Origin of the sequence: Streptomyces griseorubiginosus, assembly GCF_017614965.1 — a bacterium.
Classification (GTDB): Bacteria; Actinomycetota; Actinomycetes; order Streptomycetales; family Streptomycetaceae; genus Streptomyces; species Streptomyces griseorubiginosus_B.
Map to the genome: position 1 here is coordinate 1 of NZ_WVUG01000003.1, position 55,234 is coordinate 55,234.

Here is a 55,234-nt window from a genome sequence, read left to right on the forward strand (position 1 = left end):
CCCTTCGACCCCGACCCCGCCCCGGACGCCCACATCCGGCTGACGTATGTGGAGTTCGAGGCCGCGGCGGCCATGCTGGAGGCGGCGGGTTTCCGCGCCGAACGCCCCACCGAGGAGGCCTGGCCGCACTTCCACGGCTGGCGCGTCAACTACGAGGCCATCGCCTACGAGCTGTGCCGCCGCTGCGACGCCGTGCCCGCGCTGTGGACCGGGCCGCGCGACTTCGACTCGACGCCCGTTCCGCCGCGCCGTCCCGCGGACCGCAGACCCGGCGAGGGGCGGCGCGAGCTGCCTCCGGCCGGCTGAGCCGGGTGACGGCGTCAGAAGGCGACCGCGGTGGCGAGGCAGAGGAGGCCGAGAACGAACATGGCGGCGAGCAGACCGATCACGGACGTGCCCCGGCGGTGGCGGCGGCCGACAGCGGGAAGGTGACGCCGGTCAGTTCCTCGGAGACGGTCCACAGCCGGCGCGCGGCCGAGGGGTCGCTGGCCGCCGCCGAGCGGCCCACCAGGGTGGGGGCGCCGCGCATCTCGCCGAGACCGTCCGGTCCGACGTAGCTCGCACCGGGCAGGTCCTGGACGGCGGCGTAGAGCGTGGGCAGGGCGCCTGCCTTGTTGTCCTGGGCGACGAAGCGGTTGCCGACCCGCATGAACAGACGGCGCAGGACGCTGCCGTCGTGGCTCTGGAGGTTGGTGGCGGCCCAGCCCGGGTGCGCGGCCGTGGCACGTACGGCCGAGCCGCTCTCGGTCAGGCGGCGCTGGAGTTCCAGGGTGAACAGCAGGTTGGCCAGCTTGGACTGGCTGTAGGCCTTCATCGGGGCGTATTCGCCGCTGAGGTTGAGGTTGTCGAAGTGGATACGGGGGCTGCCCGGCATCCGGTGGGCGCCGGAGGAGACGGTCACCACCCGGTCGGTGATGTGCGGCAGCAGCAGGTTCGTCAGGGCGAAGTGGCCCAGATGATTGGTGCCGAACTGCGTCTCGAAGCCGTCCTTCGTGGCGGATTCGGGGATGTTCATGACACCGGCGTTGTTGACGAGCAGGTCCAGGTCACCCTGCCAGCCGGCGGCGAACTCGCGCACGGAGGCGAGATCGGCGAGGTCGAGCCTGCGGACCTCCACGCTGCCGTGTACGCCCGCCGCCGCGGCCGCGCCGCGCCGGGGGTCCCGTACGGCGAGCACCACGTGCGCGCCCGCACCGGCGAGTGCCTCGACGGTGGCGATGCCGAGTCCGCTGTTGGCGCCGGTGACGACGGCGGTGCGGCCGGTCTGGTCGGGGATGTCGGTGACGTTCCACTTGCTGGATGCAGTAGTCATGGCATCGAATGTAGGCGTTGCCAACAATGCTGTCAATGCCAACAATGGTGGCGACGCCAACAATGCTGTCGCCGACAACAAAGCTGACGATGGCAACAATGTAGGCGGAATAAACATGACCGGTACACTGACGGCCATGCACACCCGCACACGCAGCTACCACCACGGAGACCTGCGCGCCGCGCTGCTGACCCGCGCCGAGGAGACGCTGCGGGAGAAGGGGCCCACCGCACTGTCGCTCCGGGAACTCGCCCGCGACCTGGGCGTCAGCCATGCCGCGCCCAGCCGCCACTTCAAGGACAAGCAGGCACTGCTGGACGCCCTGGCACGAGTCGGCTTCGAGCGGCTGCGCGAGACACTGGAGGCGTCACAGGAGGACACCGGGGAGGCGTTCGCGGAGCGCCTCGAAGCGATGTTCCGGGCGTACGTCGGTTTCGCGCTGGACAATCCCGCGCTCCTGGAGCTGATGTACGCGCTCAAGCACGCCCCCGAGGCCTCCGCGGAGCTGGTCGAGGCGACCCGGCGCTGGTCGGAACTCCTCGAGCGGGTGATCGACGAAGGGCAGCGCCGCGGTGAGGTCCGCAAGGGGGAACTGGAGCGCGTGGGCGTGCCGATCTTCGCGGCCCTGCACGGATACGCCGAGCTCGCGGCCACCGGGCATCTGCCCCCGGAGGTTCACGAGCACGGTCTGGACGAGGTGATCGCCTTCACCCTGCGCGGCTGCGCCCCCGACGGGGCGTGAGACGGGCGGGTTTCAGCCCAACATGCGCTGAAGCGCCGCCCGTTGCAGGGGCAGAACCTCGGCGTGCAGGTCGCGGCCCTTGTGGGTGAGCGTGACATACACGCCGCGCCGGTCCTCCACGCACACGGAGCGCTCCAGCAGACCGTCCTTCTCCAGCCGTCCGATGAGCCGGGACAGCGCGCTCTGGCTGAGATGGACCCGGCCGACCAGGTTCTGCACCCGGCACTGGTCACCCTCCCGGGGTGCCTCGGACGCGAGGAGGTCGAGCACCTCGAAATCGCTCGCGCCCAGGCCGTGCGGGTGCAGCACCCGGTCGATCTCGCACATCGTGCGCGCGTGCACGGACAGGATGTCCCGCCACTTCTCCTCGAGCCCGGCCCCGGCCGTCTTCGCTGCCATACCCGCACGGTAACACCGAATGAGCCATTCGTTGAGTGTGCAACCAATGCGGGTGCATGCAGCGCCGGTGCATGCGGAGCGGGTGCATGCGGCGCGGCGGTCGTCAGGCGGCCGGGTCCTCGAGCAGACCGATCAGATTGCCGTCCGTGTCCTTGAGCGAGGCGATCAGCCGGCCGTTGCCGACGTCCCGGACGTCCTGCACGATCTCCGCACCGGCCTCCACCAGCGCGGCCAGCCGCCCGCGGATGTCGGTCACGTGCCAGTACGGCACCGGCCCGGTCAGGCCCTGGGCGTGACCGTTGGGGTCCAGTCCGACGTCCTGCCCGGCGTCCTTGAAACCGACGTAGTAGGGCTCGTCGGCGTACGGCTCCACCTCCAGCAGGGCGCTGAAGACGGCCTTCGCCCGGTTGATGTCCTTGACGGGGTAGATGATGGTCTTCAGGCCGGCAGTCATGACGGGCTCCTCCGTGTCCGGTGGTCCGACGGGTTTCCGTCGGTGGTTTCACGCTAGGGCGGGGGAGCGGGCTGTGGCTTCTCGGATCCTGACCGGTTGCGCCGAGGGGGGCTCAGCGCTCCGCCACCAGCAGCCGGTAGCCGACGTCGACGCTGTCCCGGGCGAGCAGATCCGCGTGCCGGGCGTGCCAGCGACCCGAGGACAGATCTGCGGCGAGCTTCGCCAGCCCGGGCGCCAGGACGTCCTCGCCCGTCTGGGCCAGCAGGGAGACACCGGCCCGCACCCGCGGATCGAGGTAGGCGTGCGGCCGACGCCAGAAAGCGGCCCCGAAGCCGTCCGTGCAGTCGTACGGGACCGGCACGGGCTCCTGACGCGCCCCGCCCAGCCAGGCGGCCAGCCGGTCGACGGGAAGGGCCCGGGCGTCGTCGAAGACGGCGACCTCGGGAAGGTACTCGCGCACCAGCCAGAACCGCTCGCGGAAGACCTCCTGGTCCCAGGTCAGCACCACGATCCGGCGCCGGGCGACCCGGCACAGCTCGGCGACCCCGGCCGCCGGATCACTCCAGTGGTGGACGGTCAGCAGCGCCATCACCGCGTCGGCGGCACCGTCCCGCAACGGCAGACGCTCGGCGACCGCGCGCACCGCCGGGGCGGAACCGGGCGGCCGCTGGCCCACCATCACCCGGCTCGGCTCCACCGCGAGCACGGTGCACGCCGGCTCGTAGGAACCGGTACCGGCCCCCACGTTCACCACGTCCGTGGCGTCCCCGAGCGCGGCGTGGACCCGCGCGGCGATCCGCGGGTCCGGCCGCCGGGTCAGGCCGTACGTCGTACCGAGCGAGTCGTAGAGGGCCATGGCCCTCAGTATGCGAAGCGACCGGCACACCGGGGGCCCGTTCGCGACGTTACGTCGAGTCCCGCTTCACCAGCTCCGTCGGCAGGATCACCGCCGCCGCGTCCTCGCCCCCGATCTGCGCCAGCAGCACCCGCACCATCTCGGCGCTGATGCGGTCGTAGGGCTGACGGATCGTGGTGAGGGCGGGAGTGGCCTCCGTGGCCGCGCTGGAGTCGTCGAAGCCGCCCACGGCGACGTCCTCGGGCACCCGACGGCCCGCCCGGCGCAGCGCCGCGAGCGCCCCCTGCGCCATCAGGTCCGAGGCCACGAACACGGCGTCCATGTCCGGGGCCTGCGCCAGCAGCCGCTCGGTGCCCGCGTCACCGCTGGCCCGGCTGTAGTCACCGGAGACGACGAGCCGCTCGTCGATCTCGATGCCGGCCTCCGTCAGCACCTCCCGGTAACCGGCGAGACGGTCCACACCACCGGGCAGATCCAGCGGACCGGTGACCATGCCGATGCGCCGACGCCCCAGGGACAGCAGATGGCGCACCATGTCCCGGGCCCCGTCCCGGTCGTCCGCCGCCACGTAACTCACCTTCGAACCCGGCCCCATGGGCTTGCCGCACTGCACCAGCGGCACCCCCGCCTTGCGCAGCTCCTCCGCGACCGGGTCCCCGGAATGACTGGAGACCAGCAGTACCCCGTCCACATGCCCGGCGGTGATGTACCGCGTGATACGCCGCCGTTCGTCCTTGGTGCCCGCCAGCATCAGCAGCAACGGGATGTCGTGCGCCGCCAGCGCCTGCGTGCAACCACTGAGCAGGACATTGAAGTTGGGATCCTCGAAGAACCGCTCCTGGGGCTCCGTCAGCAGAAACCCGACCGAGTCCGAACGCCCGGTGATCAGCGAACGGGCGTGCCGGTTGACCACGTAACCCGTCTTACGGATCGCGGCGTTGACCGCCTCCTGCGCGGCCGGGCTGACATAGTGCCCACCGTTGAGCACCCGAGAGACGGTCCCCCGCGAAACCCCGGCCTCACGCGCCACATCATGAATGGTCGGCGGCCTCCGCCGGCCCCCCGTGCTGCTCATCCCGTCACCTCGTCTCGCTGCGGGTAAGGATGAGGCGATGCCATAGTTTGCGAACGATGACTTCCGCACCGCTGAAGCGTGCCTTCAAGTATCGCTTCTACCCGACCCAGGGGCAGGCGGCCGAGCTGTCGCGCACCTTCGGGTGTGTGCGCAAGGTCTACAACCTGGCCCTCGCCGCCCGCGCCGAGGCCTCGGCGCACGGTGAGCACGTGGGCTACGCCGCCACCTCGGCCCTGCTCACGGCATGGAAGAAGACCGAAGAGCTGTCCTACCTGAGAGAAGTGGCGTCGGTTCCGTTGCAGCAGACGCTGCGGCATCTGCAAACAGCCTTCGTCAACTTCTTCGAGAAACGGGCCCGGTACCCGCGGTTCAAGTCGAAGAAGCGGTCGCGGAAGGCGGCCGAGTACACCGCGAGCGCGTTCCGTTACAGGGACGGGAAGCTCACCCTGGCGAAGATGACCGAGCCCCTGGCGATCGTCTGGTCCCGGCCCTTGCCCGAGGGCGTGGTGCCGTCCACCGTGACCGTGTCCCAGGACGGCTCGGGACGCTGGTTCGTGTCCCTGCTGTGCGTCGATACGGCCATCACCCCGCTGCCGGCGAACGGCTGTGCGGTTGGTATCGATGTCGGCCTCGAGCACCTGCTGACCCTCTCCACGGGCGAGAAGATCGCCAACCCTCGGTACGAGCACCGGGATCGCGCTCGCCTCGTCAAGGCCCAGCGGTCGCTCGCCCGCAAGGCCAAGGGGGAGGGCGCCAACCGGGCCAAGGCCCGGAGGGCGGTCGCACGGATCCATGCCCGGATCGCCGATCGGCGCCGGGATCATCTGCACCAACTCACCACTCGGCTCGTGCGTGACAACCAAACGCTCGTGATCGAGGATCTGGCTGTGCGGGACATGGTCAGGAATCGCAGCCTGGCCCGTGCCATCGGCGACGCGGGATGGGCGGAGTTCCGGAGCATGCTGGAGTACAAGGCCGCCTGGTACGGGCGCCAGGTGATCGCAGTGGACCGCTTCTTCCCATCCAGCCGGATGTGCTCCGTGTGCGGCGCCGTTACCGACACCATGCCGCTGGCCGTCCGCGCCTGGACGTGCGGGTGCGGGACGGTCCATGACCGGGACGTGAACGCGGCGAAGAACCTTCTGGCCGCCGGGCTGGCGGTGTCTGTCTGTGGAGCTGGTGTAAGACCTCAACGGTTAACTCCGGGCGGGCAGTCGGCGGTGAAGCAGAAACCCTCACAGCGCGAGCGGTGAGAGCCCCCTCGTCCGCGAGAGGGAGAAGTCAAGGTCATGACTTTACGGCCCCGGAGAGCAGATCAAGGCTCCAGAATCTCTGGATGACCAGGAAGAGGGCGATCAGGGGGATGACCGCCAGGAACGCACCTGTGATCACCAGGGTGTAGAGGGCCGGCTGGTTGGAGCCCTGTTCGAGGAGGGTGTAGAGGCCCAGGGTGATCGGGAACTTCTCGTCGTCGCTGAGCATGATGTACGGGAGCAGGAAGTTGTTCCACACGGCCACGAACTGGAACAGGAACACCGTGACCAGGCCGGGCACCATCATGGGCAGGGCGACCCGGGTGAAGATCCGCCATTCGCCCGCCCCGTCCATGCGGCCGGCCTCGACCACGTCGGCCGGTACGGCGGCGGTGGCGTAGATGCGGGCGAGGTAGACGCCGTAGGGGGAGAGGATCTGCGGGAGGAGTACCGAGAGGTAGGAGTCCGTGAGGTCCGCCTTCGCCAGGAGGAGGTACTGGGGGATGGCGAGGATGATCGGCGGCATCAGGACGCCGGCGAGCAGGACGTTGAAGATCGTCTCGCGGCCGCGGAAGCGGTAGGCGGCCAGTGCGTAGCCGCTGAAGGCCGAGACGCAGGTCGACATGAGGGCGCCGAGTCCGGCGTAGAGGGCGGAGTTGCCCATCCACTTCCAGTAGACGCCGTCGCGGTAGGCGCTCAACTGTCTGATGTTGTCGGCGAAGCCGGTGCCGGGCAGGAAGGTGAAGGTGGAGAACAGTTCGCGGCCGGACTTGGTGGAGGCGATGACGACCCAGGCGACCGGCAGGAGGGTGTAGATCGCCCCGATCAGCAGGGTGACGGTGGGGACGAGCGCGATGCGGCGGCGCAGTGGGGGGCGGTCCTGGGCGGCGCCGGTGGTGCCGGCCGCCGAGGGGATCTTCTGGACGGCGAGGGAGCTCATCGTGCCTCCTGCTTCTGGCGGCGGTTCGCGGCCCGCAGGAAGCCGAAGGACAGGGCGAGTGTGGCGATGGCGATGATGACGGCCTCGGCGGCGGCCTGGTAGATGTCGCCCTTGCGGAACGCGTCCTGGTAGACGGTCATCAGCGGACTCCAGGTCAGGGGCAGGGAGTTGGTGAGCGGCTTGAGGGTGGTGGGCTCGTTGAACACCTGGAGGGTCGCGATGATCGAGAAGAAGAAGGTGAGCACCAGGGAGGGCGACACCATCGGGATCTTGACGCGCAGTGCGATCTGCAGCGGGCTCGCGCCGTCCAGTTTCGCCGCCTCGTGGACCTCGGCGGGGATCGAGCGGAGCGAGGTGTAGATGACGATCATGTTGAAGCCGGTGCCGCCCCAGACCGCGATGTTGGACATGGCGAGGTAGAGCGGGCCGCCGTCGAGGAGGTCGGGCTGCGGCAGGTGCAGTTTGTCGAGCAGGTAGTAGAACGGGCTGACGTCGGGCAGGTACAGGAAGCCCCACATCAGCGCGGCGACGACGCCGGGGATGGCGTACGGCAGGAAGATCGCGAGCCGGGTGAAGGGGGCGAGGCGGACCTTCTCGGAGTCGAGCATGAGCGCGAAGAGGAGGGCGAGGCCGAGCATCACGGGGACGACGATGCAGCCGTAGCCGAGGACGCGCAGCGCGCCGTGGGTCAGGTCGCCGTCGGTGAGGGCGTCGGTGTAGTTCTCCAGGCCGGCCCAGACCTCGTTGCGGGCGCCGGAGCCCAGGCCGAGGCCGGAGACGTGCACCTTGCGGAAGCTGAGATAGAGGGCGTAGCCGATGGGCAGCGCGAAGAACAGGGCGAAGAGGATCGCGGCGGGGAGGAGGAAGGCATACGGGGCCCCCTTGACCCCGTACGGCCTCCGGCGGGCGGCGGTGGTCACTGGGAGACCTCGAAGCCCTGCTTCTTCAGGTCGGCGACGGTGGCGTCCTGCATGGTGTTCAGGGCGGCGACGAAGTCCGACTTGTTCTTGGCGGCGGCGCCGAAGGCGTCGTTGAAGGTGGTGTAGGCGACGTTCACGTTGGGGCCCCAGGCGGAGGGTGCGGTGGTCTTCGCGATCTCGGCGGCCTTGGTGTAGAAGTCCGGCTGGTTGGCGAAGTAGGCCGGGGGAGTGGCGAAGGCGCCGCTGGTCTGGGCGTTGGTGGCGGCGGGGTAGATGCCGCTATCCTTGGCGAGGGCCTCCAGTGCGGTGCCGTCGGTGTTGAGCCACGCGGCGAACTTGGCGGCGGCGGCCTTGTGGGCGGAGTCGGTGGTGACGGCGGTGGAGGAGCCGCCCCAGCTGCCGGTGACGTTCTGGCCGGCGGACCACTGGGGGAGCGGGGCCATGGCCCACTTGCCCTTGGTGTCGGGTGCGGCGGTGGTCAGGGTGCCGGGGGCCCACACGGCGGAGACCCAGGCGATCTGCTTGCCGGTGTCGAGCGCCTTGTTCCAGGCGGGGGTGTACATCGGCTGGTTGTCGATGGCGCCCTCCTTGACGAGGCCGCCCCAGAACTTGGCGACCTTCTGGGTGGCGGCGTCGTCGATGCCGACCTTCCACTCGTCGCCCGAGGTGGTCCACCACTTGGCGCCGGCCTGCTGGGCGAGGCCCGCGAAGAGGCCGGAGTCGTTGGCGGAGAAGGTGGTGAGGTCCTTGTCCGGGGCCTTCTTCTTGAGGTCGCGTGCCACCTGGGCGAACTCGTCCCAGGTGGTGGGCACCTTCAGGCCGTACTTCTTGAAGAGGTCGGCGCGGTAGTAGAACATCATCGGGCCGATGTCCTGGGGGACGGCGTAGACGGCGTCGGTGCCGAGGGTGGTCTGCTGCCAGACGCCGTCGGCGAACTTGCTCTTGGCGTCGCCGACGTCCTTCGCTATGTCGGCCAGTGCGTCGTTGCTGACCAGGGTGGGCAGTGCCTGGTACTCCGCCTGGACCAGGTCGGGTGCCTTCTTCGCCTTGTGCGCGGTGAGGATCTTGGTGACCAGCGAGTCGCCGGACGCCTGCTTCTTCACCGTGACCGTGATCTGGTCCTTCTTGCCCGGGCCCTTGTTCCAGAGGTCGACGACCTTGTCCATGCCGGGCGTCCAGGTCCAGTACGTCAGCGTCACCGGGCCGGGCTCGGCCTTGCTGTCGTCGTTGGAGGAGCCGCAGGCGGCGAGTGCGGTGGCGCCGAGGGCGACGGCGACGGAAGTGGCCACGAGGCGACGGCGCTTCGTGTTGGGCATGGATCTCTCCCCTGACCTGGGTCCCCGCCCGGTGCGGGAACCTGCCATGCGCATCACATGAGCCGGTCCCCGCCTGGCGCGGGGACCTGTCATGCTGCTCTGTGAGCGTTCACAGTAGAGAAACATCCCGGACACTTGTCAATGGTTGTTGCTGTGCGGTTATGTTGGGCTCACACCGCCGCCGCTGTGTGTGCACGTTCCCAAATGATCGACACATCGGGAGAGATCCAATGCCGGAGACCACCCCACGGGGCCTCACCAGGCTCGCCTTCGGCGGGGACTACAACCCCGAGCAGTGGCCGGAAAGCGTCTGGCAGGAGGACGTCCGGCTGATGCGGGAGGCCGGGGTGACGATGGTGAGCGCCGGGATCTTCTCCTGGGCACTGCTGGAACCCTCACCCGGGGTGTACGACTTCGGCTGGCTCGACCGCCTGCTGGAGCTGCTGCACGCCAACGGCATACGCGTCGACCTGGGGACGCCCACCGTCTGCCCGCCGGCCTGGTTCTACCGGGCCCACCCCGACGCGCTGCCGGTGACGGACCAGGGCGTGCGCTACGAGTTCGGCTCCCGCGCCGCCATCTGTCACAGCAACGCCGACTACCGAGCCGCCGCCGCGGACATCACCACCCGCCTCGCCGAGCGTTACGGCGACCACCCGGCCCTCGCGCTGTGGCACGTGCACAACGAGTACGGCGTCCCGGTCTCGGCCTGCTACTGCGACTCCTGCGCCGCCCACTTCCGCCGCTGGCTCGAGGCGACGTACGAGAGCGTGGACGCCGTCAACGAGGCCTGGGGGACCGCCTTCTGGGGTCAGCGCTATGCCTCCTTCGGCGAGATCAACCCGCCGCGCGCCACCCCCACGGCCGTCAACCCCGCTCAGGCTCTGGACTACAAGCGCTTCGCCGACGCCACCATGCGAGAGAACTTCGTCATGGAGCGGGACATCCTGCACCGCCTCTCACCCGGCGTCCCGGTCACCACCAACTTCATGACCGCCCTCAGCCAGTGCGACTCCGTCGACTACTGGGCCTGGGGCCGCGAGGTCGACCTGGTCACCAACGACCACTACCTGATCACCGACGGCCGCCGCACCCACGTCAACCTCGCGATGGCCGCCGACCTCACCCGCTCCGTCGCCGCCGGCGCGCCCTGGCTGCTGCTGGAGCACTCCACCTCGGGCGTCAACTGGCAGCCCCGCAACCCCGCCAAGGCCCCCGGGCAGATGGCCCGCAACTCCCTGGCCCACGTGGCCCGCGGTTCCGACGGCGCGATGTTCTTCCAGTGGCGCCAGTCCCGGCGCGGCGCCGAGAAGTTCCACTCGGCGATGCTCCCGCACGGCGGCACGGACACGCGCGTGTGGCGCGAGGTCGTCGAACTCGGCGCTTCCCTGGACTCGTTGAGCACGGTCCGCGGCACCCGTACCGAGGCCGACGTGGCCGTCGTGTGGGACTGGCAGTCCTGGTGGGCGCAGAACCTCGCCTGGCGGCCCAGTGCGGACCACGACCCGCGCGAGCGCGCCGACGCCTTCTACGAGGTGCTCTACGACCGCCACCTCACGGTCGACTTCGCCCACCCGGAAGCCGACTTGTCGAGATATCCCCTTGTCGTCGTACCGGCCCTGTACCTGATGACGGAGGCGGCAGGGAACAACCTCAGGGAGTATGTCGGACACGGCGGCACCCTCGTCGTGTCGTACTTCTCCGGCATCGTCGACGAGCACGACGCCGTGCACGAGGGCGCCTACCCGGGCGCGTTGCGGGACGTCCTCGGTCTGACGGTCGAGGAGTTCTCGCCGCTGCTGCCGGGGCAGTCGACGCGGATCACCGGTCCGGACGGCTCCGAGCTCGCCGGGGACGTGTGGACGGAGTTCGTGGTGCCGCGCGGCGCGGAGACCGTGTGGACCTACGCCGACGGCCTGACCGCGGGCCATCCGGCCGTCACCCGCAACCGTCTAGGCGAGGGCACCGCCTGGTACGTCTCCACCCGGCTGGGCGCCGAGGGCCTGGACGCCCTGCTGGGATGGGCGATCGAGGACGCCGGTGTGGGCCCGCGCGCGGATCTGCCGCGCGATGTGGAAGTGGTGCGCCGCACCGGCGAGTCGGGCAGCCACCTGTTCGCGATCAACCACACCGCGTCCGACGCGAAGGTGCCGCTGGAGGGGCACGGCACCGAGTTGTTGACCGGTGAGCGCGCCGCGGGCCGCCTGGAGGTGCCCGCCGGGGCCGTTCGGGTCGTGCGACTCGACGGCTGAGCCGACTCCCCTCCGCCCGCGTGTGCCACGAGAGCCGTGGGCGGAGGGGCTCTCCCTCCGGGTGCCACCGGAAGGAACCCCATCGGGGAAACCCCCACTGGAGGGGACGCCCCATCCCCATCACGTCGAAGGGACGACGGACGACGATGTTCCATCCCAGACGCACACTACGGGCCCTGCTGCTGCCGCTCGTGGCCGGGCTCGCCCTCATCGCCCTGCCGGCCACCACCGCGCACGCCGCGAGCACGCTGACCAACGGCGGCTTCGAGTCCGACGGCGCGGGCGTGGCCACCCCGGCCGGCTGGTCCGAGTACGGCGACACCGGCGCCTCGTACACCGAGTCCGGTGGTCACAGCGGCGGTTACCGCCTGTCCCACTACTCGTCCTCCGCGTACAAGGTGGAGACCTACCAGTACCTGTCGGGGCTGGCTAACGGCAGTTACACGCTGACCGCCTGGGTCCGCTCCAGCGGTGGGCAGAACTCCGCCTACATCGCCCTGAAGAACTGCGGCAGTCCGGAGCAGCGCACGGACCTGCCGGTGTCCACCAGCAGTTGGGTCCGCATCGTCACGTCGATCAAGGTGACCGACAACCAGTGCACCGTCAGCATCAACAGTGACGCGAACGCGGGCAACTGGATCAATGTTGACGACCTGACCTTCACATCCGGATCGACCGGCCTGTCGATCAAGGGAGCCGACATCTCCTCCCTCGCCAAGAGCGAGGCACTCGGCGGCGTCTACCGAACCGGCTCCGGCACCGCCGGCGACGCGGTCACCATCCTGAAGAACGCCGGCATGAACTACGCCCGCCTGAAGGTGTGGGTCAACCCGGCCGACGGCTACAACAACAAGACCCGCGTGCTGGCCATGGCCAAGCGCGTCAAGGCCGCCGGCATGAAGCTGCTGATCGACTTCCACTACTCGGACACCTGGGCCGACCCGGGCAAGCAGACCAAGCCCGCCGCCTGGTCCGGCCACGGCTACAGCCAGCTGAAGACCGACGTCTACAACCACACCTACGACGTCCTGAGCGCGCTCAAGGCGCAGGGCACCACGGCCGACATGGTCCAGGTCGGCAACGAGATCAACGGCGGCATCCTGTGGAGCGAGGGCTCCACCGACAACTGGTCGCAGCTCGCCGGACTGCTCAACTCCGGCTACGGCGCGGTCAAGGCGGTCTCCGCCGGCACGCAGGTCGCGCTGCACCTGGCCAACGCCGGTGACGACTCCACGGTCCGCTGGTGGTTCGACAACGCCAAGACCTACGGCATCAACTACGACGTGATCGGCCTGTCGTACTACGGCTACTGGCACGGCTCGCTCGCCGCCGCGCAGACCACCCTCGACGACGTGGTCTCCCGCTACGGCAAGCCGGTCTTCGTCGCCGAGACGGCCTACCCCTTCACCCTGGCCCAGGACGACCCGCTGGAGAACCAGATCGACACCAGCGGTGAACTGGTCACCGGCTACCCGGCCACCCAGGCGGGCCAGCTGGCGTGGATGAACGCGGTCGCAGGCATCGTGGAGGCGGTCCCCGACCACAAGGGGCTGGGCGTCTTCTACTGGGAGGCCACCTGGACCGCGGTCACCGGCAACGGCTGGGACCCGGCCGACTCCACCTCCGGCAACGGCTGGGAGAACCAGGCGCTGTTCGACTACAACGACAGGGCCACATCGGCCTTGAGCTGGTTCAGCCACCGCTGAGCCGACGAGCCGAGGGCCCGGTCGCAGGGGAGCGGCCGGGCCCTCACCCCTCACGCTCGGTTCCTGCGGGGGAGGTACTCGCCGTGCTCCTCCTCGCCCTCCTCGTCCTCCTCCTCGGGCTCGTCCGTGTACCCGAAGCGCTCACACAGCAGGCGCCCCACCAGGGCGCCGCCGTACACGACGAAGCCGACGCCGACGAGCCAGGACTCCACGACGAGGATCGTGCCGACGGGGCCGTAGCTGACCGCGTTGGTGACCAGCAGGGGAGTGAACACCAGGTAGGAGAACCAGCGCAGGCCCACCAGGCCCGCCATGGTCGCGAGGGCGCCGGGCAGCAGATGGCGCCACTGCACCTGGCGGTGGAGCAGGAAGTGCGGCCCCCACCAGAAGAACAGCACCCCGATGGCCACGCTGAGCACGATGCGCGGCGGTCCCTGCAGCACGTTCCGGGTCTGCACCTGCGCGTACACGTACATCATCAGGACGACCAGCCACACCACCTGCTGCCAGAGGCGGTGCCAGGGACCGGCGTACGGCTTCCAGATCCGCTCGTAGCCGCTCTGCACGCTGGAGGCGAAGGACAGGCCGAACAGGGCCAGCAGCGCGATGCTCCAGGCGCCGGTGGTGCTGACGACCCGCTTGGGCGGGCCGAAGACGCTGGTCAGCGCGTGGGCGGAGCGGCCGGACAGGTCCATGCCGTCCACCAGCCACAGCGCGAACCCACCGTGCCCCAGCGGGTCCGCCGCCGCGACCACGATCAGCAGCGGTGCGAGCGTGACCAGGGCCAGGGTCGCGAATCCCATGGCCCGGTGGAGCAACTCCAGCTCCTTGCCCCGCCGGTGCAGTTCGGCAAGCCCCAGCCGATGCCACCAGGCGGCCGACCGTGACATGGGGACCACCCCTTCTGGATTCCGGTACGCCTTTACGCGCATGGTCCGGTGGGGACACTGGGGGCGATGTCCAGAGTGGCCCCGAAACCCCGGAGGTAAACCTGATCGGGTGACGCGGTACCCGGTGTGCCGTCGTCCGCATGGCAGCGTGAACCGTCCGACCTCGTCGAGGAGCTTTCCATGGAGCGTGCCACCGAACTCGTCCCGCTGCGGTACGTCGCCATCGGCGGCCGGGGCCCGGAGGACGTCGTCGCCGACGCCCGCGGCCGGGTGCTGACCGGAGTGGAGGACGGCCGCATCCTGCGCGTCGACGGTCTCACCGAGCCGGGGCCGGCCCGTGTGGAGGTGCTCGCCGAGACCGGGGGCCGCCCCCTCGGCCTCGAACTCCTTCCCGACGACGTCCTGTTGGTGTGCGACGCCGAGCTGGGGCTGCTGCGGGTCGATCTGCGCGAGGGCATCGTCCGGATCCTCGCCGACTCGGTGGCGGGGGAGCGGCTCCGCTTCTGCAGCAACGTCGTGGCCCTGTCCGACGGCAGCGTCTGCTTCACCGTCTCCAGCCGCCGCTATCCCCTGGACCAGTGGATCGGCGACATCGTCGAACACACCGGCACCGGCCGGCTGCTGCGCCTGGCCCCCGGCAGCGAGCGCCCCGAAGTGCTGATGGAGGGGCTGCAGTTCGCCAACGGACTGGCGCTGAGCGGCGACGAATCCTTCCTGGTCGTCGCCGAGACCGGCGCCCGCCGCCTCACCCGCTACTGGCTCACCGGTCCGCGGGCCGGACACGGTGAGCCCTTCACCGAGAACCTGCCCGGCATGCCCGACAACATCTGGCGCGCCGCCCCCGACGGACCCATCTGGGTCTCCCTGGCCGGCCCGCGCGTCCCCCCGCTCGACCTGCTGCACCGCGCCGCCCCGGCCGTGCGCCAGGCCGCCGCCCGCGTCGCCGTCCACGCCCCCTACCGCCCCACCGGCACCGTCGGCGTCCTCGCGGTCGACGACCGGGGCGGGATCGTCCACCACCTCGCCCGCCGCCGCTCCGGCTACCGCTTCGTCACCAGCGTCTGCGAGGCCGCCGGCCACCTGGTCCTGGGCAGCCTGTGGGAGCGGGGCCTGGCGGTGTGCGAGCGACCGGCCCCGAAATGACCTCGGCGCGGCCCGGGCGCTACCCTGTAGCCCGGCCGCGACCCCTCGCGGCGCGGCGGTGGGGCCCGCCGTACCCGAACCGCGGCTGTGGTGCCGCCAACGGTCCCTACTTGCGACGGAGCGGCGCCCGCACGCCCGGGCCCCGGCGAGTAGGAGACGTACGACATGACTGCCCCGGAAGCCGAGAGCCTGCGCGCCCGCCCCCGTACCCCGCGACCGCCCGCCTGGCGTGCCCAGGCGCCCGTCGTCGCGGTGGTCGCGCTCGGCGGCGCGATCGGCGCCACCGGGCGGTACGCGCTCTCCCTGTGGTGGCCGACCCAGCCCGGCGGCTTCCCCTGGGCGACCCTCTGGACCAACGTCGTCGGCTGCGCCGTGATCGGCGTCTTCATGGTCGTCATCACCGACGTGTGGGCCGCCCACCGCCTGGTGCGCCCCTTCTTCGGCACCGGCGTGCTCGGGGGCTTCACCACCTTCTCGACCTACGCCGTCGACATCCAGAAACTGGTCGACGCCGGCCACCCCCGCACCGGGCTGGCCTATCTCGCCGCGACCCTGCTCGCGGCCCTGTCGGCGGTCTGGCTCGCGGTGGCCGCGGCCCGCCGCGTCCTGAAGTGGAGGCAGCCATGACGAGGCTGACCGGCAGCGCCCTGCGCGTGACCGTCTTCGTCGGCGAGAACGACACCTGGCACCACAAGCCCCTCTACTCCGAGATCGTGCACCGCGCCCACGCGGCCGGGCTCGCGGGCGCCAGCGTCTTCCGCGGCATCGAGGGCTTCGGCGCCTCCTCACTGATCCACACCTCGCGGCTGCTGTCGATGAGCGAGGACCTGCCGGTCGCGATCGTCGTCGTGGACACCGAGGAGCGGGTCCGGGCCTTTCTGCCGCAGCTCGACGAGCTCGTCGACGAGGGTCTGGTGATCCTCGACGACTGCGAGGTCATCCGGTACGCCGGCCGAACGGATGAACCCGGCAAAACGGTCACGAAGGGTAAGAAGTCGTTGTGAACTGGCTGTTGGTCGTCGCAGGCGCCGTGATCGGTGCCCCGCTGCGCTATCTGACCGACCGGGCGGTCCAGTCGCGGCACGACTCCGTCTTCCCCTGGGGCACCTTCCTGGTGAACGTCTCCGGCTGCCTGATCCTGGGCCTGCTGACCGGGGCGGTGGCCGAGGGGGCCGCAGGTGGCCGGCTGCAGCTGCTGCTGGGGACGGGTCTGTGCGGGGCCCTGACGACGTACTCGACCTTCTCGTACGAGACCCTGCGCCTGTCCGAGACCGGTGCGGGGCTCTACGCTGCCGCCAACGTCGTCGGGAGTGTGGCGGCGGGCCTCGGCGCGGCATTCGTCGGGGTGACGCTCGCCCGGGCCCTGTGGGCCGGGTGACGTGACCCCACGCGCGCGTAGTAAGACTGTCTACAGCACTGTCGACCAACCTTCTCAGAACTGGATTCCATGAGCGTCATCAACGTCGGTCAGGCCGCCGTCCTCGGAGTCGTGGAAGGGCTGACCGAGTTCCTTCCCGTCTCCTCCACCGGACATCTGAAGATCGCCGAGGGGCTCATGAGCATCCCCGTCGACGATGACGCCGTCGTCGGCTTCTCGGCCGTCATCCAGGTCGGCGCGATCGCGGCCGTGCTCCTGTACTTCTTCAAGGACATCGTGCGGATCTGTGCCGCCTGGGGCCGCGGGCTGGTCCACAAGGAGGAGCGCTACCACCACGACTACAAGTTCGCCTGGTGGGTCATCTACGCGACCATCCCGATCGTGATCGTGGGCCTGGCCGCCAAGCCGCTCATCGAGGGTCCGCTCGCCTCCCTGTGGGTGGTCGCCGCCTCGCTGATCGTCGGCAGTGGTGTGATGTGGGCGGCGGACCAGATGGGCCGGCACAAGCGCGGTGAGGACGACACCACCTTCAAGGACGCGATGCTGGTCGGCGGCTCGCAGATCCTCGCCCTGCTCTTCCCCGGCTTCTCCCGCTCCGGCGCCACCATGTCCACGGCCCTGATCCTGGACCTGGACCGGGTGGCCGCCACCCGGCTCTCCTTCTTCCTCGGCATCCCCGCCCTCACCGGCGCCGGCCTGTACGAGCTCAAGGACGCCCTCGGCACGGGCGTGGGCGCGGCCCCTCTCGCCGTCGGCACGGGCGTCTCCTTCGTCGTCGCCTACGCCTCCATCGCCTGGCTGCTGAAGTTCGTCGCCAAGCACTCCTTCAACGCCTTCGTCATCTACCGGATCGTCGTCGGCGTGCTGCTGCTCGGACTGCTGGCCAACGGCGCGCTGAGCAGCTGACCGCGGCGGGGCGCGGGGTCGTATTCAGGCCCCGCGCCCCGTGAATCTCTCTTTTCACAGCCCTTGACATCTCCCGTACGTCACCCGGAGGATCGCTCCCGTGAACCTGTCAGACAGCAAGACAGCCAGTCAGGGTCCGCGGCGCGTCAGCGCCATGGAAGCGGTCCTCGGGCATCTGCGTGCCGCCATCGAGAACGGCGACTACGCGGTGGGGGACAAGCTGCCCTCCGAGGCCGAGCTGTGCCGCACCCTCGAGGTCAGCCGGCCCGTGCTGCGCGAAGCCCTCAGGGCACTGCAGACGATGGGCCTGACCGTCTCCAAGACCGGCAAGGGCACCTTCGTCGTCGCCAGCACCGTCGAGGACCCCACTTTCGGCGACTACGCGGCCAGCGACCTGCTGGAGGTGCGCCGCCACGTGGAGATCCCGGTGGCGGGCTACGCGGCCCAGCGCCGCACGCCCGAGGACCTGGACCACCTGACGCACCTGCTGGAGCGCATGGAGCGGGAGACCGACACCACCTCGTGGGTCGCCCTCGACACGCTGTTCCACCTCGCCGTCGCCCAGGCCGCCCAGAACCCGGTCTTCCGCCGGGTCATCGAGGAGATCCGTGACGCACTGGCGCGTCAGTCGGCCTTCCTCAACGAACTGGGCGGACGCCGCGAGCAGTCCAACCGCGAGCACCGGGCGATCGTCGAGGCGCTGATGGACGGTTCCGAACTCGACGCGGTGGACGCCATGGCGCACCACCTCGACCGCGTCGAGACGACCCTCACCGACATCGTGCGCCCCGCGCGCACGGACCCATCCACGGAAGGCGGACCCGAGGCGTGAACGAGCAGTCCCTGCACGAGGGCGTGCAGAAACGTTCTGGCCATGTCGACGCCGGAGACGCGGGCTACAGCAAGTCCCTGAAGTCCCGGCACGTCAACATGATCGCCATCGGCGGCGCCATCGGCACCGGCCTCTTTCTCGGCGCGGGCGGCCGGCTGGCCGACGCCGGACCCTCCCTGTTCATCGCCTACGCGGTCTGCGGCGTCTTCGCCTTCCTGGTCGTGCGCGCCCTCGGCGAACTCGTCCTGTACCGGCCCTCCTCCGGCGCCTTCGTCTCCTACGCCCGGGAGTTCCTTGGCGAGAAGGGCGCCTACACCGCGGGCTGGATGTACTTCCTCAACTGGGCGACCACCGGCATCGCCGACATCACCGCCGTGGCCACCTACACCCACTACTGGGGCATGTTCTCCGACATCCCCCAATGGTTGATCGCATTGATCGCCCTCGCCGTCGTGCTGACCGTCAACCTGATCTCCGTCAAGATCTTCGGTGAGCTGGAGTTCTGGTTCGCGATCGTCAAGGTCGGCGCCCTCGTGGTCTTCATGTGCATCGGCATCTTCCTGCTGGTCACCCAGCACCCCGTCGACGGCGCGCACCCCGGCCCGGCCCTGATCACCGACAACGGCGGTGTCTTCCCCAACGGCCTGCTGCCCATGCTGCTGATCATCCAGGGCGTCGTCTTCGCCTACGCCTCCGTCGAACTGGTCGGCGTCGCCGCCGGTGAGACCCAGAACCCCGAGAAGATCATGCCCAAGGCGATCAACTCGATCATGTGGCGCGTCGGCCTCTTCTACGTCGGCTCGGTCGTCCTGCTGTCGATGCTGCTGCCCTGGAACAAGTACAGCTCCGCCGAGAGCCCCTTCGTGACCGTGCTCTCCAACATCGGCATCCCCGCGGCCGGCGGTGTGATGAACCTCGTCGTCCTCACCGCGGCCATGTCCTCGCTCAACTCCGGCCTGTACTCCACCGGCCGCATCCTGCGCTCCATGGCCATGTCCGGCTCCGCGCCGAAGTTCACCCGCGTGATGAGCCGCAGCCAGGTCCCGTACGGCGGCATCCTGCTCACCAGCGGTATCTGTGTCCTGGGTGTCGGCCTCAACTTCGTCGTCCCGGCGGACGCCTTCGAGATCGTCCTGAACTTCGCGGCGATCGGCATCCTCTCCACCTGGGGCATGATCATGGTCTGTCACCTGCTCTTCTGGCGGAAGACCCAGAAGGGCGAGCTGACCCGCCCCGGCTACCGGCTGCCGGGCTCCCCCTGGACCGAACTCGTGACGCTGGCCTTCCTCGCCTCCGTCCTGGTCCTCATGTACGCCGACGGAGGCGCCGGCCGCACCACCGTGCTGTGCCTGCCGCTGATCGTCGGAGCCCTGGTCGGCGGATGGTTCGGCATCCGCGGCCGCGTCGGACGCACCACCACCCAGAACACATCGAACACATCGACCGGAGCCGGCGCGTGACCCACGCGCCGCTCCCTGACAAGAGGCAGCGATGTTCAGCAGTTCCGTCGCGGACGCACCCCAGATCCGCGAGCCCCTCCACGCCCCCGTCGCCCACCTCATCCGCGGCGGGGTCGTCGAGGGCATCCACTACGGTTCCGTCGTCGTCCTCGGCACCGACGGGAAGGTCGCCTTCCAGCTCGGCGACATCGAGGCCGCCTTCTACCCCCGCTCGGCCCTCAAGCCCGTCCAGGCCGTCGCCATGGTCCGGGCAGGACTGCCGCTCGACGGCGAACTGCTCTCCCTCACGGCGGCCAGCCACTCCGGCGAGGAACGCCACCTCGCCGGGACCCGGCGGATCCTCGAACTCGCCGGGCTCACCGAGGACGCTCTGCGCAACGTCCCGGACATGCCGTTCGGCCCGGCCGTGCGGGACATATGGGTCCGGGAGGGGCGTTCGCCCTCCCGGCTCGCCCAGAACTGCTCCGGCAAGCACGCGGCGATGCTCTACACGTGCGTGCTCAACGACTGGCCGCTCGAGGGGTACCTCGACCCGTCGCACCCCCTGCAGCAGGCGATCGCCGAGATCGTCGAGGACCTCACCGGGCAGCGGATCGCGCGGGTGACGGTCGACGGGTGCGGGGCGCCTCTCTTCTCCGTCTCGCTGCACGGTCTCGCGCGGGCCGCCGCGCGGATCACCACGGCCGTCGCCGGCACGCCGGAGGCCCGGGTGGCCGACGCGATGCGTTCCCATCCCGAGATGGCGTCGGGTGCCGGGCGGGATGTCGCCGCGCTGATGGCGGCCGTGCCGGGACTGCTCGCCAAGGACGGGTTCGAAGGCGTTGAGGTCGCCGCGCTGCCGGACGGGCGGGCCGTCGCCGTGAAGATCGCGGACGGGGCGAACCGGGCGCGGGTTCCTGTGGCCGCGGCGGCGCTGGCGCGGGCCGGGGTTGATCCCGGGCTGCTCGTTCGGTTCCAAGGGGAGGAGCTTCTCGGAGGCGGGCGAGCGGTGGGGTGTGTGCGGCCCGTTCGTTCGTTGGAGCCGGTTGTCGTGCCGGCTTGCGCCTAGGGCTCTGCCGGATACGCGGTCGCGCGACTGCGGGCCGGATCGGGCTGGTCGCGCCCACGCGGCGGTAGCCGCATATCAATGACGTCCCGCGCCCCTACGGGGGCGCTTCACTTCCGTGTCTCAGAAAGAGGAACCGTACCCTCATGACCACCGCCGTCACCCGCAGCGAGCACGATCTGCTCGGCGACCGGGACGTTCCCGCCGACGCCTACTGGGGAGTGCACACCCTGCGGGCCACCGAGAACTTTCCCATCACCGGGACTGCGATCTCCGCCTATCCCCATCTGATCGACGCGCTGGCCGCCGTCAAGGAAGCCGCGGCGCTCGCCAACGAGGAACTCGGGCTGCTGGCGCCGGAGAAGGCCGCCGCCATCGTGGAGGCGTGTCGGGAGATCCGGGACGGCAAGTTGCACGATCAGTTCGTCGTCGACGTGATCCAGGGAGGTGCGGGGACCTCGACCAACATGAACGCCAACGAGGTCGTCGCCAACCGGGCGTTGGAGCTGCTGGGGCACGGGAAGGGGCAGTACCGGTTCCTGCACCCCAACGAGGACGTCAACCTGGGGCAGTCGACCAATGACGTCTACCCGACCGCCGTCAAGATAGCGACGGTGTTCGCGGTGCGTGGACTGCTCAAGGCGATGGCCGTACTGCAGGACTCGTTCGCCCGTAAGGCCGTCGAGTTCCGCGATGTGCTCAAGATGGGCCGTACACAGTTGCAGGACGCGGTGCCGATGACGCTCGGTCAAGAGTTCTCCGCGTATGCCGTCATGATTGACGAGGACCGCCACCGTCTTGACGAGGCCGTCCAGTTGATCCATGAGATCAACCTCGGGGCCACGGCCATCGGCACCGGGCTCAATGCTCCGGCCGGATACGCGGAGGCGGCCCGCCGCCATCTCGCGGCGATCACGGGGTTGCCCCTGGTCACCGCCGCCAACCTGGTCGAGGCGACCCAGGACTGCGGGGCGTTCGTCCAGATGTCCGGCGTGCTCAAGCGGATCGCCGTCAAGTTGTCGAAGAGCTGCAACGACCTGCGGCTGCTGTCGTCCGGGCCGCGCGCGGGGCTCGGGGAGATCAACCTGCCGCCGGTGCAGGCCGGGTCGAGCATCATGCCGGGCAAGGTCAACCCGGTCATCCCCGAGGTCGTCAACCAGGTCGCCTTCGAGGTGATCGGCAACGACGTCACCATCACCATGGCCGCCGAGGCCGGTCAGCTCCAGCTGAACGCCTTCGAGCCGGTCATCCTGCACTCCCTGTCGGAGTCCGTCACCCATCTGCAGAGCGCCTGCCTCACCCTCGCCGAGCGGTGCGTGGACGGCATCACCGCCAACACCGAGGCGCTGCGGGCGACCGTGGAGAACTCCATCGGCCTGGTGACCGCCCTGAACCCGCACATCGGGTACACGGCCGCCACCGACATCGCCAAGGAAGCCCTTGTCACCGGGCGGGGAGTGGCCGAACTCGTCCTGGAGAAGGGTCTGTTGCCCGCCGAGACGCTCGCCGACCTGCTGCGGCCCGAGGTCGTCGCCGGCAGCGGCTCACCCCTGGTCTGACCAGCAGCTCCTGACCAGTAGTTCCTGACCTGCGGCGACGCGCCGGGACCGTGCGGAGGCACAATAGTGATCATGACAACGACGTCGTCCTTCGCCTTCCAGCCGGTCCTGGAGCGCATCGCCGAGGAGATCGAACGCACCCCGGACCGCGGCCGGCCCGCCGACTACATCCCGGCGCTCGCCGCCTGCGACCCGCGCCGCTTCGGCATGGCCGTCGCGGAGCTGGACGGGACGGTGTACGGCGTGGGGGACTGGCGCGAGCCGTTCTCCACGCAGTCCATCACCAAGGTCTACACCCTCGCCCTCGACCTGGCCCGCGAGGGCGACGAACTGTGGGAGCACGTGGGCCGCGAGCCCTCCGGCAACCCCTTCAACTCCCTGGTCCAGCTGGAGTACGAGAACGGCATCCCGCGCAATCCCTTCATCAACGCGGGCGCGCTCGTCGTCACCGACCGCCTGCAGAGCCGTACCGGGGACGCGGCCGGTGAACTGCTGGGTTTCCTGCGCTCCGAGAGCGGCAACCCGGCCCTCGACTTCGACAAGGACGTAGCCGCCTCCGAGGCCGCGCACGGCGACCGCAACGCCGCGCTCGCCCACTTCATGGCGTCCTACGGCAACATCGACAACCCCGTACCGGTCCTGCTCGACCAGTACTTCCGGCAGTGCTCGATCACCGCCTCCTGCGCTGACCTCGCGTTGGCCACCACCTTCCTGGCCCGCCACGGCGTCCGCGCCGACGGCACCCGGCTGCTCACCCGCAGCCAGGCCAAGCAGGTCAACGCCGTGATGCTGACCTGCGGGACGTACGACGCGGCCGGCGACTTCGCCTACCGCGTCGGCCTGCCCGGCAAGAGCGGTGTCGGCGGTGGCGTCATCGCCGTCGTGCCCGGCCGCTGCACGCTGTGCGTGTGGAGCCCCGGCCTCGACTCGCGCGGCAACTCCGTGGCCGGCGTCGCGGCCCTTGACCGCTTCACCACCCTGACCGGACTGTCGGTGTTCTGACCGACCCCCTGAAGTCCCCGGTCACCCCGGGAACCCGGTCCTGCGCCGCTCCCGTGACCTCGGCGAGGAAGTCCTGGACGTGCTACGCGGCGAACTCATCGGTCTCAGGGGGCAATCACACGCCGGTCACACGCAGGTCCCCGGACCGCAGGCGGCACGTCAAGTTCCGGCCATCCGGCGTTGACACGCTGAACGAGTGTTGGCCATGGCTTTCCCCGTCGATCTTCGCCGCTGTCAGGTCCTGGGCCTGGCCGGCACCGCCTTCCTCGCGCTGGGCGGTGAGACGGCCGGCGCCCTTCCCGTCCAGGAACTGCTGGCCCCCGCCAACGTCCGCGCGGCGCTGGGGCTGGTCGGTGTCTACTTCGGTGTCGTCATCCTCATAGCGGCCTGGGTGCTGCTCGGCCGGCTGGTGCGCGGCGCCGAGCCGCCCAGCCCGCGCTCACTGCTGCTGGTGCTCGCCACCTGGTCGGCACCGCTGCTGATCGCGCCACCCCTGTTCAGCAGGGACGTCTACAGCTATCTCGCCCAGGGCGCCATGGTCGACGCCCACATCGACGTGTACGCCAACGGACCCGCCCAGCTCGGCGGTCCGCTCGCCGACGAGGTCGCGCCGCTGTGGCAGCACACCGGAGCGCCGTACGGCCCGGTGTTCCTCGCCGTCGCCTCCCACCTGTCCGACCTGACCCGGGGCCAGCTCCCCGCCGGTCTCGTCGGGATGCGGCTGGTGGCGCTGCTCGGCGTCGCGCTCATGGCCGCGGCGCTGCCCCGGCTGGCGCGGCACAGCGGCGCGGACCCGGCCGCCGCGCTCTGGCTCGGCGCCCTCAACCCGCTGGTCCTGCTCCACCTGGTCGCCGGCGCCCACAATGACGCGATCATGCTCGGGCTGCTCGGCGTCGGCCTGGTGGCGGCGCTGGGCCGGTGGCCGGTCCTGGGGGCCGTACTCGTGACGCTCGCCGCGCTGGTCAAGGCGCCCGCGGCGCTCGGTCTCGCCGCTGTGGTGGTCCTGCAGGTACGCGCGGGGCGACACCCGGCGAGGGCCGTGCTGACGACCGGTGCCGCCGCCGCGGCCACCACGGTCGCGGCCACGGCCCTCGCCGGAACGGGGTACGGCTGGATAGGCGCCCTCGACACCCCGGTCTCCGCGCACAACTGGGCGCTGACCAGTCTCCTCGGCCGTGCCACCGGCGCCCTGCTGGAACACCTCGGCAGTGACCTCGCGCCGCTCGCCCTGCCCGTCTGGCACGTCCTCGGTCTCGCCGTCACCGTGCTGGTGATAGCGGCCATATGGTGGCGGCTGCGCCCCCGCCCGGTCTACGCGCTGGGCCTGAGCCTCGCCACGGTCGCCGCCTTCGGCCCGGCCATCCGGCCCTGGTACGCCCTGTGGGGCCTGTTCCTGATAGCCGCCGCGGCGCCCACGACCTCGGTGCGGCACCGGGTGGCGGCCGTCACGGGCGTGCTGGCGCTGGCCACGCTGCCCAGCGGCGGCCCGGTGGACACCGGGCAACTGGTGCTGGCGGTCTCCGGGGGCGTGCTGGCCGTGGTGGTCCTCTGGCAGGCCCATCAGGCGGCCCAGGCACCCGTGTTGGGACACACCGCATGACCCCGCCCCGCACCGACCGCGGCAGGCTGCTGCTGGTCCTCGCCGTCGCCGCCGCCGTCACGGCCTTCACCGCGACCGTGCCCCTGCTGCGCGACTGGTTCGACCTGCGCGTCTACTACGGTGCCGTCAACACCTGGATCCACGACGGTGGACGGCTCTACGACTACCAGGTCCCGGGGACGACCTACGGCTTCACCTATCCGCCGTTCGCCGCCGTCGCCATGCTGCCGATGTCCCTCATCGGCCTGCACACGGCGATCGCCCTCGCCCTGCTGCTCAACCTGGCGGCGCTCGCGCTGATCGTGCACCTGCTGACCGAGGGGGCGTGGCGGCGCTACGGCTGGTACGGCTGCGCCCTGGGCGCCTGTGTGCTCGCGCTGTTCGAGCCCCTGCGCGACACCTTCAGCTTCGGGCAGGTCAATCTGCTGCTGTTGGCCCTCGTCCTGGTCGACGCCTGGCTGCTGCGCACCGCGCGGGACCGCTGGGCGGGCGTCGGGATCGGGCTGGCCGCCGCGATCAAACTGACCCCGGCCGTCTTCATCGGTCTGCTGCTGCTGGCCCGCCGCTGGCGTGCCGCCGCCCTCGCCACCGTCGTGACCTGCGCGGCGACCGGCCTCGCCGCCCTGGTGGCTCCGAACGCCTCGCGCTTCTACTGGACCGAGGCCCTGTGGGACACCAAGCGGGTGGGTCGTCTCGACTACGTCTCCAACCAGTCCCTGCAGGGCGTCCTCGCCCGCCTCGGCGTGACCGACCGTCCCGTCTGGGCGGCGGCGGTGCTGCTGGTCCTCTGCGTCTGGGCGCTCCGCACCCGCCGCGCCCTCACCTGCGACGACTGGCCGGCGGCGTTCGCCCTCACCGGCCTGACCGCGTGTCTGGTCAGCCCGATCACCTGGGTGCATCACCTGGTGTGGCTGCTGCCGTCCTTCGCCGTCCTGGTCCGCGCCGGACACCCGCGGATCGCGGGCGCCCTGTACGCGGTGCTGTGCACCAGCGTGGTGTGGCTGTGGTTCCACGACGCGTCCGGCATCGACGGGTTCCTCGGCAGCAACACCTACGCCTGGATCACCCTCGGCCTGCTGTTGTGGCTGCCGGTCGGTCAACTCCCGTCCACGGGCTCGCCTTTGACCCGCAGCACCAAGGCCACCGCTCCCGCGCCGAGCGCCGCGGCACCGGAGATGGCGCCCGTCTCCGCCCACCCGCGCCCGCGTTCCACGGGAGAGGCCACGGGAACCGGGACGGACGCCGGGCGCGGCGTGACCCGCAGCCCGTCCAGCGACCCGACCGGCGCCACCCGCCCGGCCGCCCCGAACCCCCAGTCGAGCAGCTCCCGCGCCTCCTCGTAGACGGTGAACCCGCCGCCCGTCTGCGGGTTCATCACCGTCACGACCAGCGTGCGTCCGCCCCGGCGGGCGGCGGCGACCAGGGTGTTGCCGGCATGTGTGGTGTATCCGTTCTTGATGCCGATCAGTCCCGGATAGCGCGCCACGCCGTCCGCGCCGCTCAGCAGCCGATTGGTGTTCCGGATCCCGTACGACGATCCGTCCCCGGCGGGGAAGAGTGCCTGGGCCGTGCCGCAGTACCGCGCGAAGTCCGCGTTGCGCAGTCCGGCCCGGCCGAACACCGCCAGGTCGTACGCCGACGAGACCTGCCCGGGTGTGTCGTAGCCGTCCGGCGAGCGCACCTGGGTGTCCAGTGCGCCCAGGGCGCGCGCCTTGGCCTGCATCCGCTCGGCGGTCACCCGCCAGCCGCCGTTGAGCGCGGCCAGGACGTGCACGGCGTCGTTGCCGGAGTTCAGGAAGACCCCGCGCCACAGGTCGGCGACCTCGTAGGTGCGCCCCGGGGCGACACCGACCATGCTGCTGCCCGGCCCGATGCCCGCCAGTTCCTCCTCGCTCACCGTGTGCCGGACACCGGCCGGCAGGGTCGGCAGCACGGTGAGGGCGAACAGGGTCTTCAGCGTGCTGGCGGGCGGCAGCCCGCGATGCGCGTCGTGGGCGGCCAGCACCTCGCCGCTGTCCGCGTCGGCCACCAGCCACGACAGCGCGGAGACGTCCGGGAGGCGGGGTACCCCGCGCGGGGCCCGGACCAGTGTGCCGGACCGGTAGAGGAGCGACGGCTGCGGCATCGCCGCCCGGGTGGAGCCGTTCGGCGTGGGCTGCGCGCCTGCGGCCACCGCGACGGGGCCGAACGCCAGGACACTCGCCGCGCAGAGCGCGCAGGCCGTGACGCCGGCCCGGGAAGAGAATCCGATGGTCATACTTATCAACGTAGGAATCGATCGTCCGGACGCGCCGATGACCGGGCCGGACGGGGTGCGCCAGCACCCGTATGCCGCAGCGTGTGTCCGTCGGCGGCTCGGCCTCGCGGCCGTCACGGGTCACTCGGCACGCAGTGTCGGCTGGACGCGCCGCAGGAAGGTCGCGTTGTCGGGAGTGGTCCGCAGGTGCTCCAGGAGGGTCTCCAGACCGCCCTGGGCGTCGCGGGTCTGCAGGGCGCGCCGCAGGCCACGGACGGTGGTCAACTCGGCCGGGGAGAGCAGGAGTTCCTCGCGGCGGGTGCCTGAGGGGGTGATGTCGACGGCCGGGAAGACACGCCGCGAGGCGAGTTCGCGGCTGAGGCGGAGCTCCATGTTGCCGGTGCTCTTGAGCTCCTCGAAGAAGTAGTCGTCGGCCCGCGAGCCGGTCTCCACCAGGGCGGTGGCCAGGATCGTGAGCGAGCCGCCCTCCTCGGCCAGCCGCGCGGCACCGAAGAACCGCTTCGGCCCGAGCAGCGCGCCCGCGTCCACACCGCCGCTGAGGGTACGGCCGCCGGAGGAGGCCGCGTTGTTGTGCGCCCGGCACAGCCGGGTCAGGGAGTCGAGCAGGATGACGACGTCCTCGCCCGCCTCCACCAGCCGCTTGGCCCGCTCGATGACGAGCTCGGCGAGGGCGATGTGCTGCTTGGCCGCCCGGTCGAAGGTGGAGGCGTACACCTCGCCGCGCACCGAGCGGCGCATCTCGGTGACCTCCTCGGGGCGTTCGTCGAGGAGTACCACCATCAGGCGGCACTCGGGGTGGTTGCCGGCGACGGCGGCCGCGATCTGCTGGAGCAGCACGGTCTTGCCGGTCTTGGGGGGTGCCACGATCAGCCCGCGCTGACCCTTGCCGACGGGTGCGAGCAGGTCGGCGATCCGGCCCGTGAGCCCGGACGCCGGGTGTTCCAGGCGCAGGCGCTGATGGGGGTGGAGCGGGGTGAGGTCGCGGAAGTGACGGCGGCCGCGCAGGTCGTCGGGCGTGCGCCCGTTGACCCGTGCGACCTCGGTCAGGGCGCGCCGGCCGTCCCGTACGCCTTCGACGAGGTCGCCCCTGCGCAGGCCGTGACGGCGGATCAGCGCGGGGGAGACGGGCAGGTCGGAGGGCGAGGCGAGAAGGGTCTCGGCGCGCAGGTGCCCCTTGCCGCCCGCGTCGATGTCGAGGACACCGGTGACGATCTGGGCCTGGGGCTCCTGCCGGACCGGGGGGTGTTCGAGAGTGGTGGTCATGGTGGGGGTCCTTTCGAGGACGGATGGCATGAGACATGCGGAAGGAAGGGGTGGAAGCCGCGACGGGAAGGCGGACAGCGCCTTCGGCGGCGGGAACAGCGCCTCGGGTACGGCACGGCCGTACCGGTCACGAGGTGGTGCTGGAGAGCCGGTGCGCCGGCCGGGAGACGGCGGGCGGAGCGGCGAACTGAGAGGGAACCGGCACCGGCGCCCACGACAGGGGGCGAACTCAGGTGCTAGCAGGAAGGTACCACAGGGGGTGCGGCCGTAAACCGGTCAGCGGGAGGCGAGCAGACCGTACAGGAGCGGAATCCGCGGCTCCGGCAGGCGCCACCAGCCGGACGCCGTGCGGACCATCTGCGGCCAGCGTGGCCAGGGAAGTTCCTCGCTCTCCCTGAGGCGCCGGATGGTCAGTCCTGCGATGGTCAACGCGTTGATGACCTCGCCTATTCCGTGCATCCACTCGTAACTGTCCGTGGCGCCCTCGACCGCCGGGCCGTCGGTGTAGGTGTGCGTCGCGTCCCGGTGCACGGCGCCGCTGCCGCCCAGGTAGTCGTGGCGCAGCAGCAGCTCGGGGCCCTCGCCCGGGGCGGGCTTGGGGCCCAGCGAGTTGAGCAGCGGGTGGAACTCCATGATGTACAAGTGGCCGCCGGGGCGCAGAAGTCGGGCGACGACCTCGGCCCACCGCTCGAGGTCCGGGAGGTAGCACAGGGCGCCCTTGCCGGTGTACACGACGTCGAACTGCCGTCCGTCCAGCGCCTGTTGGGCGTCGTACACATTGGCCTGTACGTAGTCCACGGGCACGCCCGCCCGCGCCGAGACGTCCCGGGCGGCGGCCACCGACGCCGCGGAGAAGTCGAGGCCGACGGCACGGGCACCGCGCTGGGCGAAGGCGATCGTCTCGGTGCCGAGATGACACTGGAGGTGCAGTACGTCACGGCCGGACAGTTCGCCGAGATCGTCCCACTCGAAGGGGGCGAACCAGCGCGCCGGGTCGAGGTCCTGGTCGAGACCGTAGAACCGGCTGGCGAGGTGGACGGGGGTGCGGGCGTCCCAGTTGGCCTGGTTGGCCCGCATGAACCGCGCGTGCTCGTCGGTGGTCATGCGGACATCCAACCGCAGCCCGGCCCCGGTCGGCGTCCGACGCCCGCATACCAGCCATACGAACGCCCGCTTGACCGGTTTCTTCTCGAGCAGGCGGGCAAGTTCAGCGGCGAGGGCCCGGGATGGACGCGCCGCGGGTCCGTCGGCCGTCGTCGACGCCGGAGCGACAGTGCGGGGGCGGCCGCGCGGACAGAGCGGGAGGCCGGTGCCCGGTGCCCCGGCCTCCTCGCGCGCGGACGCGTCAGGCGTTGGGGTCGAAGGGGATTCCGGCGGGCATGGAGTGGGCCAGGGCGTACTGGAAGTCGCCGTCCTTGATCTTGATCGTGGCGGCGCCGAAGTCTGCGCTCAGCAGCTTGTCGCGGAAGCCTGCCGGATAGCCGTTCCAGCCGACCAGATGGGGATAGAACCAGCCGCCGGTGGCGTTCTCCGGCGGTTCGTCGTTGGCGTTGGCGAAGCGGAAGCAGTGCGTGGAGACGCCGTCCTTGTGGTAGACGACCTTCGGGTGGGTGCCGTCGAAGCGCACCGCCGAGCGGGCCGCCACTTGGTAGCCGCTGTGCTGCGACACCGACACGTACTGGACCTGGTCGTCGCTGATCCACACCACGACGTGTTCCCAGTCGTGCCGGTGGCCGATGGCCGCGGGACCGAGCGTCGCCTGGTCCTTCTCGAAGTAGCTGGCGTACACCACCGCGCACCAGCCGTTGTCGCACTTCTCGCGTGAGTAGGTGTTGGCGTTGGCCAGTTGGGCGTAGTCGTGGCAGTGGCCGTTGACGTCACCGCCGAGTTTGAGGCCCGGGTTGATGGTGCCGGCGGCGCCGATGGCGGCGGTGGCGTAGCAGCCGTCCTTGTCGTAGTCGTAGGCCGGGGAGAAGCTCTGTTCCAGGCCGTCGGCGTTCTGCGGCAGCAGCTGCAGGACGTCGGCTCGGGCGCTGGTCGGGATCGCGAGGAGGAGTGTCAGGGCGCCGAGGGCGCTGAGGAGGACCTTGGTGGGGGGCACAGGTCCAGACCATGACATTCTGGCGTGTGCGCGTCAAGGCTTGAGGAAAGTCGTAAAGTTGAACTTCGACTGCGGGAGGTCGGCCGGGCATGAGGTGGACGGGCGCGCGCTACACGGACAAGCCGACGGTCGAGGTGCGGACCTGGATCGCCGCCCCGCCCGAGCGGGTGTGGGCGCTGGTGCGTGACATCGGCCTGATGCCGGGCATGAGCGACGAACTCCAGTCGGTGGAGTGGCTCGACGGTGCCGGGGAGCCCGCAGTCGGAGCCCGGTTCCTCGGCCGCAACCGGCACGAGGCCTTCGGCGAGTGGACCACCACCTCGTACGTCATCGAGTGCGAACCGTGCCGCGTCCTCGCCTGGGCGGTGCACAACCCCGACCGCCCGTCGGCGGTCTGGCGCTTTCGTCTGCACCCCGGCGACGGCGGCACCGAGCTGTCGCAGTGGATGCAGATGGGCCCCGGCCGCTCCGGACTGTCCGCGGCGATCGACCGCATGCCGGAGAAGGAACAGAAGATCGTGTTCGTACGGCTGCGGGAGCTGGAGCAGGCCATGACCACCACACTGCGTCACCTCAAGAACCGTGCGGAGAACGGCTGATGCGCACGGCGACCACGATCGAGGCCTCCGGCGGTCAACACTGGTCGGAGCAGGCCGACTTCGTCGTGGAGGCGGAGAAACTCGGCCTGGACGTCTGCTGGGTGGCCGAGGCCTGGGGCTCCGACGCGCCCTCCGCGCTCGGCTACTACGCCGCGCTGACCGACCGGATGCTGCTGGGCTCCGGTGTCCTGCAGCTCGGCACCCGCACGCCGGTCGCCGTCGCCCAGATCGCGATCACCCTGGCCAACCTCTCCGGCGGACGCTTCCTGCTCGGCCTCGGCGCCTCCGGCCCGCAGGTGATCGAGGGACTGCACGGGGTGCCGTTCGCCCGTCCGCTGGCCCGTATGCGGGAGACCGTCGAGATCGTGCGCCGCGTCTTCGACGGCGGCAGACTGTCGTACCAGGGGAGCCAGTTCAGCATCCCGCTGCCCGGTGGCGACGCAGTCCCCATGCGTCTGTCGACCCGGCCCGAACACCCCGTCCCCGTCCACCTCGCCGCCCTGTCGCCCGCCATGCTGCGGCTGACGGGTGAGGTCGCCGACGGCTGGCTCGGCACCAGCTTCGTGCCCGAGGGCGCGGCCGGGGCGTACTTCGCCCACCTCGACGAAGGACTGGCCCGGGCCGGACGCAACCGCGCCGACCTCGACGTATGCCAGGGCGCCGAGGTCGCCTTCGCACCCGACGAGGCCGCCCTCGGCGCGCTGACCGCCCGCCGGAAGAAGGAACTCGCCTTCAGCCTCGGCGGCATGGGCTCCGCCTCGACCAACTTCTACAACGCCGCCTACAGCCGCCAGGGCTGGGCGGAGGTGGCCGCCGAGGTGCGGGAGCGCTGGCAGGCCGGCGACCGGGACGGCGCGGCCGGCCTCGTCACCGACGAGATGGTGCTCGCCACGACCCTCATCGGCACCGAGCCGATGGTGCGCCGACGGCTGCGCGTGTGGCGGGACGCGGGCGTGACCACCGTACGGTTGTATCCGGCCGGGACGACCCTGCACGAGCGGCTGGCGACGCTGGGGCGGGCGATCGAGCTGGTACGGGAGGTCGACGGCGCGTCGTGAGCGGGACCGAGGAATCCGTCCGGCAGGGTGTCGATTCGCTCCGCCCCCGTTCGTCGGTGGGGTGCAGACAGCTCTGACGACCGGGAGGAACCATGAAGTACATGCTGCTCGTCTGCGGCGACGACACCGCCGACGCCTCGGGCATGGCACCCGTCGAACCCTGGGTGGAGGAACTCGGCGACCGCGGTGCCCGGCTGCACGGCCACCGGCTCGCCCTGCCCGCCGAGGCGGTCACCGTCCGGGTGCGCGGCGGCGAGGTGCTGCGCACGGACGGCCCGTTCGCGGAGACCAAGGAGTACGTCGCCGGCTACGACATCCTCGAGTGCGACAGCCTGGAGGAGGCCGTCGAGGCGGCGGCCCGGCACCCGGTCGCCACCATCGGGGCCATGGAGGTACGGCCCTTCTGGCCCATGTGGGACGAGGAGGACCCCGAGACCGCGATCCGCGCCCTCGACACCCGCCTGACCGAGGCCCACCGCGAGCGGGACATCGACGGGGTGCTGGCCTGCTACGCCCCGGACGCCGACGTCTTCCATCTCACCGGCGGGCACGAGCGACAGGGCCTCGACGCCTTCCGCAAGGCCCTGCAGGACGTGTTCGCGTCCGGGCCCGTGACCCGCGAGGTGCTGGAGTTGCGCGTCCACGTGGATGAGAGCATCGGCTTCGCCCACTCCCTCGTACGGCTGACGGGCACCCGCGCCGACGGCACCCCCTACTCCGACACCCTGCGCGTGATCACCGGTTACCGTGACCTCGGACTGCGCCGGCTGATCACCCACGAGCAGGCCGTGTCCCTGAGGGAGGCGTGATGAAGTACGCCCTGCTGTTCTCCTCGCCCGTCCGGGGGGAGGAGCGGAGCCCGGCCGAGCACGCCGAGGACCCGCGGTTCGCCGCCTACTTCGCCGAGGTGCGGGCGGGCCGGGTCACCGGCGGGGCACGGCTGCGGCCGCCCGCCGACGCCACCACCGTGCGCGTGCGGGACGACGAGATCCTGCTCAGCGACGGCCCCTTCGCGGAGACCAAGGAGTACCTCGCGGGCATCGCGTTCATCGACGTGGCCGACCTCGACGAGGCCGTCGCCCTCGCCGCGAAGCACCCGGCGGCCGCCGACGGCGGCGCGGTCGAGGTACGGCCGGTCTGGGAGTGAGCTCCACGGACGGGATCGAGGAGGCCGTCGCCGCCGCCTTCCGGGAGGAGTGGGGCCAGGTCGTCGCCACCCTGATCCGGGTGACCGGCGACTGGGACCTCGCCGAGGAGTGCGCGCAGGACGCCTTCGCCCAGGCCCTCGACCGGTGGCGGCGCGACGGGATCCCGCGCCGCCCCGGTGCCTGGCTGACGACGACCGCCCGCAACCGCGCTCTCGACGTGCTGCGCCGGGAGGCGGTGGGGGCGGCGAAACTGCGGGAGGCGGCCGTGCTGGCGCGCGACGAGACGTCGTACGACGACGGGGACGACAGCGGTGTCCAGGACGACCGGCTGCGGCTGATCTTCACCTGCTGCCATCCCGCCCTGCCCATCGAGGCCCGGGTCGCGCTCACCCTGCGCACCCTCGCCGGGCTGACCACAGCGGAGATCGCCCGTGCCTTCCTCGTCCCCGAGGCGACGATGGCGCAGCGACTGGTGCGCGCCAAGCGCAAGATCCGCAACGCCGGGATCCCCTACCGGGTACCGCCCGCGCACCTGTTGCCCGAGCGCACGACGGGTGTGCTCGGCGTGCTGTACCTGCTGTTCAACGAGGGGTACGCCGCCTCGTCCGGCGCCGATCTGGTCCGCAGGGACCTGTGCGCCGAGGCCGTCCGCCTCGCCCGTCTGCTGGCCCGGCTCATGCCCGACGAACCCGAGGCGCTCGGCCTGCTCGCCCTCCTGCTGCTGCACGACGCCCGCCGGCACACGCGCGTGGACGCCTCCGGCGAACTGGTCACTCTGGAGGACCAGGACCGCACCGCCTGGGACCGCGCCGAGATCGAGGAGGGCACCGCCCTGCTGGAGACGGCCCTGCGCCGCGGCCGCCCCGGCGCCTACCAGATCCAGGCAGCCATCGCCGCCTGCCACGCCACCGCCGCCACGGCCGAGGACACCGACTGGGCGGACATCGCCGGCCTCTACGGCGAACTGGTCCGCTTCGTGCCCTCCACCGTCGTCCGCCTCAACCGCGCCGTGGCCGTCGGCATGTCCGAGGGTCCCGACGCCGGACTCGCCCTCGTCGCCGAACTGGAACGCGAGGGCGATCTGGCCGGCTACCACCTCCTGCCCGCCACCCGCGCGGACCTGCTGCGGCGCAGCGGCCGCCGCACCGAGGCGGCCGAGGCCTACGCGGAGGCGCTTCAGCTGGTGGAGAACGACGCCGAGCGGAGATTCCTGCAGAAACGGCTCGCGGAGTGTCGATCGGCGTAGGCGCCGTTCGTCGGTGGGGTGAAACCACCCCACGGCACCGGAGGCCCCGATGACCACTCGCCGCACACTCCGCCAGATCCTGACAGCGTTCCTGCGCGCATCCGACAGCCCCGGCACCCCCGACGTCTGGCTGGCCGGCCTGCGGCTGGGAGGCTGACCGTGGGCCGCCGCCGGTACGCCCTCGCCCTGCTCTGCGTCGCCGGGTTCATGGTGATCCTGGACGCGCAGATCGTCCTGCTCGCCCTGCCGTCCGTCACGGCCGGCCTCGGTCTGTCCGCGGACGGCGCCCAGTGGGTGATGAGCGCCTATCTGCTGACCTTCGGCGGGCTGCTGCTCCTCGGCGGCCGCACCGCCGACCTGCTGGGCCGCCGCCGGGTCTTCATGACCGGCACCCTGCTGTTCGGACTGTCCTCCCTGCTGTGCGGGCTGGCCTGGACGGGCTCAGTGCTGGTCGCCGCCCGCGCCGTACAGGGCGTGTCGGCCGCCGTCATGGCGCCGAGCGCGCTGTCCCTGCTGGTGAGCACCTTCGCGGAGGGGCCCGAACGCAACAGGGCGCTCGCCGTCTGGTCCGGCAGCGGAGGCTTCGGCGCCACCGCCGCCCTCCTGATCGGCGGCCCCCTCACCGACGTCCTCGGCTGGCGGTGGGTGTTCTTCCTCAACGTGCCCGTCGCCCTGGCGCTGCTCGCCCTGACCCCGGCCCTGCTGAGCGAGAGCCGCTCGGCGGAACGCGCCCGCTCCTACGACCCGGCCGGCGCCCTCACCGCCACCGCGGCGCTCGTCGCCTGCGTGTACGCCGTCGTCCAGGCGCCGACGGCGGGCTGGCTGTCGGTGCGCACGAGCGGACTGCTGGCCGCCGCCGTCGTCCTCGCCGCCCTCTTCCTCCGCGCGGAGGCCGGGTCCCCGGCACCCCTCGTGCCGCTGTCCCTGCTGCGCGCCCGCACCGTCAGCGGCGGCAACCTGGTGGTGTTCCTGCTCGGCGCGAGCGCCTTCGGGATGTCGTACACGCTGTCCCGGTACGGCCAGGGCGTCCTCGGCTACTCGCCGCTGCTGTTCGGTCTGTGCAACGTCGTGATGCCCCTCGGCGCGGTCGTCGGCTCCTACGCCGGGCAGGCCCTGGTCACCCGCGTCGGCGCCCGCCCGGTCGCGGTCGGCGGGCTGGCGCTGGTCGGCACGGGAAGCCTGCTGCTGTCCCGGATCCCGGTCGACGGCGGCTTCGTCCGCGATCTGCTGCCGGGGCTGCTGCTCTTCGGTCCGGGGCTCGGCGCCTGCGCGGTGGCCGGTTCGATCGCCGCCCTCACCGGTGTCGGGGCGCGGGAGTCGGGGGTGGCCTCCGGCATCAACACCGCGGCTTTCCAGATCGGCGGGGCCTTCGGTGTCGCGGTGGTCACCTCCGTCGCCCTGTCCCACACGGGTGGACCCGGACCCGCCGGCCTGACGGCGGGCTACCGCGCCGGGTTCACGGCCTGCGCCCTGCTGGCGACGGCGGGCCTGGCCTGCGCCACCGCCCTCCTCGGCGCGTCCCGTCGCCGGGGTGCCGTCCGGGCCGTGGCCGTCACACGCCGTCGAGTGCGTTCGTGATCGGCGGCAACGTCCCTGCCCCCGACCTGCTCAACAGCCATGTCGGCGACACCGGTGCCGACGGCTACGGCATGTACGCGATCGGCGACGCCGACCGTCCTCGCGCTCACCCGGCACGTCCTACACCGGTGCCCTCGTCCTCACCGTGGCCCGAGGTCAGGAGGCGGAGGCGGACCGCGCCTCCGCCTCCTTCGCGATCTCCTCGAACCGGGCGCCCATCGCCGCCGCCAGCGCCTGGGCACCCGACAACGGCCGCACCATCACGGTGAGTTCGTCGATCAGGCCGTTGTCGTCCAGGTGGATGAAGTCGCAGCCCGTCAGCTCCCGGTCGCCCACGCGCGCGGTGAAGACCAGGGCGTGGTCGCGGCCGTCGGTTCCGCCGCTGAGCTCGCGCTCGTAGCGGAAGTCGTCGAAGACCTGGGAGACCGCGCGCAGGATCGCCGCGGTGATCGCCTTGCCCGGATACGGCTTGAAGACCACCGGGCTGGTGAACACGACGTCCTCCGCCAGCAGCGCCTCGACGGCATCGAGATCGCCGGCCTCGACCGCCTCGCGGAACGCTCGCATCGGATCACCTCATAGTCAATTAGTTGAGTAGGTGAGGATGAGGGTAATCAGCCGCCGCGACCCTGTCCACTAGGCTGACGTGGGTGTTCAGCCCTGAAGGCCCCAGCCTGCGAGAACTCGCCGTCCAGGCCCTGTCCTCCGTGGAGCGGGGATACGACCTGCTCGCTCCGAAGTTCGACCACACCCCCTTCCGGACGCCCGACTCCGTGCTCGAGGCCGTCGCCTCGGCGCTGGCGCGGACGGGACCCTTCGACGACGGACTCGACCTGTGCTGCGGCACGGGCGCGGGCATCGACGTGCTGGCGCGGGTGTGCCGGCGCAGTGTCACCGGGGTCGACTTCAGCGCGGGGATGCTGGCGGTGGCGCGGGAACGGGTCCGCCCGGCCGGTTCGCGGGTGGCCTGGGTGCGTGCGGACGCCCGCACGCTGCCGTTCCGGTCCGCCTTCGACCTCGTGGTCAGCTTCGGGGCGTTCGGGCACTTCCTGCCACAGGAGGTGCCGGGGCTGTTCGCCGAGGTCCACTCGGTGCTGCGGCCGGGCGGGTGTTTCGCGTTCCCCGTCCTGGCCCCGCCCCGGCCCTCGTCGCCCGCGTACTGGATGCTGCTGGGTTTCGACGCGGTGATGCGGGTGCGCAACGCCGTGTGGCGTCCACCGTTCGTCATGTACTACCGGGCCTTCCGGCTGGCGGACGTACGGCGGGAGTTGGAGCGCGCCGGATTCGTCGTCGAGTTGCGGGCGCTGGAGGAGTTCGGGCGGCGGAGCGACGGCAGCCCGCGGGTGCGGATGGTCGTCGCCCGGCGCCCGCTGTCCTCGCTCAGCCCGCGGCCGGAAGCATGAACTCGTAGACCAGGGCGTCCTGTTGGGCGTCCACCAGCAGGTCCGTGATCTCCAGTGGCCGCGCGTACTGGTCGTGCACGCGCCGTGTCACCCGGACCGAGGGGGTGTTCGCGAGCGGGGTGATGGCGTCCCGGTGGTGCAGGGTCAGGCCGGCTTTGCGCATCCACTCGTAGGCGCGGTGCAGTTGGGCCGAGGATGCGCCGTCGGCGCGGTCGCGGTAGCGGGCCAGTTCCTCGACCTCCGCCAGGGCGACCGCGGAGAACGACGTCACCGCCGTACGCCGTCCGCGGCCGTCGGCGCCCGTGGACTCGTAGCGGTGCACCAGGGTCGGGTGCTGCGGGGCGAGGCCGAGGGCCTCGGCGTGCTCGGGCGGGGGCGCCTCCCAGGTGACCGTGGCCCGGTCCACGGCGCGCGGGTCCGCGGCCCGGGCGCCGACCGGGAAGGCGGGCGTGGAGGGGGTCTCCACCGGCAGGCCCGGCAGCGTGGCGTGGCTGCCGCGCCGGTCGGTGCAGACCAGTCCGTCACGGCGCAGCACCTCCAGCGCCTGCCGGACCGTCTCCCTGCTGACCTCGAAATGTGCGGCCAACCGCCGTTCGCTCGGCAGCCGTTCGCCGGGTGGGATCGTGCCGTCGCGCAACTCGCCGAGCAGTCGGGTCGCTACACGCCAGTACAGCGGCTGCTGTTCGGTGACCGGATGGTCGGTGCGGGCCATGCCGCGCCTCCTGTTGGTGACATGCCGTAGCCGTGCGGGCTCAGTGCGCCACCAGATCTAGCATTGGTCTAAACCAGCAGGGAAGGGCGGGCGGCCGGTTCGGCCGAAACCGGCCCGCCCGCACCGGCGTTCACAGAGCGCTGTACAGGGCCTCGATCAGCGCCATCTTCCGTGGGTCGTTGGCGATCTGAGGCCCCATCCGGTTCATCACATAGCCGAGCGACACCCCGGCCTCCGGGTCCGCGAGTCCGCACGAGCCGCCGAACCCGTCGTGTCCGAAAGCACGCGGGTTGGGGCCGTAGGAGCCGTTGTCGCCGCTCAGCCACAGACCGAGCCCGATCTCCGTCTCGGCGTCGAGGCCGGCCCCCAGCACCAGGTCGCGGCAGCTGCCCTGCCCCTCACGCACCCGCTCGGCCGCCTCGGGGGACAGGACGCGACGGCCGGCGTACGTCCCCCTGCCCGCGAAGATCCCGTACAGCGCGGCGACCGCCCGCGCCGTGCCGTGCCCGTTCGCGGCCGGGATCTCCGCGGCCCGCCATGCGGGCGAGTTGGCCTCGTCCGCACCCACCACCGGATTGGCCAGAGCCGCCAGTGCCGCGGGCGTCAACTGACTGAAGATCGCGGCCTGTTCGCTGCTCGAGGCGACCGGCGGATGCACCAGCTCGGCCGCCCTGGCCGCCTCCCGCTCCGGCAGCCCGATGGTGAAGTCGATCCCGAGCGGGCCGGTCACCTCGCGGGCGAGGAAGGCGCCGGGCAGCTGTCCCGAGACCCGCCGGACCACCTCGCCGACCAGGAAGCCGTACGTGAACGCGTGGTACCCGGACGCGGTCCCCGGCTCCCACCAGGGTTCCGTCGCCGCGAGCCGCCCGGTCGTGAACTCCCAGTCGTAGAGCTGCTCGACCGAGTGCGGCTCACGCAGCCCGGACAGTCCGGCCCGGTGCGAGAGCAGATGCCGTACGAGCACCTCCTCCTTGCCGGCCGCGGCGAACTCGGGCCAGTACTTGGCCACCGGCGCGTCGAGGTCGAGCAGGCCCCGGTCGGCGAGGATGTGCGCGCACAGCGCCGTCGGGCCCTTGGTGGTCGACCACACGTTGACCAGGGTGTCCCGCTCCCAGGGCCGGGTGCGGTCCGCGTCCGCCCAGCCGCCCCACAGGTCCACCACGACCTCGCCGCCGACGCTCACCGCGACCGCGGCGCCCAGTTCGCCCCGTTCCCCGAAGTTCTCCTCGAACGCCGTCCGCACCGCCGCGAACCGCTCGTCGCAGTAACCGACCACACCTGGCTCGTGCTCCGCCATGGGGCCCTCCGTCGTCCGCCGGAACCCCGGGCCGCACCGTCGCGACCCGGGCGTCCTGAACGTACCGACTGGTCGGACTGGAGGGAAGGTCAGAGAAGGAACAGCTTGTCCTCCGGTTCCCGGTGACCGTCCGCGCCGTGCCAGTAGTCCCGGGTCTCGACCGCGAGGCCGTCGGCGTCGAACCGTACGAACACGCAGCCCGCGAGGGTGGACGGCACCCCGTCCTCCTCGCTCAGCACCCGGAACTCGGCGACCGCGATCCCCTCCTGGCCGACCACGGGCGGCGAGAACCGTACGTCCCTCACCCGCTCCCGCTCGAACGACCAGCGCAGATAGGCGGCGAGCTCGGCCCGCCCGCGGTGCGGCTCGCGGAAGGGCATCGAGCGGTGGACGCAGTCCCCGGCGTACAGGCCGAGGAGCGCGTCCACGTCGTGCGCGGCCCATCCGCGCTCCCAGACCCGTACGAACCGCTCGGCGGCCTCACGCGTGTCCACGGCCGGCTTCCTCAGGCATACGACCGCAGCCAGCGCAGCTTCGTCGCCTCCTGGTAAGGCCCGCCGCCCTCGTGGTCGTTGAAGTCGTACACCTCGATCGTCCTGTCCTCGTGGCCCCAGGCGTTGAAGGCCGCGAAAACGGTCGAGGGCGGGCAGGTCTGGTCCTCCAGGGCCGCCGAGAACAGCGCCGGCGCGCGGCCGCGGGCGGCGAAGTGGACGCCGTCGAAGTAGGACAGGGTGCGCAGGGCGTCCTCGGAGCGGCCGCGGTGCGTCTTGAGGAACAGGCCGATCTCCCGGTAGGGGTGACGGTCCGTCAGCGTCGCGGCACGTGGGTAGTCGCACAGGAACGGCACGTCCGGGGCCGCCGCCACCAGGTCGGGGACCAGACCGGCGACGGCGATGGTGATGCCGCCGCCCTGGCTCGCGCCGAGCGCGGCCGTGCGGGAGGCATCGGTCAGCGGGTGGGAGCGGGCCGCCTCGACGGCACGGACCGCGTCGGTGAACACCCGGCGGTAGTAGTAGTTCTCCGGCGCGTCGATACCGCGGGTCATGAAGCCCGGGTAGGCGGGCGCGCCGCCCACCGGGTCCGCGGTGCCGCCCCCGCCGCCCCAGGCGCTGCCCTGTCCGCGGGTGTCCATCACGAAGTGCGCCCGGCCGGTGGACGCCCACAGCAGATGCTCGTGCGGCAGGCCGCGTCCGCCGCCGTACCCGATGAACTCCACCACCAGCGGCAGGGGTTCGGACGCGCCGGCGGGCAGCGTCAGCCAGCCCTTCACCGGGTGCCCGCCGAATCCGGCGAACGTCACGTCGTACACCTCGACCGTCGTCAGCCCGGTGTCGACCGGCTCGAAGCGGGCGTCCAGGTCGTGCTCGCGGGCCTCCTGCAGGGTCTTGGACCAGAACGCGTCGAAGTCCTCGGGCTCGACGGACGCGCTGCGGTACTCGTGGAGTTCGTCGAGGGGGAGGTCGAACAGGGCCATGTAGGACCGCCTTCGCATAGGGGCCGTGCGGATGATCAACACCGTACGTGTGCGATCGGACGACTGGCCAGATCTTTCCCGGACTGCGCCCGCGTGATCACTTCCGCACAGCGGCCGTCACGGTCCGCCCGCCTGGCGGCGGGTCCACTGCGGCTCCGTGCGGGCCCATTCCCTCTCCCACTCGGTCAGCCGGTGGCCGATGGCCACGCGCCGCACGACGGCGTTGCCGAGGAGGATCACCGCGACCGCGCCGCCCGCGGCACAGACGCCCATGGTGACGGTGTGCTGCCAGATCTGCGTCCGGCCCGGCGGCGGACCCACCGGCCGGTTGCGGGCGTCGAACCACACCTCCACCGTCTCCCCGTGCCGCGTGCCCGCGGGAACGCGCGCCTCGGTGGTGTGCGGCCCGGTGACGGGGTCCGTCCAGCGCACGGTCACCAGGAACGAGTGCTCCCGGCCGCCCTGCACCGCCGGCGCCCGCTCGGGCGTCGCGCCGACGACCACCACACGCGTCCGATGCCGGTCCGCGCGCTCCGCCGCGGCCGCGGCCTCGGCCCGGTCGTGCGCCCACCAGCCCGTGACGGCCCCCGCGAGCGGCGCTCCGACGAACAGCAGGAGCGCGACGACCAGCGCCGTCCACGCCTCCACCACGTCCGACCGGCGCCGCAGCGGATTGCGCCGCCAGCGCCAGCCGCGCACCCGGGTCCGCATGTCGACCTCCTCGCCGTCACCGAAACCGGAGGGGCCATACGTTCAGCCGCACCTGCTTGGTCCGTATTGTCCCCCCGGACCGTGTACGCGCGCGAGTGCCCATGAGAACCGGGTACCCACAGCCTCGAAGATCGCTCCCCGTGAACGGCCGGTGACGGCCCCGGTGTCCGGCCGTCAGCCGAAGCGTTCGATGCGGATCCGGTCCACCGGCTGGCCCGCCTCGACCAGCAGGCGCGAGGCGTGCTCCGCGAAGGAGTTCGAGCCGCACACATAGGCCTCCCATCCACCGTCGGGCGGCTCGGCCAGGAGCGGCGCCACATGTGCGGCGGCCATACGTCCCACCGCCACGCCCCGCGGTGCGCGGCGCGTGAACACGGGCGTCGTCTCGGCGCCCAACTCCCGTGCGTAGACGAGCTCCTCCGGGCTGCGCGCGGACACCAGCAGCCGCAGCGGCACGTCGAGGCCGCGCGCCCGGTGGTGCCGGACCATCGACATCAGCGGAACGACCCCGGAGCCCGCGCCGATGAGCAGGGCGGGCCGGTCGCCGGGCCAGGCGAAGAACCCGCTCACCGGACCGCGCACCTCCACCACGTCGCCCGGCTCGGCCACCGTGTGGAACCAGCCGGAGACCTCGCCGCCCTCCACGTGGTCCAGGGTCAGCTCGATGTGCCCGCTGTCGTCCGGCGCGGAGGCGATCGAGTAGTGGCGCTGGGCCGCATAACCGTCCTCGGCGGTCAGCCGCAGCATCAGGTGCTGTCCCGGGAGGTGCCCCGGCCAGGCGGGCACCGAGAACCGGAACGTCGAGACGTACGGCGTCTCACAGCGGACCTCGGTCAGGGTGGCCGTCTGCCAGACCGCGGCGGCCTGGCCGCTCACGGCGATACGGCCGGGCACGGCGAAGCGGGTCGGGGGAGTGAAGGCGGGAGAAGGGGTCGCCGGCGAGGAAGGGGCCTTTTCCGAGGAAGGCGTCGCCGCGGTCGTCTGCTCAGTCACCGGAGTACCGCTGCTCCTCCCACGGGTTGCCGCGCTCGTGGTAGCCGTTCCGCTCCCAGAAACCCGGCTCGTCGTGGTCGAGAAGCCGGATGCCCGCGATCCACTTGGCGCTCTTCCAGAAGTACAGGTGCGGCACCAGCAGCCGTGCCGGCCCGCCGTGCTCGGGAGCGAGCGGCTCGCCCTCGTACGTGAACGCGATCCAGGCCCGGCCGCCGGTGAGGTCCGCGAGCGGCAGGTTCGCGGTGTACCCGGTGTGCGAGTAGGCGACGGCATGGGTGGCGGACGCCTGGGGCCGCACCACGTCCAGGAAGGCGTCCAGCGACACGCCCCCGAACCGGACCCCGAACTTCGACCAGCTCGTCACACAGTGGATGTCACCCTCGTAGGCCGACGCCGGCAGTGCGTGCGCCGCGTCCCAGTCCCAGGTGCACGGCCGCTCGACCAGCCCGTCGACGCGGAAGGTCCAGTCGTCCGGCGCCAGCGCGGGGGTGACCTCCGCGGACAGGACGGGCCAGTCGTCGCCCGTGTCGTACTGGCCGGGCGGGAGGCCCGGACGGTGGGCGCGGGGGCGCCCGGTGAAACCTCGGGTGACGTTCATACGGATCCAGCGGGACGGAAGTGATGGCCTACCGGGTCAACCGTACGTGCCACCCGGATCCGCTCCGGCCCCGGGCCGCCCGTCGATCATTAAAGACGTATGAACACTCCCCGGCCCCGGGAATAGCGCCCCCCGCCCGCGCCTTGCCGCCTGATGCCGGAACCGGTGTCCCGTACACCCGGTGACCACGCGGCAGCGAAGGAGAGTGGAGCATGCCCAAGGCGTACGTCTACACGCGCTTCGGCGGACCGGAGACCGAGGCCCTCGTCGACCTGGACCGCCCCAGCCCGGGGCCTGGGCAGGTGCTGGTCGCGGTGCGGGCCGCCGGTGTGAACCCCGTCGACTGGAAACTGCGCACCGGCTTCCGGCGCCCGGGCGAGAGCGGTGAGCCCGTGTTTCCGGTGGTGCTGGGCAACGAGGTCTCCGGTGTCGTCGTCGAGACCGGTGCCGGCGTGACGGGGTTCGCCGCCGGGGACGAGGTGTTCGGGAACACCGCGACCGGCGGTTACGCCGAGTACACGCTGCTGCCCGCCGACATCACGGCGCACAAGCCGGCCGCCCTCTCCTTCCGGGACGCGGCCACCCTCCCGGTCGCGGCCGCGACCGCTTACGACGGCGTCCACCAGTTGGGCCTGCCCGCCGGCGCGACCATCCTGGTCACCGGCGCGGGCGGCGGCGTCGGCAGCGCGGCCGTGCAGATCGCCCGCGCCCTCGGCCTGCGGGTGGTGGGCGTCGCGAGCGAGGCGAAGAAGGACTTCGTGGAGGCGCTGGGCGCGGTGCACGTCCCCTCGGGCCCGGACCTGGCGGCGCGGGTGCGCGCGGCGGCGCCCGACGGCGTGGACGGTGTCTACGACCTGGTCGGCGAAGAGGTGCTCATCGAGGCGGCGACACTGCTCGAGGACCGTACGAAGCTGATCACCGCCGCCGCGCCACCCGCGACCGTCGAGGAACTCGGCGGGGCCCGGGTCGCCCGAGCCCGCAACGCGGCGGTCCTCGACGCCGTGGCCCAGCTGGTGATCGACGGCGACCTGGACCCGCACGTGACCGGCACCTACCCGCTGGAGCGGGCCGGCGAGGCACTGCGCGAGGTCGAGGACGGCCACGCGCGCGGCAAGATCGTGATCGAGGTCGCCGCGTGAGCCACGTCCTGGACAACCCCGCTCTCGCCTCCCTGACCGGCCCGCACGCCCACTTCGCCGAGTGGCACGGCCGGGTGGTGCGCTACCCGGTCGACGTGACGCCCTGGCTGGCGCTGCCCGACGAGCCCGACGCCGGTGACTGGGCCGACCTCGCGGCCCTCGCGGGCCCCGGCGCCGAGGTGCCGCTGCTCGGCTTCAGCGGCGCGGTGCCGGCCGGCTGGGAGGTCACCTTCCACGTCGAGGGCGTGCAGTTGGTCGACGACGGTCTCGAGGCCGCGCCCGAGCCGGAGGCCGTCCGCCTCGGTCCCGCCGACGTCCCCGAGATGCTCGACCTGGTCGAACGCACCCGGCCCGGCCCGTTCCTGCCCCGCACCATCGAAATGGGCACCTACCTGGGCATACGGCGGGACGGCGCGCTGATAGCGATGGCGGGGGAGCGGCTGCATCCGCCGGGCGGGACCGAGATCAGCGCTGTCTGCACCGACCCCGCCTTCCGCGGGGAGGGCCTCGCCACCCGGCTGATCCGCGCCGTCGCCCACGGCATACGGGAACGCGGCGAGACCCCGTTCCTGCACACCGGCGCCGGCAACACGAACGCCATCCGCCTCTACGAGTCCCTCGGCTTCCGACTGCGGCGCACCACCACGTTCGGCGCGGCCCGCGTACCGGAACACCTCGCGGACGAACAGGCGGTGACGGTCGCTTAGGGTACGCCGGATCAGAGCCGCGAGGTGACGCCGTCCGCCCGTCCCGAGGTGTTGTAGCGCACCAGATAGGAGGCGAACCGCTCCAGGTCCTCCTCCGGCCAGCCCGCCAGCCGCTCGCGGAAGGCCGACCTGCGGCTGTCGGTGACCTGGGCGAGGATCTCGCTCCCTGCGTCGGTCAGTTGCAGGACCTGGACGCGGTGGTCGTCGGCGTCCAGCCGCCGCTCGATCAGCCGGGCCCGCTCCAGCGCGGCCACCTGGCGGCTGACCGTCGACTTGTCCAGGGCGTAGTGGGCGGCCAGGTCGGTGGCCCGGCAACCGCCGCTCTCCTCCAGATGGCCCAGCAGCGTGTACGACACCAGGGACAGCTCGGGGTGCATCCGTCCCGCCGACGCCCGGGCGCGGCGGGCGAAGACCGTCATCTCACGCTGAATCGTCTCCACGGCCTCGTCCGCGTCCACCGGCTCCTCCTCACTCCGGCCCTCGCCTAGTTGCATAATACAACTTGAAACCGAGGAGGCCGTCCCCGTCCGAGGGTTGGGGTAGTGTTTCCGTCCGGCCGCGGAATGTCCCGGCCGCCAAAGAACGAGGAGGTGAGACCCATTACCGCTGTGTCAGCCCGGGTGCTCTCGCCTCTGGTCGAAGCGGACCGCCGCCGGTAGGCGACCGCTGGAGCGCCCTTCGCCCCACCGAAAGGCTCTCGGCTTCCATGCCTTCATCTCCCTCGTCGTCCTCGGCGTCCCCGTCGGTCGAATCCGTCGCCGCCGTCCTGCGCTCGGCGGGCTGCGTCTTCGCCGAGGACGAGGCCCGGTTGATCCTGTCCCAGGCCCGCACACCGCGGGAACTCACCGCCCTGGTCGACCGCCGCGTGGCCGGTCTCCCCCTCGAACTCGTCCTGGGGTGGGCGGAGTTCCGCGGCCTGCGCATCCTCGTCGAACCGGGCGTCTTCGTACCCCGCCGCCGTACCGAGTTCCTCGTCGAGCAGGCTCTTGCCCAGGCCCCCGGGGCGTCCGTCGTGGTGGACCTGTGCTGCGGCTCGGGTGCCGTCGGCACCGCTCTGGCCACCGCGCTCGGCGACGCCGAACTGCACGCCGCCGACATCGACCCGGCCGCGGTGCGCTGCGCCCGCCGCAATGTCGCCGGCGTCGGCGGACACGTGCACGCGGGCGATCTGTTCGCCGCACTGCCGGCCCGCCTGCGGGGCCGTGTCGACATCCTCGCCGCCAACGTCCCCTATGTGCCCACCGACGAGGTGGGTCTGCTGCCCGCCGAGGCCCGCGATCACGAACCGCTGGTCGCCCTCGACGGCGGCACGGACGGACTCGACGTCCTGCGCCGGGTCGCGGCCGAGGCGCCGCACTGGCTGGCACCGGGCGGTTGCCTCCTGACCGAGACGAGCGAGGCACAGGCACCCGCGGCCGTCGAGGCGTTCACCGGCGCCGGACTGACGGCCCGTCCGGCGGTCTCGGAGGAGTGGAACGCCCATGTGGTGATCGGCTCCAGGCGCTGAGCGCTCCGCTGGGATCGCCGGATGTGCCGTCGCTCGTCCGCGGCGCCGTCGGGGCACTGCTGAACCGCAATGGACTGCACCGGGACCGCTTGGACGGGCGTGCTGAGCCGCACCAGGCCACAGCGCAGGTACGCCGGTACAGCCGCCGCGGGGCAGCGGGGCCGCGCCGGTTCGTCAGGTCGTCGCCCCGCTGCCCTGCGGGCTCGTCGACGGTGACGGCATCCGCCAGTCGTGGGGGCCGTGGCCGCCGAAGCCGCCGCGCCAGCCGCCCGGGTTCCGGTCGCCTGGGCCCTCGTCGCCGGGGCCCTTGTCGGCGAAGGTTCCGGACAGGACGCGGGTGGCGGTGCGGGTGCCGTCGTCCGCGCGGGTGCCGACCAGGACCGCGCTCTCGCCCTTCTTGATGCCGTCGGTCCCGGAATCCTCGGTGCCGTCGTGCACGACCGTGGTGTCCGAGTTCAAGGTCCATGTCCAGGAGGCGCCGTCCTCGCTCTTGACGGTGACCTGGTCGCCGGAGATCTTCTCGACGGTGCCGCGCTGCCAGACCCGTACCACCCACTTGCCGGTGTCCTGGTCCTTCACCGTGGCCTCGCCGTGCACGCCCATGCCGCCGAAGCCGAACCACCGGCCGCCGTGCCGGCCCTCGGGCCCGCTCGGGGACGGCGACGCGGAGCCGGACGCGGACGGGGTGGCGCCGCCGCCCGAGCCGCCGGAGGTCGTCGCGTAGGCGACGGTGCCGCCGAGGGCCAGGACGGCGACCGTCGCCGCCGCGATCACCGCGCGGGACCGGGCGGAGCGCCGCCGCCAGACCCTGTCCCAGGCCTCGCCCGAGGCGGGGTCGGCGCCGCCCGGGCCCGTCATCACTTCCCAGTCCGGTGTCGTCCCGCCATGCCGGTCCGGCGATCCTCCGGCAGTGGGTTCCTGATCCGTCACGGCTCGCTCCCATCGGCCAAGGCACCGGGCATCCGTATGCCACACCTACCTGTGATTGTGCGATGGGCGCGATAAGGGTCAGGTAATCAGTACCTGTGAGAACACGCGTACGGGTCAGTGCGGCTGCTGGACCCGGGCGATGAGCAGGGCCACGTCGTCGGAGTTGTCCGGCTGGTGCAGGGTGCGCAGCAGCAGGTCGCAGACCTCCTCCAGCGGGCGGTCGGGGCCGTCGAGCAGGGCCAGGAACGCGTCCAGGCGTTCGTCGAGGGGGTGCTGGCGGGTCTCGACGAGGCCGTCGGTGTAGAAGACCAGCCGGTCGCCGGGCTCCAGGTCGACCGTGGTGGTGGAGAAGGCGACCCCGCCGACGCCCAGCGGCGCCCCGGTGGGCAGTTCCAGCAGCTCAGGGGGGTGCCCCTCACGCAGCCTGGCCGGCGGCAGGTGCCCCGCGTTGGCGATGCGGCACTGTCGCAGCTCGCGGTCGTGGACCGCGTACACGCAGGTGGCGATGGAGTGGTCCAGGCCCTCGGTGATCCGGTCGAGGTGCTCCAGGAGCCGGGCCGGGTCGAGGTCGAGGGAGGCGAGGGTGTTGGTCGCGGTGCGCAGCCGTCCCATGGTGGCCGCCGCGTTGATGCCGCTGCCCATCACGTCGCCGACGACGAGCGCGGTCTTGCCGTCCTCCAGCGGGATCACGTCGAACCAGTCGCCGCCGACCTCGCTGGTGGCGCCCGCGGGCTGGTAACGGGAGGCGACCTCCAGGCCCCCGATGACAGGCGGATGGCTGGGCAGCAGGCTGCGCTGCAGGGTGAGGGCGGTGTCGCGGGCGTTCTGGTACCAGCGGGCGTTGTCGATCTGCACCGCCGCCCGCGCCGCGAGTTCGCGGGCGAGCAGCAGGTCGTCCTCGCTGAACGGCACGGGGTTGCGGGTGCGTTCCAGCTCCAGGGCGCCCAGCACCTCGCCGCGCGCGATCAGCGGTACCGCCAGATAGGAGTGCACGCCCGCCTCGGCCAACTGCCCGGCCGCCTCCTCGGAGCGGGCGATGCGGGGCAGGTCGGCGGCCTCGACCTCGGCGACCATGACCGGCCGGGCCGTGCGCACGCACTCGGTGACCAGGAGGTCGGGGCCGTACCGGGCCACCTTTTCCGGCCGGTCGGCGGCCGCCGGCACCCGAGGGGCGTCGTCGGCCCGCACGGCCAGGGCCCGTATGTCGGCCGGCTCCGAGGGACCCAGTGTGCTGCGTCTGCCCTGGACCACCGCCTCGAGCAGGTCCACCGACGCCCAGTCGGCCAGCTCCGGCACCGCGACCTCCGCCAACTCGCAGGCGGTACGGTCCAGTTCCAGCGTGGTGCCGATCCGGGCGGAGGCGTCCGCGATGAGTGTCAATCGCCGCCGGGCGGCCTCCGCCTCCACCCGCGCCCGGTGCTCCTCGGTGGTGTCGAGTATCGACCCCGCAACTCCCAGTACGTGTCCGAACGCGTCCTCCAGCCGGTACAGCGAGATCGACCAGGCGCGCTCCTCGTCCGGATCGGCCGGGGTGCGGCCCACGGTCCGCTGGTCGACGAGCGGCCGCCCGGTCTCCAGCACCCGGCGCGCCGCTGCCTCCAGCGCCTCGACCTCCAGGTTGGGCACGACCTCGGCGATACGGCGGCCGATGTGATCCTCGGCCGGCACTCCGTTCAGCCGCTCCAGAGCCGGGTTGACGGAGACGTACCGCAGCTCGGTGTCCAGGACGGCCAGTCCGATGGGGGACTGCGCGATCATCCGCGTGGACAGCGCCACGTCCCGCTCCAGCCGCCGTACCGTCGACCGGTCGGCGCACAGGCCCAGCGCGTAGACGTCGCCCTGGTCGTCCAGCAGCCGCATGTTGCGGAACTCCACCAGGCGGGTGCTGCCGTCCTTGCGCCGGATGGGGAAGGCGCCGGCCCAGCTCTGGCCGGTCACCATCACGTCGGCGAACAGCTTCACGACCAGGTCGAGGTGCTGCTCGTGCACCATGATCCGGGCCGCGTACTCGCCGAGGGCCTCCTTCGCCGGATAGCCGAACAGCTCCTCGGCCTGCGGGCTCCACAGCACGACCCGTCCCTGGGCGTCCAGGACCACCGAGGCCACGCCCAGGACGTCGAGCAGACCGCTCGGGCGCACCGACTCGTCGCCGTCGGTCACCGGAAACCCAGGTGCACTCATTCCACGCACCGCCTTCGTTCCTTGACGCGGCACGCCGTTCCCCCGTGCCGACTCCCCTGTTCTACCGCGCTCAACCGTCGCTGTGACGCCTGTGTCGCCCACCTCCACCATCTCTCGACACAGGCGGCGGCGTCCTCGAAGTGGTGACGACGGTACCGGCCACGGGCCGTCGCCGAAGCGACGACCCCCGTTACCAATCTGGTCTGTACATGACCATCTGGCGCGGCCAGACTGTCCGCCGAGCAGGCCCGCCCCCACCTCCACCGAGGAGCCCTCGCATGCCTCTGCGCGCCCGGCGACGTCGTCACGCGGCCCTGACCGCGGCCCTCGCCCTCGCCACCGCCGCCCTGCTGTCCGCCGCCCCGCCCGCCTCCGCCGCCGACACCTGGAGCGAGGTCGGCTCCGACCGCGCCGACCCGCTGACCGAGAGCCAGGGCCTCACCTCCGTCGAGGTCCCGGCGGGCAGCCCCAACCGTTACACCGGCATCGGCACCATCCCGATCGGCGTCTCCAGCCGCGGCTGGAACCACGTCGGCGATCCCGACGCCTCCTACAACGGCTACTACGTAGAGCCCTACCAGGCCGACTCCGGCACCGCGAAGATGTACCGCGTCCAGGCACCCGGCGGCGGCTGGTCCGAGTACGTCCACACGCTGAGCCCCGGGGAGGCGCTGAACAACTCCTGGGACGCGATCTCGCCCGACGGCCAGTGGATGCTGTCGGGGGAGTACGGCACCATGACCCGCTTCCTGGTCTTCCCGACACCCGGCGTCAACGCGAGCACCTCGCCCTCGGCGAACCTCCCGCAGGTCGCGACCGTCAACCTCGACCACGCCGTCCGTGACGTGCAGGGCTGCGACTTCTCCGGACCCACGACCCTGCTGTGCTCCTCCGACGACCCCGCGGGCACGCTCTTCGGCATCACCAAGCCGCTGCTCCAGGTCGACCTGTCCGCCGCGCCGAACGGCACCTCGGACGTCTCGGGCCATGTCACCGCCCTGCGTCAGCTGCCCCTGCGCAGCGGCTGCTCGGGCACCTTCGAGGCGGAGGGCATCGACTACGACCGCCGGGACGGCACCCTGCGCGTGATCGTCGTCTCGCCGGGCTTCTGTGTGCTGACGGACAGCAAGACCTACCGCTTCAAGAAGAGCTGAGCGGCTCGCTGGTACGGCCCGGGCAGTGGTGCTTTTCTGGGGATGTGACGTGGTTCGCCGGGAGCCCGCCGGACCGCGTCACCGCCCATGAGAGGAGCGATCACGATGGACCGTGAGCGACTGCACGAGGAGCCGGTCTCCCTCGAGATCAGCGGATGCAGCAAGGAGGACGCACGGATCGTCTTCGACACGCTGTGCGCGTGCTTCGAGTCCGACCGGGGCGCCGACGAGGTGCCGCAGCAGCTGCACGAGACGCGGCCGATGGTGTGGCTCGGCACGTTCGAGGTGACGGACGCGCACGAGTGTCCGGTGCCGACGCGGCTGTCGTCCTCGGTCGAGTTGGACGCGCAGGGGGGTTACTGGGCGATCGAGCGGCTGCGCAGCACGTTGGAGCCGTTGTTCACGGTGCGGGATCTCTCGTCGGCCTCCGGCGACCAGGAGCGTGAGCTGCATGTGATCTTGGAGGGTCGCTGAGCTTCGGCCCCTGCGGAGCCGCTGAGGTTCGGCCCTCCTCCTTTGTGCAACTAGTTGCACAAACGCGGTGCGGTCCCCTACAAATGAGGGACCACACCGCGACGGAGGGGCGCCATGAGCCGTTACCCGCATCTGCTGAACCCGCTCGACCTGGGCTTCACCACGCTGCCCAACCGCGTCCTCATGGGTTCCATGCACGTCGGCCTGGAGGAGGCCGAGCGCGGCTTCGAGCGGATGGCGGAGTTCTACGCGGCCCGGGCCCGCGGTGGCGTGGGCCTGATCGTCACCGGCGGGATCGCGCCCAACGAGGCGGGGCGGCCGTACGAGGGCGGGGCGAAGCTGACCACCGAGGCGGAGGCCGAGCAGCATGCGGTGATCACCGAGGCCGTGCACCGCGAGGGCGGCCGGATCGCGATGCAGATCCTGCACTTCGGGCGGTACGCCTACCACGAGGACCTGGCCGCGCCGAGCCCGCTGCAGGCGCCGATCAGCCCCTTCGTGCCCCGGGAGCTGACCGACGACGAGGTCGAGCAGACCATCGAGGACTACGCCCGCGCCGCCCGGCTGGCCCGGCGGGCCGGCTACGACGGCGTCGAGATCATGGGCTCCGAGGGCTACCTCATCAACGAGTTCATCGCCGCGCAGACCAACCACCGCACCGACCGCTGGGGCGGCTCGTACGAGAACCGGATGCGTTTCCCGGTCGAGATCGTCCGCCGGGTGCGCGAGGCCGTCGGCGAGGACTTCATCATCGTCTACCGGCTGTCCATGCTGGACCTGGTCCCCGGCGGCTCCACGCTCGACGAGGTGATCACGCTCGCCCAGGCCGTCGAGGCGGCCGGTGCGACCATCATCAACACCGGCATCGGCTGGCACGAGGCCCGCATCCCCACCATCGCCACCTCCGTGCCACGCGGCGCCTACACCTGGGTCACCCGGCGGATCATGGGCCGGGTGTCGATCCCGCTGGTCACCACCAACCGCATCAACACCCCGGAACTCGCCGAGGAGTTGCTCGCCGAGGGTTACGCGGACATGGTGTCGATGGCCCGCCCGATGCTCGCCGACCCGGACTTCGTCGCCAAGGCCGCGGCCGGGACGCCCGAGGCCATCAACACCTGCATCGGCTGCAACCAGGCCTGCCTCGACCACACCTTCAGCGGGAAGATCACCTCCTGCCTGGTCAACCCGCGCGCCTGCCACGAGACCGAGCTGGTGCTCTCGCCGACCCGCCTGACCAAGCGCGTCGCCGTCGTCGGGGCCGGTCCCGCCGGGCTCGCCTGCGCGGTGTCCGCGGCCGAACGCGGCCACACCGTCACGCTGTTCGACGCGGCGAGCGAGATCGGCGGTCAGCTGAACGTGGCCCGCAAGGTCCCCGGCAAGCAGGAGTTCGACGAGACCCTGCGCTACTTCCGCCACCAGCTCGACGCCCACGGTGTGGACGTACGTCTGAACACCCCTGTCGAAGCAGGTGACTTGGCGGACTACGACGAGGTGGTCGTCGCCACCGGCGTCACCCCGCGCACCCCGGACATCCCGGGCGTCGACCACCCCAGCGTCGTCGGCTACCTCGACGTCCTGCGCGGCGAGGCACCCGTCGGCCAGCGCGTCGCCGTCCTCGGCGCCGGCGGCATCGGCTTCGACGTCGCCGAGTTCCTGACCGACGGCGGCGACGCGGCGAGCGAGGACCCGGAGACGTACTTCCGGCAGTGGGGCGTCGACATGGACTACCGGGCGCCCGGCGGCCTCGCCGCACCGAAGCGCAGCGCTCCGCCGCGCACCGTGCACCTGCTCCAGCGCAAGACGTCGAAGGTCGGCGCGGGCCTGGGCAAGACCACCGGCTGGATCCACCGCACCGAGCTCAAGCACCGCGGCGTCACCATGGTCCCGGGCGTGCGCTACGACCGCATCGACGACGCCGGACTGCACATCACCGTCGGTGAGGAGTCCACCATCCTGCCCGTCGACACCATCGTGCTGTGCACCGGCCAGGAGCCGCGCCGCGACCTGTACGAGGAGCTGGTCGCCGCCGGGCGCGCCGCGCACCTGATCGGGGGTGCGGACGTGGCCGCGGAGCTGGACGCCAAGCGGGCGATCCTGCAGGGCACCGAGGTCGCGGCCGCCCTGTAGAGCCTCCCTAGGATGTGCCCATGTCCCTCCCGCACGCGATCCTCACCGCCCTGCTCGAGAAGCCGTCCTCGGGGCTGGAGCTGACCCGCCGCTTCGACCGGTCGATCGGCTACTTCTGGTCGGCTACGCATCAGCAGATCTACCGCGAGCTGGGGAAGCTGGAGGCCGACGGTCACATCCGGGCGCTGCCCACCGAGCAGCCGGCCCGCGGGCAGAAGAAGAGCTACGAGGTCCTGCCCGCGGGACGCGCCGAACTGGCCCGCTGGACCGCCGCCTCCCAGGACCCCAGGCCCCACCGCGACACGCTGCTGCTGCGGCTGCGCGCGTCGGCGGTGGTGGGGACGGAGGGCATCGAGGCCGATCTGCGCCGCCATCTCGAGCTGCACCGGCGGCAGTTGGCGGAGTACGAGGAGATCGAGAAGCGCGACTTCCCGCCCGGCCGGGACACTTGCGAGGACAAGCTGCGCCACCTGGTCCTGCGGGCGGGCATCGAGCTGGAGACCTTCTGGACCCGGTGGCTCACCGACGCGCTGGAGGAGTTCGGCGAACTGCCGGACTCCGGCCCGGCGTGAGCCCGTTGGCCCTCAGAGGCGGTACGGCTTCGAGCGGCGGCGCAGGAACCAGCCGGACGCGATGACGCCCGCCCCGACCAGCGCGCCGCCCACGCCCAGCGTGACCGGGCCGTAGTCCTTGACGGCACCTCCGAGACCGCCCATGACGCCGCGGGACGGCGAGGAGGTGGCGGAGATGGTCGGCGACGAGGGGGCCGCGACGATGATGGACTGCGTGCCCGCGGTGGTGTTGTTGAAGGAGCACATCACGATGACGGTGTAGGTGCCGGGGCTCACGCCCTGCCACGCCGCCGACTGCTGGCTGGTCGTCCCGGCGAGCGCCACCTGGCGCCCCTGGGCGAAGTTCGACTGGCTGCTGTTGAGCAGTGAGGCCGTGCCCCACATGCCGCTGCTGCTGGTCTGGTTGCACACGGTGGTGGTCACCGAGACGGTCGAACCGCTGGTGCTCACCGAGATGCCCGTCCCCACCGCCGAGGCGGACGGGGCGGCCAGGGCCAGGGGCAGCGCGGCGACGGCCGCCACCGCCAGGCCGGAGCGGATCGGAAGCTGGGAGTTGCGCATCAGGACTGCCCTCCGGCGGCACGGTCGGCGGTACATCCCTGGTGCCGCCGAGGGTCGGGGAACACCCGTGCTGCCTCAGGGGCAGCCAATGCGCCCCGGGTCCACCGCGCATGCGGACGGCCCCCGCTCAGGTGACGGATTCCTTCGTCCGGCCCATCAGCCGGTCGTCACGGTCCGCTCCGCCGAGAACCCGCCCCAGGTCCCGTCGGGCAGCCGTGCCCGGATCCGCACCCGGTGGCTCACCCCCGCCTTCCGGCCCACGTAGAAGGAGTACGACGCCCGTTCGCGCGGCGCGTTCGCGCCGTACACGAGCGAGGTCGCCGTCCGCCCGTCCAGCAGGATCTGGTACTCGCCGACCACGCCGTCCGTGCGCGGCGGGACCCAGGACAGGTCCAGGAAGT

General features: G+C 71.6%; 55 protein-coding genes and 2 pseudogenes (1 of these 57 cut by a window edge). 31 read left to right on the plus strand and 26 right to left on the minus strand.

The window, feature by feature from the left end; translation table 11 throughout:
* Positions 1–306 (plus strand): annotated as a pseudogene (locus GRC12_RS00950) (hypothetical protein); the annotation flags it as partial.
* Positions 307–385: 79 nt separating this feature from the next.
* On the opposite strand, the gene GRC12_RS00955 reads toward GRC12_RS00950, so the two are convergent.
* On the minus strand, positions 386–1,312 hold the full coding sequence (locus GRC12_RS00955) for an oxidoreductase (protein WP_208776671.1): 927 nt from the start codon (positions 1,310–1,312) through the stop codon (positions 386–388).
* Between the two features lie 136 nt (positions 1,313–1,448).
* Between GRC12_RS00955 and GRC12_RS00960 the strand changes: the two genes are divergently transcribed.
* Positions 1,449–2,054, plus strand: coding sequence for a TetR/AcrR family transcriptional regulator (locus tag GRC12_RS00960; protein WP_208776672.1), 606 nt, complete (start codon positions 1,449–1,451; stop codon positions 2,052–2,054).
* A 12-nt stretch (positions 2,055–2,066) separates the two neighbouring features.
* Here the strand turns inward: GRC12_RS00960 and GRC12_RS00965 are convergent, their stop codons facing one another.
* The 4 genes from GRC12_RS00965 to GRC12_RS00980 all read right to left on the minus strand — a co-directional run bounded on the left by GRC12_RS00965 (position 2,067) and on the right by GRC12_RS00980 (position 4,838).
* On the minus strand, positions 2,067–2,453 hold the full coding sequence (locus GRC12_RS00965) for a MarR family winged helix-turn-helix transcriptional regulator (RefSeq protein WP_208776673.1): 387 nt from the start codon (positions 2,451–2,453) through the stop codon (positions 2,067–2,069).
* Positions 2,454–2,556: 103 nt separating this feature from the next.
* Positions 2,557–2,907, minus strand: a complete 351-nt coding sequence (locus GRC12_RS00970) for a VOC family protein (protein WP_208776674.1) — start codon at positions 2,905–2,907, stop codon at positions 2,557–2,559.
* Positions 2,908–3,019: 112 nt separating this feature from the next.
* Positions 3,020–3,763: a class I SAM-dependent methyltransferase gene (locus GRC12_RS00975; RefSeq protein ID WP_208776675.1), complete on the minus strand. Its 744-nt coding sequence runs from the start codon at positions 3,761–3,763 to the stop codon at positions 3,020–3,022.
* Positions 3,764–3,812: 49 nt separating this feature from the next.
* Positions 3,813–4,838 carry a LacI family DNA-binding transcriptional regulator gene (locus GRC12_RS00980; RefSeq protein WP_208776676.1) on the minus strand — a complete coding sequence of 342 codons (1,026 nt, stop codon included), beginning with the start codon at positions 4,836–4,838 and terminating at the stop codon, positions 3,813–3,815.
* A gap of 56 nt (positions 4,839–4,894) precedes the next feature.
* Here GRC12_RS00980 and GRC12_RS00985 point away from each other — a divergent pair, with 56 nt between their 5' ends.
* Positions 4,895–6,091, plus strand: a complete 1,197-nt coding sequence (locus tag GRC12_RS00985) for an RNA-guided endonuclease InsQ/TnpB family protein (protein ID WP_208776677.1) — start codon at positions 4,895–4,897, stop codon at positions 6,089–6,091.
* Positions 6,092–6,125: 34 nt separating this feature from the next.
* On the opposite strand, the gene GRC12_RS00990 is transcribed toward GRC12_RS00985, so the two are convergent.
* Genes GRC12_RS00990 through GRC12_RS01000 form a run of 3 tightly spaced genes read right to left on the minus strand, consistent with a single transcriptional unit; the run spans position 6,126 to position 9,267 of the window.
* Entirely contained in the window at positions 6,126–7,031 is a 906-nt protein-coding gene (locus GRC12_RS00990) for a carbohydrate ABC transporter permease (RefSeq protein ID WP_208776678.1), read from the minus strand.
* Positions 7,028–7,951, minus strand: a complete 924-nt coding sequence (locus GRC12_RS00995; protein WP_208776679.1) for a carbohydrate ABC transporter permease — start codon at positions 7,949–7,951, stop codon at positions 7,028–7,030. The genes GRC12_RS00990 and GRC12_RS00995 overlap by 4 nt, the downstream gene beginning before the upstream one ends.
* Positions 7,948–9,267, minus strand: a complete 1,320-nt coding sequence (locus GRC12_RS01000; protein WP_208776680.1) for an ABC transporter substrate-binding protein — start codon at positions 9,265–9,267, stop codon at positions 7,948–7,950. Before GRC12_RS01000 ends, GRC12_RS00995 begins: the two co-directional genes overlap by 4 nt.
* 230 nt (positions 9,268–9,497) lie before the next feature.
* Here GRC12_RS01000 and GRC12_RS01005 point away from each other — a divergent pair, with 230 nt between their 5' ends.
* Positions 9,498–11,519 (plus strand): beta-galactosidase, encoded by a 2,022-nt coding sequence (locus GRC12_RS01005; RefSeq protein WP_208776681.1) that lies wholly within the window; start codon positions 9,498–9,500, stop codon positions 11,517–11,519.
* Positions 11,520–11,665: 146 nt separating this feature from the next.
* Positions 11,666–13,225: a glycosyl hydrolase 53 family protein gene (locus GRC12_RS01010; RefSeq protein WP_208776682.1), complete on the plus strand. Its 1,560-nt coding sequence runs from the start codon at positions 11,666–11,668 to the stop codon at positions 13,223–13,225.
* 50 nt (positions 13,226–13,275) lie between these two features.
* Here GRC12_RS01010 and GRC12_RS01015 read toward each other — a convergent pair whose 3' ends face one another.
* Positions 13,276–14,115 (minus strand): ribonuclease BN, encoded by an 840-nt coding sequence (locus GRC12_RS01015; RefSeq protein ID WP_244371865.1) that lies wholly within the window; start codon positions 14,113–14,115, stop codon positions 13,276–13,278.
* 180 nt (positions 14,116–14,295) lie between these two features.
* On the opposite strand from GRC12_RS01015, the gene GRC12_RS01020 reads away from it, so the two are divergent.
* The 12 genes from GRC12_RS01020 (at position 14,296) to GRC12_RS45235 (ending at position 26,383) form a co-directional block, all read left to right on the plus strand.
* Positions 14,296–15,258, plus strand: a complete 963-nt coding sequence (locus GRC12_RS01020) for an SMP-30/gluconolactonase/LRE family protein (protein ID WP_208776683.1) — start codon at positions 14,296–14,298, stop codon at positions 15,256–15,258.
* A 165-nt stretch (positions 15,259–15,423) separates the two neighbouring features.
* Positions 15,424–15,885 (plus strand): fluoride efflux transporter CrcB, encoded by a 462-nt coding sequence (crcB, locus tag GRC12_RS01025; protein ID WP_208776684.1) that lies wholly within the window; start codon positions 15,424–15,426, stop codon positions 15,883–15,885.
* On the plus strand, positions 15,882–16,262 hold the full coding sequence (locus GRC12_RS01030) for a DUF190 domain-containing protein (RefSeq protein ID WP_208776685.1): 381 nt from the start codon (positions 15,882–15,884) through the stop codon (positions 16,260–16,262). The genes crcB (GRC12_RS01025) and GRC12_RS01030 overlap by 4 nt, the downstream gene beginning before the upstream one ends.
* Entirely contained in the window at positions 16,259–16,636 is a 378-nt protein-coding gene (gene crcB / locus GRC12_RS01035) for a fluoride efflux transporter CrcB (RefSeq protein WP_208776686.1), read from the plus strand. Before GRC12_RS01030 ends, crcB (GRC12_RS01035) begins: the two co-directional genes overlap by 4 nt.
* Positions 16,637–16,705: 69 nt before the next feature.
* Positions 16,706–17,542, plus strand: a complete 837-nt coding sequence (locus GRC12_RS01040; RefSeq protein ID WP_208776687.1) for an undecaprenyl-diphosphate phosphatase — start codon at positions 16,706–16,708, stop codon at positions 17,540–17,542.
* Positions 17,543–17,696: 154 nt separating this feature from the next.
* Positions 17,697–18,374 carry a FadR/GntR family transcriptional regulator gene (locus GRC12_RS01045; RefSeq protein WP_208776755.1) on the plus strand — a complete coding sequence of 226 codons (678 nt, stop codon included), beginning with the start codon at positions 17,697–17,699 and terminating at the stop codon, positions 18,372–18,374.
* Positions 18,371–19,834 (plus strand): amino acid permease, encoded by a 1,464-nt coding sequence (locus GRC12_RS01050; protein ID WP_208776688.1) that lies wholly within the window; start codon positions 18,371–18,373, stop codon positions 19,832–19,834. The genes GRC12_RS01045 and GRC12_RS01050 overlap by 4 nt, the downstream gene beginning before the upstream one ends.
* A 31-nt stretch (positions 19,835–19,865) precedes the next feature.
* On the plus strand, positions 19,866–20,882 hold the full coding sequence (locus GRC12_RS01055) for an asparaginase (protein WP_208776689.1): 1,017 nt from the start codon (positions 19,866–19,868) through the stop codon (positions 20,880–20,882).
* Positions 20,883–21,025: 143 nt separating this feature from the next.
* Entirely contained in the window at positions 21,026–22,438 is a 1,413-nt protein-coding gene (gene aspA, locus GRC12_RS01060; RefSeq protein ID WP_208776690.1) for an aspartate ammonia-lyase, read from the plus strand.
* A gap of 72 nt (positions 22,439–22,510) precedes the next feature.
* Positions 22,511–23,440 carry a glutaminase gene (locus GRC12_RS01065; protein ID WP_208776691.1) on the plus strand — a complete coding sequence of 310 codons (930 nt, stop codon included), beginning with the start codon at positions 22,511–22,513 and terminating at the stop codon, positions 23,438–23,440.
* A gap of 205 nt (positions 23,441–23,645) precedes the next feature.
* Entirely contained in the window at positions 23,646–25,040 is a 1,395-nt protein-coding gene (gene mptB, locus GRC12_RS01070) for a polyprenol phosphomannose-dependent alpha 1,6 mannosyltransferase MptB (RefSeq protein WP_208776692.1), read from the plus strand.
* Complete coding sequence (locus tag GRC12_RS45235) at positions 25,037–26,383, plus strand: glycosyltransferase 87 family protein (protein WP_244371866.1); 1,347 nt, start codon at positions 25,037–25,039, stop codon at positions 26,381–26,383. Before mptB ends, GRC12_RS45235 begins: the two co-directional genes overlap by 4 nt.
* 80 nt (positions 26,384–26,463) lie before the next feature.
* On the opposite strand, the pseudogene GRC12_RS45240 reads toward GRC12_RS45235, so the two are convergent.
* From GRC12_RS45240 to GRC12_RS01090, 4 genes and pseudogenes are all read right to left on the minus strand, one after another.
* Positions 26,464–27,297: pseudogene (locus GRC12_RS45240) on the minus strand (D-alanyl-D-alanine carboxypeptidase family protein); the annotation flags it as partial.
* A 120-nt stretch (positions 27,298–27,417) separates the two neighbouring features.
* On the minus strand, positions 27,418–28,560 hold the full coding sequence (gene rho / locus GRC12_RS01080; protein ID WP_208776694.1) for a transcription termination factor Rho: 1,143 nt from the start codon (positions 28,558–28,560) through the stop codon (positions 27,418–27,420).
* Between the two features lie 276 nt (positions 28,561–28,836).
* Positions 28,837–29,664, minus strand: coding sequence for a class I SAM-dependent methyltransferase (locus GRC12_RS01085; protein WP_208776695.1), 828 nt, complete (start codon positions 29,662–29,664; stop codon positions 28,837–28,839).
* A 241-nt stretch (positions 29,665–29,905) separates the two neighbouring features.
* Positions 29,906–30,661: an NPP1 family protein gene (locus GRC12_RS01090; protein ID WP_308286438.1), complete on the minus strand. Its 756-nt coding sequence runs from the start codon at positions 30,659–30,661 to the stop codon at positions 29,906–29,908.
* 89 nt (positions 30,662–30,750) lie between these two features.
* Here GRC12_RS01090 and GRC12_RS01095 point away from each other — a divergent pair, with 89 nt between their 5' ends.
* The 6 genes from GRC12_RS01095 to GRC12_RS01120 all read left to right on the plus strand — a co-directional run bounded on the left by GRC12_RS01095 (position 30,751) and on the right by GRC12_RS01120 (position 36,290).
* Positions 30,751–31,260, plus strand: coding sequence for an SRPBCC family protein (locus tag GRC12_RS01095; protein ID WP_208776697.1), 510 nt, complete (start codon positions 30,751–30,753; stop codon positions 31,258–31,260).
* The gene (locus tag GRC12_RS01100; protein ID WP_208776698.1) at positions 31,260–32,318 is read left to right on the plus strand and encodes an LLM class flavin-dependent oxidoreductase; all 1,059 of its coding nucleotides are present in this window, start codon (positions 31,260–31,262) and stop codon (positions 32,316–32,318) included. The genes GRC12_RS01095 and GRC12_RS01100 overlap by 1 nt, the downstream gene beginning before the upstream one ends.
* Before the next feature lie 92 nt (positions 32,319–32,410).
* Positions 32,411–33,127: a YciI family protein gene (locus tag GRC12_RS01105; RefSeq protein WP_208776699.1), complete on the plus strand. Its 717-nt coding sequence runs from the start codon at positions 32,411–32,413 to the stop codon at positions 33,125–33,127.
* A complete protein-coding gene (locus GRC12_RS01110; protein ID WP_208776700.1) occupies positions 33,127–33,465 on the plus strand; it encodes a YciI family protein in 339 nt (112 codons plus the stop codon). Before GRC12_RS01105 ends, GRC12_RS01110 begins: the two co-directional genes overlap by 1 nt.
* Positions 33,462–34,712 (plus strand): RNA polymerase sigma factor, encoded by a 1,251-nt coding sequence (locus tag GRC12_RS01115; RefSeq protein ID WP_208776701.1) that lies wholly within the window; start codon positions 33,462–33,464, stop codon positions 34,710–34,712. The genes GRC12_RS01110 and GRC12_RS01115 overlap by 4 nt, the downstream gene beginning before the upstream one ends.
* Positions 34,713–34,871: 159 nt before the next feature.
* The gene (locus tag GRC12_RS01120) at positions 34,872–36,290 is read left to right on the plus strand and encodes an MFS transporter (protein WP_308286439.1); all 1,419 of its coding nucleotides are present in this window, start codon (positions 34,872–34,874) and stop codon (positions 36,288–36,290) included.
* 156 nt (positions 36,291–36,446) lie between these two features.
* Here the strand turns inward: GRC12_RS01120 and GRC12_RS01125 are convergent, their stop codons facing one another.
* On the minus strand, positions 36,447–36,857 hold the full coding sequence (locus GRC12_RS01125; RefSeq protein WP_208776702.1) for a nuclear transport factor 2 family protein: 411 nt from the start codon (positions 36,855–36,857) through the stop codon (positions 36,447–36,449).
* An 83-nt stretch (positions 36,858–36,940) separates the two neighbouring features.
* Between GRC12_RS01125 and GRC12_RS01130 the strand changes: the two genes are divergently transcribed.
* Entirely contained in the window at positions 36,941–37,693 is a 753-nt protein-coding gene (locus GRC12_RS01130; RefSeq protein WP_208776703.1) for a class I SAM-dependent methyltransferase, read from the plus strand.
* Here the strand turns inward: GRC12_RS01130 and GRC12_RS01135 are convergent.
* The 7 genes from GRC12_RS01135 to GRC12_RS01165 all read right to left on the minus strand — a co-directional run bounded on the left by GRC12_RS01135 (position 37,671) and on the right by GRC12_RS01165 (position 43,478).
* The gene (locus GRC12_RS01135; protein ID WP_208776704.1) at positions 37,671–38,405 is read right to left on the minus strand and encodes a GntR family transcriptional regulator; all 735 of its coding nucleotides are present in this window, start codon (positions 38,403–38,405) and stop codon (positions 37,671–37,673) included. The two genes, GRC12_RS01130 and GRC12_RS01135, sit on opposite strands and share 23 nt — an antisense overlap.
* Positions 38,406–38,535: 130 nt before the next feature.
* Positions 38,536–39,702: a serine hydrolase domain-containing protein gene (locus tag GRC12_RS01140; protein ID WP_208776705.1), complete on the minus strand. Its 1,167-nt coding sequence runs from the start codon at positions 39,700–39,702 to the stop codon at positions 38,536–38,538.
* Between the two features lie 89 nt (positions 39,703–39,791).
* Complete coding sequence (locus GRC12_RS01145) at positions 39,792–40,196, minus strand: nuclear transport factor 2 family protein (RefSeq protein ID WP_208776706.1); 405 nt, start codon at positions 40,194–40,196, stop codon at positions 39,792–39,794.
* An 11-nt stretch (positions 40,197–40,207) separates the two neighbouring features.
* Positions 40,208–41,176, minus strand: coding sequence for an acetylxylan esterase (locus tag GRC12_RS01150; protein WP_208776707.1), 969 nt, complete (start codon positions 41,174–41,176; stop codon positions 40,208–40,210).
* 117 nt (positions 41,177–41,293) lie between these two features.
* A complete protein-coding gene (locus GRC12_RS01155) occupies positions 41,294–41,887 on the minus strand; it encodes an Rv1733c family protein (protein WP_208776708.1) in 594 nt (197 codons plus the stop codon).
* A gap of 174 nt (positions 41,888–42,061) precedes the next feature.
* Positions 42,062–42,781 (minus strand): ferredoxin reductase, encoded by a 720-nt coding sequence (locus GRC12_RS01160; RefSeq protein ID WP_308286444.1) that lies wholly within the window; start codon positions 42,779–42,781, stop codon positions 42,062–42,064.
* 91 nt (positions 42,782–42,872) lie between these two features.
* The gene (locus GRC12_RS01165; protein WP_208776710.1) at positions 42,873–43,478 is read right to left on the minus strand and encodes a sulfite oxidase-like oxidoreductase; all 606 of its coding nucleotides are present in this window, start codon (positions 43,476–43,478) and stop codon (positions 42,873–42,875) included.
* Between the two features lie 212 nt (positions 43,479–43,690).
* Between GRC12_RS01165 and GRC12_RS01170 the strand changes: the two genes are divergently transcribed.
* Entirely contained in the window at positions 43,691–44,617 is a 927-nt protein-coding gene (locus GRC12_RS01170; RefSeq protein ID WP_208776711.1) for an NADP-dependent oxidoreductase, read from the plus strand.
* Positions 44,614–45,324, plus strand: a complete 711-nt coding sequence (locus GRC12_RS01175; protein ID WP_208776712.1) for a GNAT family N-acetyltransferase — start codon at positions 44,614–44,616, stop codon at positions 45,322–45,324. The genes GRC12_RS01170 and GRC12_RS01175 overlap by 4 nt, the downstream gene beginning before the upstream one ends.
* An 11-nt stretch (positions 45,325–45,335) precedes the next feature.
* Here the strand turns inward: GRC12_RS01175 and GRC12_RS01180 are convergent, their stop codons facing one another.
* Positions 45,336–45,818, minus strand: a complete 483-nt coding sequence (locus tag GRC12_RS01180; RefSeq protein ID WP_208776713.1) for a MarR family winged helix-turn-helix transcriptional regulator — start codon at positions 45,816–45,818, stop codon at positions 45,336–45,338.
* Positions 45,819–46,030: 212 nt separating this feature from the next.
* On the opposite strand from GRC12_RS01180, the gene GRC12_RS01185 reads away from it, so the two are divergent.
* Entirely contained in the window at positions 46,031–46,831 is an 801-nt protein-coding gene (locus tag GRC12_RS01185; RefSeq protein WP_208776714.1) for a putative protein N(5)-glutamine methyltransferase, read from the plus strand.
* Positions 46,832–47,005: 174 nt separating this feature from the next.
* Here GRC12_RS01185 and GRC12_RS01190 read toward each other — a convergent pair whose 3' ends face one another.
* Positions 47,006–47,761: a hypothetical protein gene (locus GRC12_RS01190; RefSeq protein ID WP_208776715.1), complete on the minus strand. Its 756-nt coding sequence runs from the start codon at positions 47,759–47,761 to the stop codon at positions 47,006–47,008.
* A gap of 114 nt (positions 47,762–47,875) precedes the next feature.
* Positions 47,876–49,942, minus strand: coding sequence for a SpoIIE family protein phosphatase (locus tag GRC12_RS01195; RefSeq protein WP_208776716.1), 2,067 nt, complete (start codon positions 49,940–49,942; stop codon positions 47,876–47,878).
* A 278-nt stretch (positions 49,943–50,220) separates the two neighbouring features.
* On the opposite strand from GRC12_RS01195, the gene GRC12_RS01200 reads away from it, so the two are divergent.
* The 4 genes from GRC12_RS01200 (at position 50,221) to GRC12_RS01215 (ending at position 54,272) form a co-directional block, all read left to right on the plus strand.
* On the plus strand, positions 50,221–51,096 hold the full coding sequence (locus tag GRC12_RS01200; RefSeq protein WP_208776717.1) for a hypothetical protein: 876 nt from the start codon (positions 50,221–50,223) through the stop codon (positions 51,094–51,096).
* A gap of 105 nt (positions 51,097–51,201) precedes the next feature.
* Positions 51,202–51,570, plus strand: coding sequence for a hypothetical protein (locus GRC12_RS01205; RefSeq protein ID WP_133045213.1), 369 nt, complete (start codon positions 51,202–51,204; stop codon positions 51,568–51,570).
* A 114-nt stretch (positions 51,571–51,684) separates the two neighbouring features.
* Positions 51,685–53,700 (plus strand): NADPH-dependent 2,4-dienoyl-CoA reductase, encoded by a 2,016-nt coding sequence (locus GRC12_RS01210; protein ID WP_208776718.1) that lies wholly within the window; start codon positions 51,685–51,687, stop codon positions 53,698–53,700.
* A gap of 20 nt (positions 53,701–53,720) precedes the next feature.
* Entirely contained in the window at positions 53,721–54,272 is a 552-nt protein-coding gene (locus GRC12_RS01215; protein ID WP_208776719.1) for a PadR family transcriptional regulator, read from the plus strand.
* A gap of 12 nt (positions 54,273–54,284) precedes the next feature.
* Here GRC12_RS01215 and GRC12_RS01220 read toward each other — a convergent pair whose 3' ends face one another.
* Together GRC12_RS01220 and GRC12_RS01225 are read right to left on the minus strand one after the other, a co-directional pair.
* The gene (locus GRC12_RS01220; RefSeq protein ID WP_208776720.1) at positions 54,285–54,833 is read right to left on the minus strand and encodes a hypothetical protein; all 549 of its coding nucleotides are present in this window, start codon (positions 54,831–54,833) and stop codon (positions 54,285–54,287) included.
* A gap of 156 nt (positions 54,834–54,989) precedes the next feature.
* Positions 54,990–55,234, minus strand: partial view of a fibronectin type III domain-containing protein gene (locus GRC12_RS01225; RefSeq protein WP_308286441.1) — the final stretch only. Its footprint extends 730 nt past the window's final position; 245 of the gene's 975 nt are visible here — the last part of the coding sequence; its start codon lies beyond the right edge, outside the window; its stop codon occupies positions 54,990–54,992.

Bases quoted from the DNA above. Each gene is read 5' to 3' on its own strand.
- GRC12_RS00955 (WP_208776671.1), bottom strand. From the start codon at position 1,312: ATGACTACTGCATCCAGCAAGTGGAACGTCACCGACATCCCCGACCAG.
- GRC12_RS00960 (WP_208776672.1), top strand. From the start codon at position 1,449: ATGCACACCCGCACACGCAGCTACCACCACGGAGACCTGCGCGCCGCG.
- GRC12_RS00965 (WP_208776673.1), bottom strand. From the start codon at position 2,453: ATGGCAGCGAAGACGGCCGGGGCCGGGCTCGAGGAGAAGTGGCGGGAC.
- GRC12_RS00970 (WP_208776674.1), bottom strand. From the start codon at position 2,907: ATGACTGCCGGCCTGAAGACCATCATCTACCCCGTCAAGGACATCAAC.
- GRC12_RS00975 (WP_208776675.1), bottom strand. From the start codon at position 3,763: ATGGCCCTCTACGACTCGCTCGGTACGACGTACGGCCTGACCCGGCGG.
- GRC12_RS00980 (WP_208776676.1), bottom strand. From the start codon at position 4,838: ATGAGCAGCACGGGGGGCCGGCGGAGGCCGCCGACCATTCATGATGTG.
- GRC12_RS00985 (WP_208776677.1), top strand. From the start codon at position 4,895: ATGACTTCCGCACCGCTGAAGCGTGCCTTCAAGTATCGCTTCTACCCG.
- GRC12_RS00990 (WP_208776678.1), bottom strand. From the start codon at position 7,031: ATGAGCTCCCTCGCCGTCCAGAAGATCCCCTCGGCGGCCGGCACCACC.
- GRC12_RS01000 (WP_208776680.1), bottom strand. From the start codon at position 9,267: ATGCCCAACACGAAGCGCCGTCGCCTCGTGGCCACTTCCGTCGCCGTC.
- GRC12_RS01005 (WP_208776681.1), top strand. From the start codon at position 9,498: ATGCCGGAGACCACCCCACGGGGCCTCACCAGGCTCGCCTTCGGCGGG.
- GRC12_RS01010 (WP_208776682.1), top strand. From the start codon at position 11,666: ATGTTCCATCCCAGACGCACACTACGGGCCCTGCTGCTGCCGCTCGTG.
- GRC12_RS01015 (WP_244371865.1), bottom strand. From the start codon at position 14,115: ATGTCACGGTCGGCCGCCTGGTGGCATCGGCTGGGGCTTGCCGAACTG.
- GRC12_RS01020 (WP_208776683.1), top strand. From the start codon at position 14,296: ATGGAGCGTGCCACCGAACTCGTCCCGCTGCGGTACGTCGCCATCGGC.
- crcB (WP_208776684.1), top strand. From the start codon at position 15,424: ATGACTGCCCCGGAAGCCGAGAGCCTGCGCGCCCGCCCCCGTACCCCG.
- GRC12_RS01030 (WP_208776685.1), top strand. From the start codon at position 15,882: ATGACGAGGCTGACCGGCAGCGCCCTGCGCGTGACCGTCTTCGTCGGC.
- GRC12_RS01040 (WP_208776687.1), top strand. From the start codon at position 16,706: ATGAGCGTCATCAACGTCGGTCAGGCCGCCGTCCTCGGAGTCGTGGAA.
- GRC12_RS01045 (WP_208776755.1), top strand. From the start codon at position 17,697: ATGGAAGCGGTCCTCGGGCATCTGCGTGCCGCCATCGAGAACGGCGAC.
- GRC12_RS01055 (WP_208776689.1), top strand. From the start codon at position 19,866: ATGTTCAGCAGTTCCGTCGCGGACGCACCCCAGATCCGCGAGCCCCTC.
- aspA (WP_208776690.1), top strand. From the start codon at position 21,026: ATGACCACCGCCGTCACCCGCAGCGAGCACGATCTGCTCGGCGACCGG.
- GRC12_RS01065 (WP_208776691.1), top strand. From the start codon at position 22,511: ATGACAACGACGTCGTCCTTCGCCTTCCAGCCGGTCCTGGAGCGCATC.
- mptB (WP_208776692.1), top strand. From the start codon at position 23,646: ATGGCTTTCCCCGTCGATCTTCGCCGCTGTCAGGTCCTGGGCCTGGCC.
- GRC12_RS45235 (WP_244371866.1), top strand. From the start codon at position 25,037: ATGACCCCGCCCCGCACCGACCGCGGCAGGCTGCTGCTGGTCCTCGCC.
- rho (WP_208776694.1), bottom strand. From the start codon at position 28,560: ATGACCACCACTCTCGAACACCCCCCGGTCCGGCAGGAGCCCCAGGCC.
- GRC12_RS01085 (WP_208776695.1), bottom strand. From the start codon at position 29,664: ATGACCACCGACGAGCACGCGCGGTTCATGCGGGCCAACCAGGCCAAC.
- GRC12_RS01095 (WP_208776697.1), top strand. From the start codon at position 30,751: ATGAGGTGGACGGGCGCGCGCTACACGGACAAGCCGACGGTCGAGGTG.
- GRC12_RS01100 (WP_208776698.1), top strand. From the start codon at position 31,260: ATGCGCACGGCGACCACGATCGAGGCCTCCGGCGGTCAACACTGGTCG.
- GRC12_RS01105 (WP_208776699.1), top strand. From the start codon at position 32,411: ATGAAGTACATGCTGCTCGTCTGCGGCGACGACACCGCCGACGCCTCG.
- GRC12_RS01110 (WP_208776700.1), top strand. From the start codon at position 33,127: ATGAAGTACGCCCTGCTGTTCTCCTCGCCCGTCCGGGGGGAGGAGCGG.
- GRC12_RS01125 (WP_208776702.1), bottom strand. From the start codon at position 36,857: ATGCGAGCGTTCCGCGAGGCGGTCGAGGCCGGCGATCTCGATGCCGTC.
- GRC12_RS01135 (WP_208776704.1), bottom strand. From the start codon at position 38,405: ATGGCCCGCACCGACCATCCGGTCACCGAACAGCAGCCGCTGTACTGG.
- GRC12_RS01140 (WP_208776705.1), bottom strand. From the start codon at position 39,702: ATGGCGGAGCACGAGCCAGGTGTGGTCGGTTACTGCGACGAGCGGTTC.
- GRC12_RS01150 (WP_208776707.1), bottom strand. From the start codon at position 41,176: ATGGCCCTGTTCGACCTCCCCCTCGACGAACTCCACGAGTACCGCAGC.
- GRC12_RS01155 (WP_208776708.1), bottom strand. From the start codon at position 41,887: ATGCGGACCCGGGTGCGCGGCTGGCGCTGGCGGCGCAATCCGCTGCGG.
- GRC12_RS01165 (WP_208776710.1), bottom strand. From the start codon at position 43,478: ATGAACGTCACCCGAGGTTTCACCGGGCGCCCCCGCGCCCACCGTCCG.
- GRC12_RS01170 (WP_208776711.1), top strand. From the start codon at position 43,691: ATGCCCAAGGCGTACGTCTACACGCGCTTCGGCGGACCGGAGACCGAG.
- GRC12_RS01180 (WP_208776713.1), bottom strand. From the start codon at position 45,818: ATGCAACTAGGCGAGGGCCGGAGTGAGGAGGAGCCGGTGGACGCGGAC.
- GRC12_RS01185 (WP_208776714.1), top strand. From the start codon at position 46,031: ATGCCTTCATCTCCCTCGTCGTCCTCGGCGTCCCCGTCGGTCGAATCC.
- GRC12_RS01195 (WP_208776716.1), bottom strand. From the start codon at position 49,942: ATGAGTGCACCTGGGTTTCCGGTGACCGACGGCGACGAGTCGGTGCGC.
- GRC12_RS01200 (WP_208776717.1), top strand. From the start codon at position 50,221: ATGCCTCTGCGCGCCCGGCGACGTCGTCACGCGGCCCTGACCGCGGCC.
- GRC12_RS01205 (WP_133045213.1), top strand. From the start codon at position 51,202: ATGGACCGTGAGCGACTGCACGAGGAGCCGGTCTCCCTCGAGATCAGC.
- GRC12_RS01210 (WP_208776718.1), top strand. From the start codon at position 51,685: ATGAGCCGTTACCCGCATCTGCTGAACCCGCTCGACCTGGGCTTCACC.
- GRC12_RS01215 (WP_208776719.1), top strand. From the start codon at position 53,721: ATGTCCCTCCCGCACGCGATCCTCACCGCCCTGCTCGAGAAGCCGTCC.
- GRC12_RS01220 (WP_208776720.1), bottom strand. From the start codon at position 54,833: ATGCGCAACTCCCAGCTTCCGATCCGCTCCGGCCTGGCGGTGGCGGCC.